At 46.4% G+C, this 55,849-nt stretch carries 68 protein-coding genes and 2 tRNA genes (2 of these 70 running past the window's edge); 13 read left to right on the top strand and 57 right to left on the bottom strand.

Going from position 1 to position 55,849, the window contains the following annotated elements:
• The 7 genes in view from nrdE to ABEW32_RS04855 are tightly spaced (each overlapping or abutting the next) and all read right to left on the bottom strand, a layout consistent with a single transcriptional unit that may run on beyond the window.
• Positions 1–90: the 5' portion of a class 1b ribonucleoside-diphosphate reductase subunit alpha gene (gene nrdE, locus ABEW32_RS04885; protein ID WP_430185216.1), read on the bottom strand. It extends 1,998 nt beyond the left edge of the window; 90 of the gene's 2,088 nt are visible here — the first part of the coding sequence; the start codon lies at positions 88–90; its stop codon lies beyond the left edge, outside the window.
• Positions 83–436: a class Ib ribonucleoside-diphosphate reductase assembly flavoprotein NrdI gene (nrdI, locus tag ABEW32_RS04880; protein WP_430185214.1), complete on the bottom strand. Its 354-nt coding sequence runs from the start codon at positions 434–436 to the stop codon at positions 83–85. The genes nrdE and nrdI overlap by 8 nt, the downstream gene beginning before the upstream one ends.
• On the bottom strand, positions 399–635 hold the full coding sequence (locus tag ABEW32_RS04875) for a hypothetical protein (protein WP_430185212.1): 237 nt from the start codon (positions 633–635) through the stop codon (positions 399–401). The genes nrdI and ABEW32_RS04875 overlap by 38 nt, the downstream gene beginning before the upstream one ends.
• Positions 593–823, bottom strand: coding sequence for a hypothetical protein (locus ABEW32_RS04870; protein ID WP_430185209.1), 231 nt, complete (start codon positions 821–823; stop codon positions 593–595). Before ABEW32_RS04870 ends, ABEW32_RS04875 begins: the two co-directional genes overlap by 43 nt.
• Entirely contained in the window at positions 820–1,368 is a 549-nt protein-coding gene (locus ABEW32_RS04865; RefSeq protein ID WP_430185207.1) for a crossover junction endodeoxyribonuclease RuvC, read from the bottom strand. Before ABEW32_RS04865 ends, ABEW32_RS04870 begins: the two co-directional genes overlap by 4 nt.
• Positions 1,343–1,555: a hypothetical protein gene (locus ABEW32_RS04860; protein ID WP_430185204.1), complete on the bottom strand. Its 213-nt coding sequence runs from the start codon at positions 1,553–1,555 to the stop codon at positions 1,343–1,345. Before ABEW32_RS04860 ends, ABEW32_RS04865 begins: the two co-directional genes overlap by 26 nt.
• Positions 1,556–2,356, bottom strand: coding sequence for a hypothetical protein (locus tag ABEW32_RS04855; RefSeq protein ID WP_430185202.1), 801 nt, complete (start codon positions 2,354–2,356; stop codon positions 1,556–1,558). It abuts the gene before it with no gap.
• Positions 2,357–2,394: 38 nt separating this feature from the next.
• Here ABEW32_RS04855 and ABEW32_RS04850 point away from each other — a divergent pair, with 38 nt between their 5' ends.
• Positions 2,395–2,529, top strand: a complete 135-nt coding sequence (locus ABEW32_RS04850) for a hypothetical protein (protein ID WP_430185200.1) — start codon at positions 2,395–2,397, stop codon at positions 2,527–2,529.
• A 49-nt stretch (positions 2,530–2,578) separates the two neighbouring features.
• On the opposite strand, the gene ABEW32_RS04845 is transcribed toward ABEW32_RS04850, so the two are convergent.
• From ABEW32_RS04845 to ABEW32_RS04800, 10 genes are all read right to left on the bottom strand, one after another.
• Positions 2,579–2,908: a hypothetical protein gene (locus ABEW32_RS04845; RefSeq protein ID WP_430185198.1), complete on the bottom strand. Its 330-nt coding sequence runs from the start codon at positions 2,906–2,908 to the stop codon at positions 2,579–2,581.
• A complete protein-coding gene (locus tag ABEW32_RS04840) occupies positions 2,909–4,003 on the bottom strand; it encodes a DNA polymerase (protein ID WP_430185195.1) in 1,095 nt (364 codons plus the stop codon).
• Between the two features lie 176 nt (positions 4,004–4,179).
• Complete coding sequence (locus tag ABEW32_RS04835) at positions 4,180–6,030, bottom strand: DNA polymerase I (RefSeq protein WP_430185193.1); 1,851 nt, start codon at positions 6,028–6,030, stop codon at positions 4,180–4,182.
• 15 nt (positions 6,031–6,045) lie between these two features.
• The gene (locus tag ABEW32_RS04830; protein ID WP_430185191.1) at positions 6,046–7,836 is read right to left on the bottom strand and encodes a transcription termination/antitermination protein NusG; all 1,791 of its coding nucleotides are present in this window, start codon (positions 7,834–7,836) and stop codon (positions 6,046–6,048) included.
• Positions 7,837–7,900: 64 nt separating this feature from the next.
• Positions 7,901–8,365 (bottom strand): hypothetical protein, encoded by a 465-nt coding sequence (locus tag ABEW32_RS04825; protein ID WP_430185188.1) that lies wholly within the window; start codon positions 8,363–8,365, stop codon positions 7,901–7,903.
• Positions 8,358–8,552 carry a hypothetical protein gene (locus tag ABEW32_RS04820; RefSeq protein WP_430185186.1) on the bottom strand — a complete coding sequence of 65 codons (195 nt, stop codon included), beginning with the start codon at positions 8,550–8,552 and terminating at the stop codon, positions 8,358–8,360. The genes ABEW32_RS04825 and ABEW32_RS04820 overlap by 8 nt, the downstream gene beginning before the upstream one ends.
• A gap of 20 nt (positions 8,553–8,572) precedes the next feature.
• The gene (locus tag ABEW32_RS04815) at positions 8,573–9,343 is read right to left on the bottom strand and encodes a single-stranded DNA-binding protein (RefSeq protein ID WP_430185184.1); all 771 of its coding nucleotides are present in this window, start codon (positions 9,341–9,343) and stop codon (positions 8,573–8,575) included.
• Between the two features lie 155 nt (positions 9,344–9,498).
• Positions 9,499–9,969, bottom strand: a complete 471-nt coding sequence (locus ABEW32_RS04810) for a hypothetical protein (RefSeq protein WP_430185182.1) — start codon at positions 9,967–9,969, stop codon at positions 9,499–9,501.
• 92 nt (positions 9,970–10,061) lie between these two features.
• Positions 10,062–10,220 (bottom strand): hypothetical protein, encoded by a 159-nt coding sequence (locus tag ABEW32_RS04805; protein WP_430185180.1) that lies wholly within the window; start codon positions 10,218–10,220, stop codon positions 10,062–10,064.
• Between the two features lie 200 nt (positions 10,221–10,420).
• A complete protein-coding gene (locus tag ABEW32_RS04800) occupies positions 10,421–10,990 on the bottom strand; it encodes an NUMOD1 domain-containing DNA-binding protein (protein WP_430185178.1) in 570 nt (189 codons plus the stop codon).
• Positions 10,991–11,087: 97 nt separating this feature from the next.
• On the opposite strand from ABEW32_RS04800, the gene ABEW32_RS04795 reads away from it, so the two are divergent.
• Positions 11,088–11,333, top strand: a complete 246-nt coding sequence (locus ABEW32_RS04795; protein WP_025365308.1) for a helix-turn-helix domain-containing protein — start codon at positions 11,088–11,090, stop codon at positions 11,331–11,333.
• A 48-nt stretch (positions 11,334–11,381) separates the two neighbouring features.
• Here ABEW32_RS04795 and ABEW32_RS04790 read toward each other — a convergent pair whose 3' ends face one another.
• From ABEW32_RS04790 to ABEW32_RS04730, 13 genes are all read right to left on the bottom strand, one after another.
• Complete coding sequence (locus ABEW32_RS04790) at positions 11,382–12,359, bottom strand: toprim domain-containing protein (protein WP_430185176.1); 978 nt, start codon at positions 12,357–12,359, stop codon at positions 11,382–11,384.
• A gap of 23 nt (positions 12,360–12,382) precedes the next feature.
• Positions 12,383–12,892 (bottom strand): helix-turn-helix domain-containing protein, encoded by a 510-nt coding sequence (locus ABEW32_RS04785; protein ID WP_430185174.1) that lies wholly within the window; start codon positions 12,890–12,892, stop codon positions 12,383–12,385.
• Positions 12,893–12,955: 63 nt separating this feature from the next.
• Positions 12,956–14,341: an AAA family ATPase gene (locus ABEW32_RS04780; RefSeq protein ID WP_430185172.1), complete on the bottom strand. Its 1,386-nt coding sequence runs from the start codon at positions 14,339–14,341 to the stop codon at positions 12,956–12,958.
• Between the two features lie 219 nt (positions 14,342–14,560).
• Positions 14,561–15,187, bottom strand: a complete 627-nt coding sequence (locus tag ABEW32_RS04775) for a P-loop NTPase family protein (RefSeq protein WP_430185170.1) — start codon at positions 15,185–15,187, stop codon at positions 14,561–14,563.
• Positions 15,188–15,441: 254 nt separating this feature from the next.
• Positions 15,442–15,852, bottom strand: a complete 411-nt coding sequence (locus ABEW32_RS04770; RefSeq protein ID WP_430185168.1) for a hypothetical protein — start codon at positions 15,850–15,852, stop codon at positions 15,442–15,444.
• Between the two features lie 1,035 nt (positions 15,853–16,887).
• Positions 16,888–17,214: a hypothetical protein gene (locus tag ABEW32_RS04765; protein ID WP_430185166.1), complete on the bottom strand. Its 327-nt coding sequence runs from the start codon at positions 17,212–17,214 to the stop codon at positions 16,888–16,890.
• 104 nt (positions 17,215–17,318) lie between these two features.
• Positions 17,319–17,501: a hypothetical protein gene (locus tag ABEW32_RS04760; protein WP_430185164.1), complete on the bottom strand. Its 183-nt coding sequence runs from the start codon at positions 17,499–17,501 to the stop codon at positions 17,319–17,321.
• An 11-nt stretch (positions 17,502–17,512) separates the two neighbouring features.
• Positions 17,513–17,686, bottom strand: a complete 174-nt coding sequence (locus tag ABEW32_RS04755; RefSeq protein WP_430185163.1) for a hypothetical protein — start codon at positions 17,684–17,686, stop codon at positions 17,513–17,515.
• A gap of 396 nt (positions 17,687–18,082) precedes the next feature.
• On the bottom strand, positions 18,083–18,220 hold the full coding sequence (locus ABEW32_RS04750) for a hypothetical protein (RefSeq protein ID WP_430185160.1): 138 nt from the start codon (positions 18,218–18,220) through the stop codon (positions 18,083–18,085).
• Positions 18,221–18,486: 266 nt separating this feature from the next.
• Positions 18,487–18,885, bottom strand: coding sequence for a helix-turn-helix domain-containing protein (locus ABEW32_RS04745; protein ID WP_174820880.1), 399 nt, complete (start codon positions 18,883–18,885; stop codon positions 18,487–18,489).
• The gene (locus ABEW32_RS04740) at positions 18,882–19,235 is read right to left on the bottom strand and encodes a PDDEXK family nuclease (protein ID WP_430185158.1); all 354 of its coding nucleotides are present in this window, start codon (positions 19,233–19,235) and stop codon (positions 18,882–18,884) included. Before ABEW32_RS04740 ends, ABEW32_RS04745 begins: the two co-directional genes overlap by 4 nt.
• Positions 19,236–20,060: 825 nt before the next feature.
• The gene (locus tag ABEW32_RS04735; RefSeq protein WP_430185156.1) at positions 20,061–21,011 is read right to left on the bottom strand and encodes a tyrosine-type recombinase/integrase; all 951 of its coding nucleotides are present in this window, start codon (positions 21,009–21,011) and stop codon (positions 20,061–20,063) included.
• A gap of 142 nt (positions 21,012–21,153) precedes the next feature.
• Positions 21,154–21,239, bottom strand: a tRNA-Leu gene (locus ABEW32_RS04730).
• Positions 21,240–21,486: 247 nt separating this feature from the next.
• Between ABEW32_RS04730 and ABEW32_RS04725 the strand changes: the two genes are divergently transcribed.
• Both ABEW32_RS04725 and ABEW32_RS04720 read left to right on the top strand, forming a co-directional pair.
• Positions 21,487–21,645: a hypothetical protein gene (locus tag ABEW32_RS04725; RefSeq protein WP_013371953.1), complete on the top strand. Its 159-nt coding sequence runs from the start codon at positions 21,487–21,489 to the stop codon at positions 21,643–21,645.
• Between the two features lie 126 nt (positions 21,646–21,771).
• Positions 21,772–21,963, top strand: a complete 192-nt coding sequence (locus tag ABEW32_RS04720) for a hypothetical protein (RefSeq protein WP_430185154.1) — start codon at positions 21,772–21,774, stop codon at positions 21,961–21,963.
• 32 nt (positions 21,964–21,995) lie between these two features.
• On the opposite strand, the gene ABEW32_RS04715 is transcribed toward ABEW32_RS04720, so the two are convergent.
• The 3 genes from ABEW32_RS04715 to ABEW32_RS04705 all read right to left on the bottom strand — a co-directional run bounded on the left by ABEW32_RS04715 (position 21,996) and on the right by ABEW32_RS04705 (position 22,792).
• Entirely contained in the window at positions 21,996–22,148 is a 153-nt protein-coding gene (locus ABEW32_RS04715; protein ID WP_019688000.1) for a hypothetical protein, read from the bottom strand.
• A gap of 95 nt (positions 22,149–22,243) precedes the next feature.
• Positions 22,244–22,570 carry a YnfA family protein gene (locus ABEW32_RS04710; protein ID WP_430185355.1) on the bottom strand — a complete coding sequence of 109 codons (327 nt, stop codon included), beginning with the start codon at positions 22,568–22,570 and terminating at the stop codon, positions 22,244–22,246.
• Between the two features lie 39 nt (positions 22,571–22,609).
• Complete coding sequence (locus ABEW32_RS04705; RefSeq protein ID WP_430185152.1) at positions 22,610–22,792, bottom strand: hypothetical protein; 183 nt, start codon at positions 22,790–22,792, stop codon at positions 22,610–22,612.
• A gap of 352 nt (positions 22,793–23,144) precedes the next feature.
• On the opposite strand from ABEW32_RS04705, the gene ABEW32_RS04700 reads away from it, so the two are divergent.
• Both ABEW32_RS04700 and ABEW32_RS04695 read left to right on the top strand, forming a co-directional pair.
• Positions 23,145–23,423 carry a hypothetical protein gene (locus tag ABEW32_RS04700; RefSeq protein ID WP_430185149.1) on the top strand — a complete coding sequence of 93 codons (279 nt, stop codon included), beginning with the start codon at positions 23,145–23,147 and terminating at the stop codon, positions 23,421–23,423.
• A 29-nt stretch (positions 23,424–23,452) separates the two neighbouring features.
• On the top strand, positions 23,453–24,484 hold the full coding sequence (locus ABEW32_RS04695; protein WP_430185147.1) for a glycosyl hydrolase: 1,032 nt from the start codon (positions 23,453–23,455) through the stop codon (positions 24,482–24,484).
• A 72-nt stretch (positions 24,485–24,556) separates the two neighbouring features.
• Here ABEW32_RS04695 and ABEW32_RS04690 read toward each other — a convergent pair whose 3' ends face one another.
• The 6 genes from ABEW32_RS04690 to ABEW32_RS04665 all read right to left on the bottom strand — a co-directional run bounded on the left by ABEW32_RS04690 (position 24,557) and on the right by ABEW32_RS04665 (position 29,113).
• On the bottom strand, positions 24,557–24,772 hold the full coding sequence (locus ABEW32_RS04690) for a hypothetical protein (protein ID WP_013371960.1): 216 nt from the start codon (positions 24,770–24,772) through the stop codon (positions 24,557–24,559).
• A 186-nt stretch (positions 24,773–24,958) separates the two neighbouring features.
• Positions 24,959–26,062, bottom strand: a complete 1,104-nt coding sequence (locus ABEW32_RS04685; RefSeq protein ID WP_430185145.1) for a glycerol dehydrogenase — start codon at positions 26,060–26,062, stop codon at positions 24,959–24,961.
• A 133-nt stretch (positions 26,063–26,195) separates the two neighbouring features.
• Positions 26,196–26,744 carry a GNAT family N-acetyltransferase gene (locus tag ABEW32_RS04680; protein ID WP_430185353.1) on the bottom strand — a complete coding sequence of 183 codons (549 nt, stop codon included), beginning with the start codon at positions 26,742–26,744 and terminating at the stop codon, positions 26,196–26,198.
• A gap of 159 nt (positions 26,745–26,903) precedes the next feature.
• Positions 26,904–27,890: a ketoacyl-ACP synthase III gene (locus ABEW32_RS04675; RefSeq protein WP_430185142.1), complete on the bottom strand. Its 987-nt coding sequence runs from the start codon at positions 27,888–27,890 to the stop codon at positions 26,904–26,906.
• Between the two features lie 31 nt (positions 27,891–27,921).
• On the bottom strand, positions 27,922–28,272 hold the full coding sequence (locus ABEW32_RS04670; RefSeq protein ID WP_107733323.1) for a hypothetical protein: 351 nt from the start codon (positions 28,270–28,272) through the stop codon (positions 27,922–27,924).
• A 187-nt stretch (positions 28,273–28,459) separates the two neighbouring features.
• Complete coding sequence (locus tag ABEW32_RS04665; RefSeq protein ID WP_430185140.1) at positions 28,460–29,113, bottom strand: cell wall hydrolase; 654 nt, start codon at positions 29,111–29,113, stop codon at positions 28,460–28,462.
• 454 nt (positions 29,114–29,567) lie between these two features.
• Between ABEW32_RS04665 and ABEW32_RS04660 the strand changes: the two genes are divergently transcribed.
• Positions 29,568–30,233 carry a cupin domain-containing protein gene (locus ABEW32_RS04660; RefSeq protein WP_430185138.1) on the top strand — a complete coding sequence of 222 codons (666 nt, stop codon included), beginning with the start codon at positions 29,568–29,570 and terminating at the stop codon, positions 30,231–30,233.
• A 111-nt stretch (positions 30,234–30,344) separates the two neighbouring features.
• A complete protein-coding gene (locus tag ABEW32_RS04655; protein WP_430185136.1) occupies positions 30,345–30,572 on the top strand; it encodes an LSm family protein in 228 nt (75 codons plus the stop codon).
• Between the two features lie 191 nt (positions 30,573–30,763).
• Here ABEW32_RS04655 and ABEW32_RS04650 read toward each other — a convergent pair whose 3' ends face one another.
• Entirely contained in the window at positions 30,764–30,892 is a 129-nt protein-coding gene (locus ABEW32_RS04650) for a hypothetical protein (RefSeq protein WP_016821506.1), read from the bottom strand.
• Between the two features lie 170 nt (positions 30,893–31,062).
• On the opposite strand from ABEW32_RS04650, the gene ABEW32_RS04645 reads away from it, so the two are divergent.
• Positions 31,063–31,329, top strand: coding sequence for a YuzF family protein (locus tag ABEW32_RS04645; RefSeq protein WP_430185134.1), 267 nt, complete (start codon positions 31,063–31,065; stop codon positions 31,327–31,329).
• A gap of 87 nt (positions 31,330–31,416) precedes the next feature.
• On the opposite strand, the gene ABEW32_RS04640 is transcribed toward ABEW32_RS04645, so the two are convergent.
• Positions 31,417–32,970 carry a GH25 family lysozyme gene (locus ABEW32_RS04640; RefSeq protein WP_430185132.1) on the bottom strand — a complete coding sequence of 518 codons (1,554 nt, stop codon included), beginning with the start codon at positions 32,968–32,970 and terminating at the stop codon, positions 31,417–31,419.
• A gap of 245 nt (positions 32,971–33,215) precedes the next feature.
• Positions 33,216–34,241 carry a YeiH family protein gene (locus ABEW32_RS04635; protein WP_430185130.1) on the bottom strand — a complete coding sequence of 342 codons (1,026 nt, stop codon included), beginning with the start codon at positions 34,239–34,241 and terminating at the stop codon, positions 33,216–33,218.
• Positions 34,242–34,361: 120 nt separating this feature from the next.
• Between ABEW32_RS04635 and ABEW32_RS04630 the strand changes: the two genes are divergently transcribed.
• Positions 34,362–35,249, top strand: a complete 888-nt coding sequence (locus ABEW32_RS04630; protein WP_430185128.1) for a LysR family transcriptional regulator — start codon at positions 34,362–34,364, stop codon at positions 35,247–35,249.
• A 57-nt stretch (positions 35,250–35,306) separates the two neighbouring features.
• Here ABEW32_RS04630 and ABEW32_RS04625 read toward each other — a convergent pair whose 3' ends face one another.
• The 7 genes from ABEW32_RS04625 to ABEW32_RS04595 form a co-directional block, all read right to left on the bottom strand.
• On the bottom strand, positions 35,307–36,881 hold the full coding sequence (locus tag ABEW32_RS04625) for a glycoside hydrolase family 43 protein (RefSeq protein ID WP_430185126.1): 1,575 nt from the start codon (positions 36,879–36,881) through the stop codon (positions 35,307–35,309).
• Positions 36,878–37,855 carry a pectinesterase family protein gene (locus ABEW32_RS04620; protein ID WP_430185124.1) on the bottom strand — a complete coding sequence of 326 codons (978 nt, stop codon included), beginning with the start codon at positions 37,853–37,855 and terminating at the stop codon, positions 36,878–36,880. Before ABEW32_RS04620 ends, ABEW32_RS04625 begins: the two co-directional genes overlap by 4 nt.
• Before the next feature lie 25 nt (positions 37,856–37,880).
• The gene (locus ABEW32_RS04615; RefSeq protein WP_430185122.1) at positions 37,881–38,765 is read right to left on the bottom strand and encodes a dienelactone hydrolase family protein; all 885 of its coding nucleotides are present in this window, start codon (positions 38,763–38,765) and stop codon (positions 37,881–37,883) included.
• Between the two features lie 23 nt (positions 38,766–38,788).
• Positions 38,789–40,150, bottom strand: coding sequence for a glycoside hydrolase family 28 protein (locus ABEW32_RS04610; RefSeq protein WP_430185120.1), 1,362 nt, complete (start codon positions 40,148–40,150; stop codon positions 38,789–38,791).
• Between the two features lie 175 nt (positions 40,151–40,325).
• Positions 40,326–41,846, bottom strand: a complete 1,521-nt coding sequence (locus ABEW32_RS04605; protein WP_430185118.1) for an extracellular solute-binding protein — start codon at positions 41,844–41,846, stop codon at positions 40,326–40,328.
• Positions 41,847–41,874: 28 nt separating this feature from the next.
• Positions 41,875–42,498 carry a YesL family protein gene (locus ABEW32_RS04600; RefSeq protein WP_430185116.1) on the bottom strand — a complete coding sequence of 208 codons (624 nt, stop codon included), beginning with the start codon at positions 42,496–42,498 and terminating at the stop codon, positions 41,875–41,877.
• A gap of 21 nt (positions 42,499–42,519) precedes the next feature.
• The gene (locus tag ABEW32_RS04595; RefSeq protein WP_430185114.1) at positions 42,520–43,485 is read right to left on the bottom strand and encodes an ABC transporter permease; all 966 of its coding nucleotides are present in this window, start codon (positions 43,483–43,485) and stop codon (positions 42,520–42,522) included.
• Between the two features lie 272 nt (positions 43,486–43,757).
• Here ABEW32_RS04595 and ABEW32_RS04590 point away from each other — a divergent pair, with 272 nt between their 5' ends.
• Positions 43,758–44,657 carry a carbohydrate ABC transporter permease gene (locus tag ABEW32_RS04590; RefSeq protein ID WP_165079609.1) on the top strand — a complete coding sequence of 300 codons (900 nt, stop codon included), beginning with the start codon at positions 43,758–43,760 and terminating at the stop codon, positions 44,655–44,657.
• On the opposite strand, the gene ABEW32_RS04585 is transcribed toward ABEW32_RS04590, so the two are convergent.
• Positions 44,654–46,918 carry a helix-turn-helix transcriptional regulator gene (locus ABEW32_RS04585; protein WP_430185112.1) on the bottom strand — a complete coding sequence of 755 codons (2,265 nt, stop codon included), beginning with the start codon at positions 46,916–46,918 and terminating at the stop codon, positions 44,654–44,656. The two genes, ABEW32_RS04590 and ABEW32_RS04585, sit on opposite strands and share 4 nt — an antisense overlap.
• A 165-nt stretch (positions 46,919–47,083) precedes the next feature.
• Here ABEW32_RS04585 and ABEW32_RS04580 point away from each other — a divergent pair, with 165 nt between their 5' ends.
• The gene (locus ABEW32_RS04580; protein ID WP_430185110.1) at positions 47,084–48,580 is read left to right on the top strand and encodes a GDSL-type esterase/lipase family protein; all 1,497 of its coding nucleotides are present in this window, start codon (positions 47,084–47,086) and stop codon (positions 48,578–48,580) included.
• 289 nt (positions 48,581–48,869) lie between these two features.
• Positions 48,870–49,202: a hypothetical protein gene (locus tag ABEW32_RS04575; protein ID WP_430185108.1), complete on the top strand. Its 333-nt coding sequence runs from the start codon at positions 48,870–48,872 to the stop codon at positions 49,200–49,202.
• Positions 49,203–49,428: 226 nt separating this feature from the next.
• On the opposite strand, the gene ABEW32_RS04570 is transcribed toward ABEW32_RS04575, so the two are convergent.
• The 7 genes from ABEW32_RS04570 to ABEW32_RS04540 all read right to left on the bottom strand — a co-directional run.
• A tRNA-Ile gene (locus tag ABEW32_RS04570) sits at positions 49,429–49,502 on the bottom strand.
• A 109-nt stretch (positions 49,503–49,611) separates the two neighbouring features.
• Positions 49,612–49,776, bottom strand: coding sequence for a hypothetical protein (locus ABEW32_RS04565; RefSeq protein WP_010345444.1), 165 nt, complete (start codon positions 49,774–49,776; stop codon positions 49,612–49,614).
• Between the two features lie 148 nt (positions 49,777–49,924).
• Positions 49,925–50,566: an orotate phosphoribosyltransferase gene (gene pyrE, locus ABEW32_RS04560; RefSeq protein ID WP_430185106.1), complete on the bottom strand. Its 642-nt coding sequence runs from the start codon at positions 50,564–50,566 to the stop codon at positions 49,925–49,927.
• Positions 50,563–51,357, bottom strand: coding sequence for an orotidine-5'-phosphate decarboxylase (gene pyrF, locus ABEW32_RS04555; protein ID WP_430185104.1), 795 nt, complete (start codon positions 51,355–51,357; stop codon positions 50,563–50,565). Before pyrF ends, pyrE begins: the two co-directional genes overlap by 4 nt.
• Positions 51,358–51,422: 65 nt before the next feature.
• On the bottom strand, positions 51,423–54,638 hold the full coding sequence (carB, locus tag ABEW32_RS04550; protein ID WP_430185102.1) for a carbamoyl-phosphate synthase large subunit: 3,216 nt from the start codon (positions 54,636–54,638) through the stop codon (positions 51,423–51,425).
• A 1-nt stretch (position 54,639) separates the two neighbouring features.
• A complete protein-coding gene (gene carA / locus ABEW32_RS04545; RefSeq protein WP_430185100.1) occupies positions 54,640–55,776 on the bottom strand; it encodes a glutamine-hydrolyzing carbamoyl-phosphate synthase small subunit in 1,137 nt (378 codons plus the stop codon).
• Between the two features lie 61 nt (positions 55,777–55,837).
• Positions 55,838–55,849 carry the 3' portion of a dihydroorotase gene (locus tag ABEW32_RS04540; protein ID WP_430185098.1) on the bottom strand. The gene runs 1,311 nt beyond the window's last position, so 12 of the gene's 1,323 nt are visible here — the last part of the coding sequence; the start codon falls outside the window, past its right edge; its stop codon occupies positions 55,838–55,840.

Here is a 55,849-nt window from a genome sequence, read left to right as displayed (position 1 = left end):
TTCCGCCACAGCTTCGCGGTCCTTTTCGAGTTGGTAAAATCCGTCCTTCATTACTGTTACCTCGTTGTTCAGCTCAACGTGTCTATACAAGCGCGTCAACTCCTTCGATGAATTTCGTAATGTCTGACGGCGTACCCGCGAGCTCGAATTTGCACACGATAGGCACGCCGTATTGTTCCGATATGATATCCGCTGCGGCTCCGTAATACGGACCAAAATTCCGGTTACCAGACGCAGCCACACCGCGTATAAGTCCGTTGTTATCCGCTAAGAACTGGCGTGTCTTCTCGGGAACCTCCCCGATCTTATCCGTATAAGTGACGAGGACAAACGGCTCAGACAGCCGTAAGCCCTCCGTAATTTTCACGCTACGATACGGCAGGCGATCAACGAATAGTTTAACGTTGCCCGTCCTGGATGCGTACGCTATTAGCATCGGTCAACCTCCGTTCTACTACTGCCAGCGCTGCCCGTGCCTCCGCGAGCCGACGTCCGTAATCTTCGATATCGCGTTGTTTGTAAGCAAGAGCGTGCTCTAATGACGCGACCTGCTGACGTAAGTGTTCGGCTAGGTGTGCATTAAAGTCCTCCGTCATACTAGAGCCACATCCGCATATTTGCGGATCAATGGGCATATAACTCGTGCAATTTCCTCGTCCGTCATTGCGTTTAACTCAGGTGTGTCCGTTAATTCCTCGAACTTTGCGACTTCAGCTTCGGTAAGAACTTCCGACGGATCGCCTCCGAACTCTTGAAGCGCTAAGGTCAATGCGCCGCAGATAATAAATGCGTGTAATTTTTCGCCAGTTAGTACGCTACTCATGCCGCAACCTCCTCCGTATCTATTAAGCCCTCACGTATCAAATACGCCAGCGCCACCGCACATGCGTCCGAGTCGTCATAGCCGGTTTTAAACACGTAACCCTCGCCTAACCGTAGCAATCTCCGCACAGCCGCCGCTACTTCCGCCTTTTCTGCCTTTCCATTGCCCGTTACCAACCGCTTAACTGACGTTGGAGCCAGCGCAGGCTTCAGGTCCGCGGCTTGATATCCGTAGGAATAAAGTGCACGATCCGCCGCAGCCCATGAGCTGAATATCGTTTGTGTAGCGCGTTTATTTCGGCCCGCCGTAAAGTCCTCACGGACAACGTGGTCAAACGGACGGTGCTCACGGACAAAGTGGGAAACGAATGATTCTACGGTATAATTGCGGACTGCGTCCGGATCGTCTGTAGACGTCGCAACGGAGGAACAAGCGACGAGGTACGGTTTCCTGTTTCGTACCTCAATCGCAGCGATTCCGGGACTTAGCGATAGGTCGAGCCCGAGCACGCGTAACGGCTTAGGCCGCGTCGTCTTTTTTGTCATCGTAAGCACCTCCGTCCACGAATCCCACTACGAAAGCCCAAATCGCAAGCAATGCGAAGAAGATACGCATCCACCAATCTGAATCTTCCCCGAAGATTAGCATCAAAGCGAATATACCTCCGAGCAATACCGAGAACACCACACCTACGTACATAACTCCGTTGCTGATTCTTCGTCCGTAATTCATCTACGCAGCCTCCTTCGTTTGGCTTTCCGCAGCTTCCGTACGAATTCGCATAATATCCGCAAGCGCTTCGCTCGGTCCGCGCTTCTTCCAGTCCGGTAATGATGAATGGTTCAAAGCGATTACTTTGCGTTCCAGTTTCGCGACTTCCGCCTCCGATAAGGACAACGCGATCGTGCGCTTGAAATCGTTAAAAAGCCACTTATCGAGGTCGAGAGCTGGCGCGTTGCCCGTCTCGGCTGCGTGAACAATGCCCGCAAAATGGTCGAGTACGTCGTTACGCATTTCGTCCGTAATGTATAAGCCGAACGCCAAGATATCCGGGTTCTTCGCGAACTCATCTTCCGTCATATTCCACGACTTCTTCGAACCGTTGACGTAGAGGATCACGTAGTAGTCAACGTCGTACATAACGGAGTAACAGATGCATTGCTTAACGTGGTCCTCCTTCGGACCTTTCCGTGCAGAGAAGCCGGACGTCATCGAATACGTTGTCTGTTTCGATTTGATTTCGAGGCCGACACGCATTACTTCGCCATCTTCGGAAACGTAGAGCATAATACCGTCGCAAGTACCGTAGAGTGCGAACGTCTTCCCTCCGTGTTCGATTACGCGGCTAACCTTTGCGAAGTCTTCGAACATCGGCTCGCCCCGGTCGTTAAGTTCGAAAGCAAAACGCATGTTGCCGTGTTTCGCTGCGAAAAGAATATCGCGTTGGATTGTGTCTCCGATAGCCGTCCCGATGCGCGTCCATCGCCCTTGGTGCGCAGGCTGGCCCGTCTTCTCTTTCTTAGCCCCACGCATCTTTTCGTAGAGACCACGTGCATCCGCATTCGCCGACGATGGAGAGAAATACGGAATATCTCGCGGCGGCCATATCTTACGAGACTTGTCCGTTAGGAAATCCGCATACCAACGATGAATCTGCGCGTCGAGAGCGTCGTCGTACACTTCGGGACTCTTGTGCCAAGCGTTAAGGTGGAGCGTGAAGTCTTGCGCGATCTTATTTGCGAGTTGTTGCGACAGTTAAACCGCCTCCTTCGTTATTACCTTCCAGCCGTAAGCGGAGCCCTTCTTCGTTTCCTCTAGCGTACGACTCGTCAATTGAGACCCGTTTATAAAATCAAATACATCGGACATATAAAGCGGATAACGCTGGCCGGATCGCGTGTCCTCGACAATAAGTCCCGCGCTTGACCGCGAACTGAACCAGTCAACAATCGTGAAGTCACCGAAGACTTGGCGTTTGTCTCTTGTAGTCTTGTGACAGCGGCAACGGCAATCGTAGCAATATCCGCGTTCATACTCTTTGCCGCATGTCGGACACATGTAAACATTGATTTTTCCGTTAGCCACCTACGCAGCCTCCTCGTACTTATTCGCAAATTCCGGTAGCGGGCGACAATTCTCGTAATCCCACTCGTCCGGCCCGTACTCCTGCATCCAGCGCGGTTCGATAACGATATCCGTCACGAGTGGTACGCTGAACGTAACTGTCTGCGTCATAATCTTGTCGATAAGCGCGATCGTCTCTCGCGTTAGCTGCTCGTTCGGTATCGAGTTTTTAATTTCATCGTGAATGGATGCGTTAAATTCCCAGCCCCGCGCTCGACACTCCTGGGCGTTACGGATACCGATACGCTTCAGTACATCGGCTCCCGTGCCCTGAATTACTGCGTTAAATGAAGCACGTTCCCAATATCCGATTAGTCCGCGTTTCTCAGACAATACGTCGATTTCGTCTTGAATACGTTGTAACTTCGCCGAGTCTAACGCACTGAGTTTCGTCTTATTCCGCAGCGCCTTCCGTTCCGTATATAACCGAATTAACCGCTGTTCGTTCTTGGCTGCCGCAGCCGCAACGCTCTTGTAATCCGGAAACCTACGCTTACGTCCGTCCAGCGTTTCGACGTAACCGTGTTTACGCATAAACTCACGGATGTCCGCAACCATCGTTTTAAACGACGGAAAGGTACGGTCGAAGTTCTCGAAGAACATCGCGGCTACGTCATCACTAACGCCCATCTTCTTCGCAAAAGACTTCGGCGACTGGTCGTACGATACCGCAAGTTGGCCCGTCTTCATCATCCTGCGTGGTTGGAACGTATGTGTCGGATCGTACGCCTTATCTACGCAATATTCCTGCGGCAAATCGAACGTCATCATCGCCATCGTCGTATAAAGGTCAACGCCGTCAACGAAGATTTGACGCATGGAGTTATCGCCATACCTCGTGTACATGATGTGCGACATGATGCGCGGTTCTATTTGACCGAGGTCGGCGCCGACGAACGTAGAGCCAAGGTAGGGGACGATGCAGTTGCGGACGCGGCTGCCTGCGCCCTTTGACGGAAGGTTCTGCGCATTCAATCCACGCTGCACCTTCCGTTCGTCAGCGATGAGCTTACGTACAATTGCGTGATAATTAGCGTCTGTTATCGTTAACGACATCACTCAACCTCCGAAAATGTACTGCGCAGGAATTGACGCAACTACGGCGAGGAAAAGAGTAAATAAGAATGCCTTTGCGCCCTCTTCGCTATTACCCTGTCTGTACGTCTGAATACATTCACAGACAACGCAAAAAGTTACTAAGATAAGAGAGATAAAAATAGTCCACGCAGTTATCACTTAAACTCCTCCGTTTCAAATTCGCGTAATATATCAATCGGACGTCCGCTATAACCTGACGAACTGTAACGCCCTGTTGCAGTCCCACCCGACTTAAACTCGGAATGTACTCGGCCATCAACTTCGATAATTGACGACTTGCCTGCGCTGCCTAGCATCGGCTGAATATACGTCGTCAGCAGCTTCTCATAAGCAGCCACGATCGCGAGCGGCTTTAACGCTTCCTCTTCCTCGTAATACGCCTCCATAACGTCGGCCGCAGTACTCCGTGTTTTGCCGCGCTTGAACTGTCCGGTTCGATCGCGTATACCGAGATAGTCATAAATGAGATACGCCAGATGATTCCCGTTCGTAATCGAAAATTCCGTTACAAACAAAGGCGCGTGCTCTTCGTCTGCTGGCGCTAGCTCTTCCGCTTCTAACTCCGCCAGACGTGTGACTGCGTTCGTGTACTTCTTCAGCGATGTTTTCCCGGCCGCTTTACATTCCGCGATAATTGCACGTTGTTTCTCGGTCGCTTCCTTATTTCGTGCGATCCGTCGGCGTTGCTTCTCGATCCAGTCTGTAATCTTACTGGCGTTTAGCGTACGATCCATCTTTCGTACAAACTCAGGTCCGATATCGTACGCAGTAATTACGTCCTGACGCGCTTGTTCAAGTAACGGCGTGAACTCCGCTTCCAGCTTTGCGAGCCCTTCGAGGTCGACAACGAAACCGGACCGCGCTAAGAATACGTCTGTTTCCGGTAGCTTCGAGTCAATTAACGCGTAACAGTCGAGTAGCTTGCCGGCACCATCTGCGGAGGCTGCGTTTTTCATCTGCTCGTATTGCCATTCGGAGAGTTTCCACCCGTATAAAACGTCCTTTATCGCGTAAATCCCGACGAGCTCAATACTAAACGGAGCCGGCGAGCGATTTCCGAACATGTCCTCGAACGTGTAAACGGGACCGATGATACCGAAGAATCGTCCGTACTTCGCAGTTAACGGCTTGAGACCGAATGACTCTTCGTGTTCGTTAAGCATACGCATCGCATCTAGCGAGTCCCATACGCAGCCGTGAATCTCGTAGCCGTCCTTAATAGCAACGTGTAAATCGTAACGCGCCGATCCCATGTGAAACGACTTGCCGTGATCAGGTTGTGAAAGATACGGAGAGATGGCCGCAAGCACTTTGGAGCGTGTCAACTGCTTATCCGTAGACTTGTGCGCACTCATATCGTCAAGAAACTCGAATCCTTCAACACCGCGCATATCTACGTGACCATACGGAAGGTAATAGCCTTCGTTGAGTAACGGAAGCCACACGCTATAGCCGATTGAAACGTCAATATACGTATCAACGCCGGTACCCTCGAAGTCATTCGCGGTCATGGACTTTACGCCAAGTTTCGTCCATCTGTCCGGCCACTCACGCATCTGACGGCGGCATTCTTCACGTAGCCGCTCAACGAACGCCGGCAAATCCGCATCATCCGTAATGATGTGGAAGTTATCCGGCTTCGTCCGTAACGTCTCCGCAATCCTTTCCGCCCTCTCCCGCCGTTGCGCATCCGCCAAGATACGCTCGCCCACTGCAACTACGTCAGCCTTCGTAATAGAACCCCTGCCAGTACGGAGTGTAATAGCGGACGAGGGATTGCCTGTTTCCCTCGTCAACGCTACTCTTACCGCTTCGACTGCCTTACGTTCGCGCTCCGTCAACGACATTGCGCTAATACGCTGTACCGCTTCGGCCGGCGTTTCCTCTGCGGCTTTCTTACGTTTGGCTGCGTCGGCTACACGTTCGGCTACGTCAGGGTCTGCGGTTGGCTGGCGGAGATTTAGCGTTAATTTAACGTCAGCCATAATTGCGGCACCTCCTTACGCTGCGGCTTTCGCTTCTACCTCCGTAAGTTCCATCCGGTCAAAGCGCTGTTCGACCGGAGTTACGAGTTTGACCGTCGCGAAATATGTTGTTCCGCCGTCGACATAAACGGAGGGAGCACCCGTACCGTCACCTTCGAAGACCTCTACGATTTGACCTACGCGTGTCTTCCCACCTAACGTATCCACAACCACCGCAAGGTCGCCCGCTTTAAACTCGTTTACTTTTCGTCCAATCAACGCCCACTTCGCTGTTTCCGTGTCAATACGTTCGAGTTCATTCTGACGGTAAAAGTCGAAGTTGCTTCCGTCCAGTAATACAGCGCGGAACGGTCTGCTGTCGCGGTCATCTCTCGTAATCTTGACGTGCGAACCCTTCGGCAAGTCTTTATCAACGAGAGTACGCGCATATTCGCCGACTTTGAAGCGTACGGGCTCCGGTTGCGGTTGCGTCTTCTCCCCGTCAGTAACGAGAGTCAACTCGGACAGTAACGCGTGCCAGTGCGACTGAGCGGGAAAATCTACACGAGCGGAGTCACCGCTTATACTCGTCACCTTTCCGATAGCACCATTACGTGCGCTTCCCCACGTATAGCGCGGAGTCTTGCCCTCTTCAATCGTAAGGCGAACGGTAGAGCCGACTTCGATCGTGAGTTTTGCGAGTTGTTCTGGTTTTGCGTAGCCTTGAGGGATATCACCGCCTACAAGTTGAATGACAGCCCCGTGATCGTGCGGTTCGTAAAGTGGCGTATCAACTTCATAAATCTCCCCGTTAGCATAACCGTTCAACGGATACTTACCGCCTCCGCTAATCAAACGCACCTTTTCGCCTTTTGCGAACTGGCTCCGCGGGTCCGCAGTAGTCGTTTCAGCCGTAAGTTTACGTTTAGCATCTGCGACCTCTTCGTCGGTGGCGCGGACTAGCTCGGACTCCGTAAACCATCCGGCAAACTTATCTTCGATACCATTCGCTTTGAACGGACGACTGGAGGTATCATCTTTTGTAATCTTGACTACGTCACCGGCCGAGACGTGAGCCTCTATAAACACTCGGTTCTTCGCGACTACCTTCGCAAATTCGCCGACCTTCAAGCGTTTTTGCGCAAGGAACTCCGCTTCTGTTGCGAGTTCAACGTCCTTCTCCGCTAAGTAATTCCCCTCGTTTCCGTCCGCTTTTTCTGCGCGGTACGGTTGGTGATCCTCATCGTCATGTACGATTTTTACGAAGGAGCCGATCGTATAGTTGTGGATCGCACTATTAGCGATGACCTTAGCGTAATCTCCGACGGTCAAGCGTCTAGGTGCGGATTTCTCGGTGGTTACGGGTTCTAGCACGGTGTACTCACGCAGCTCCACAAGCACGTTATCTCTCGTTCCAACCGTTACGCGTACGTCGCCGTCTCCATCCGCGGAATTCACTACGAACTCGGCTCCGTTGTCGTAGCGCTCCTCTCCGGAAGCCTTACGCACAATACGGATACGCTCACCGCGCGCGGCCCAACGTTTAACCTCTCGATATTCTCGGGCCACCTCGGACACTACCGCATACACTTCGAACTCTTCGCCGCAAAGGTCGTGCTCGTCTCCGTCATTGTCTACGATTTGCGGGTCTCCGAATTCATCAATCCGTGTAACTTCGTAAAACGCGCCCGTCGTTACGTAGCTGGACTCGTCGTCCATATACCGAATGATGTCGCCAACTTGCGCGTCACGGTCGACAACTTTACGATACTTAACGCCGTTTACCTCTACGTCTACAGCCGGTACAGTTACGTTCAATTTCGCCATTTAATCGGTCTCCTTTAGGGGCTCGTCGGCCCGCGATTTATTGGACTTACGTGAGATTCCGTTCTTACGCGACTAAGGCCAACGTTGCTACTTCCGGTTCGGGTTCGTCGAGGTTGCGGTTCAGCGCGATGGACAACTCGACCCAACGTTCGGACGCACGCGCCTCGCTGCACCAATACTCGGATAAGCATCGATTTTCGAACATAAACACCCGTGGGATTTCGCCATCGACCGCCCATACGCCAACGATATAGTCAGCCTCGGATAAGTCGTATGTCGTTCCGTTGCCTTTCTTCGCGTAGACTACGAGATCAGCCACGCCGTCACCGCGCTCACGATCCGAACGTCGTCGTACCGTTTTGACCTGAATCTTAACGTGGCGACCCGTAAGTGGCTCCGTCGCTAAGACGTCGTAAGCCTCTGCTGTTTCCGAAGTGTGTACGGTCCATCCGTTAGCCAACAGCGCAAGACGCGCCGCCAGCTCGGAGTATTTGCCGGTGATTTCCGTTTGATGTGCGATATTACTCACCTCCTTCCGGATAATTTACCGTGCCTGCTACGTCGTCAATTTCTAACGTTGGGCGAGCTACGGTGACTCTTACGTAGCCACTGCCGCGAAGTGCATTGGTGTAACCCTCTGCGTCCTGCTCCGCTACTCGGAATGCGACCGGTTGTTTGCCGTTGTTTTTGTCCGCGATTAACCAAACATTACGCATAGAAGCACCTCCTTTCGGGATTAAAACGGTAATTCCTCTTCGCTGATATCGATAGGCGCGTCCGTTTGCTGCGGCTCGGTTGGCGGGGTTTGTGCGGCTACTCCGAGTACGGATTTATCGACGTGATCTGGGTCAGCTTCGCTCAATAGCGTGATGATATCGTCCTCTTCGCGGAAGTTTGCGAGTTCTTCGTACGGAAATGTAAAACCGAGGAACTGCGCAGCTTCTTCCGGCACCTCTGCGTCACCTGAACCGAGCGAAAAAGACTTTCCATCTGTCGTTTTAGTGAGCGTAAAGACATCGCTAACAAGCGTGTAGTCTTTGCTGAACTTCTTCGCAGCCTTTTCGAGCTTGTCGTAGTCACCAATCAAGTTCATGGCATGGAACTCTTTGATATCAAGAACGCGCCAAGTCTTGTATTCAAGATCAAATACCGGAATCATGAAGTATAGCTTGCGCTTGGCTTTAGCTTTGCACGAGATACATACGTTCCCGTTCGGCTTGCTGTACGACTTGATCTCCGAACCTACGCCCCGCGGCGAATGTAAGCAAGTGTGCTTTTTGACGTAAGTCACGAAGGGACTAAACGTGCTATCCTCGTGGCAAAAGTAAAAATACCACTGGTCAGGGTCCGCAAGCATTACGAACTGGCGACCCTCGCCGAGTTCCGACGCTTTCCCACCCAAACGAACATACCTCGTTACGCCTTCCGGAAGCCCCTCGTTCAAGCCGCCACCTTTCGGAGTGTTGCGGTCTTCCTCACGTTGCTTCAGTTGATCGCGAATACTCATTCAATCACGTTCCCCTCGTTTAATTTTCGGATTTCGGATTTGCGTTGTTACACGCTTTATTCCTACGTCCGCTACACGGCATCATCGGTACACTCTCACGTTGACGCCGCGTAGCCGGCGTAAGAAATTCCGGCTTATATAAAGGAAGCGATTTTTCAAACGTAAGCAACAACGGACTTCATAAGGTTCGTTTTCTCGCGTTTAATCTCGAAAAGTTCACGCTCAAGATTTCGTAATTCCACGTCAATCTCGTTTACACGGGCGTTCATTTCTGCGATAACTCGGTTGGACTCGGATTTAATGCAACGCAATTCTGCTTCCGCACGTTCGACCGCTAGTTCCGCTTTGCGGACGTTTATGCGTTTCGCTTCGCGTTTTTCCTTGCGTTCAGCCGCCTTGACTGCGCGTTGGATTAGGCGCTCGATCGGGTTGCGGATGACTTCATTTGCCTTGTGCTGCGGATAGAGCGTGTAAACGGTGGATTCCGAAGGATGGACGATAAACACCGTACGCCGATACGCAAACATGCGACCAGGCTTGCCGTCTTCGTCGATTACGTGCTCCGAGATTAACGAAGATTTACGCAGCAAATCCATTACGTACATCGGAGCCTTAGCGCGTTCCACTCCGAAATGCTCGACGGCGCGGTCGCAAGCGTGCGGCGATACGAATATTTTTCCGATAAAATGCGTGCCGGCGCGCGGGTCAATTGCGATACTCATGCGATGCGAACCCCCTTTAACGTGGGTAGGCGAACATAGTCCGCAGGGTCTTCGTATGGAGCGGTCGATCCTTCGTAGTAAACGTGAGCATAACGCTCAGATATCGTATATTCGTTGTTATACGCATTATTTTTATGCGATTTTTTACGTGTCATCGTAAGCACCTCCGTGTGTGATTGCGTCATTTTCGTTGACAAGCGTTATCATCACTGGTAAAATGCTCATTGTGAGGTAAGCGAATTTCCAGTAAAAATACATAGCGCATATACAACGATCTTGTATAGTGAATGTTTCATTGTGTTATAATGCATTTAAGGAAGGTCGGGCCTCGTGCCTGAAGCTCCGACTCCTTTTGTTAAACCGCTAAATAATCGCGCACTTCTCCGAAACGATTGGCGTCGTATCGGCGAGACAATTTGCGTAGTTTGCGGCTAACAGTTTCGTGGTGTATTCCTAGCGCTTTGGCGAGCGCCGTGATGGAATCATACTGCGAAAACATCGTTACAATCGAATTTGTGACGGTGTCGACCTGAGCAGGGTCCGAGAGATAGGCGATCAGTTGGCGCTGGTCGTCTTCTCTTTTATTTACGACACTATTTTCAAGATCAAAGCTATCTGCGATTTCTGACGTTGGCGCGTCATCATCCGCATCTGGTGGTTCAAAATTAGTAACACGGCTATAATAATCATACTCTTTTCGACTGGCTACCCTTTTAGCGCAATCCCTCAGTCGAGTGTTAAGCCAAGTATCTAGCGAACTTTGGTTAGGGTCGTGCTTTTGGTAGGCAACCCATAATGCCTCGTTAAGCTGGCTGATAAATTCAGTAACTGGTACCCCTGAGCGACGGCTGAAGCTTTTGGCGATCATCACTATCTTTGGGGAGTAGTTTAAGAATACTTTATTAAATTGTTGGGCTGCGTTCATTTGCTGCCTCCTTTGTCTCTTTCGCGTTATATTGTATTATCTACACCGTTTCTCTAGGTCGCACACTTTTTGATAATTTTTTTTTGCGGAGGCATTTATGGCTTATATAGCTACTAAATGCCTGCTCGGACATTTGCTTAAAAACTCCGGATTAACTCAAGCGGAACTCTCAAGAAGAACCGGAATACACAAAAGCCAAATTAGCGCGTATGTTAACATGAGGTACGGTAAGACTATGGAAATAGCACATGCTCGTACTATTTCAATGGTTCTTGAACTGCCTACGCCTTATTGTTTGTATGAATGGACTGAGGAACAACCGAGCGGGCGCACGGACGATTAAATCGTTACGTGTGGCCTATACGGACGTGATTCACGTCGATTCTAATTATTACATTATTCGACGCAGTTTGCCAACGGGAAGTTGCATTCCTACGCAAAAACTCTCGCGCACAGCCCCGTCACATATCGCTCGCACCGTTTCCGCGTCGGGGATATCGTTAATATCCTTGTACTCATCCGGTATTTTCACGTCATATAGCGCACAGCTTGACGCCAGCCTTTCCCGTATCTGTGCCCGTAGAGCACGGCCAGCACGGTCGTTATCTCCGCCGAGTAGCAATTCCTCAATCGGACTCTTCCGTATAATATCCGCCTTTTCCGCTGTAAACGACGAACCTCCAACCGCAATCGCAGGCACTCCGCAGCTCCACGCATATAAACAATCCGTTTCACTCTCGACAAGTAGTACGCGCTTAATCCCCCGTCGATTAACGATATGGATACCGTAGACTAACGATCGAATGGGCGCACCACCTTTACGATACCAGAACGTCTTATCTCTGACTTTTCTGTGCTTCAAATTCATTAAGCGTCCAGCAGCGTCGAACCAGGGAAACGTTACCGTTCGTGCACGTGGGTCATACCCCGTTTGAAACAGCGTTTGGATATCGTTCGTTATACGTCTATCTGATAGATACGTAGATGTTACTCGCTGATAATCGGCAAGTATTCCGCTATCGAGCGGTTTTGAACGTTTATTTACCGTTGGACCTTGAAGTCGCAGCGTTATGTAATCGGCCGGAGCGTCCCGACCGTCTTGGTGTAATAATTCGCGTGCTTCCTCCTCGGTTATGTTACGTAAAAATGCGACTAACTTAGCGGGCCCGCCCGATCGCCATTCCGGGTCTTCCGCGCCTGGGTCGAACCAGCATCCGTAATAAGGACCATCACGTAGATCGACGAAAAACGACGGGGTGTCGTCCGAGTCACGGAACGGTGAACATGCGATAAACTTGTCCGAGTCTATGCGACACACTGCCCATACGTGCTCTTCTAGCACATCAAGTAAAAAGCGCGAGTTAATCATCCACTAATTTCCCTCCTTCCAAATTAAAACTTTCTTTTGTTTCTAATTTTTCGAACGAGTATCTGATAAGCGGCGTACGTTTCCTTAACTAGTTCCTCTATTTCTGACTCGTCGAAGTCATCTTCCGAATGCTCGGAGTATTGTTTGATAGCTTCTTTTAAGTCAAGGTTAGTCATAGCTTCTCCAGCTGTAGAAATATTAAAGGATAACTCGGTATTCCCGAACTTGATTGGTTTACTCGTTGCCTCTATGATACTCTCGACAATCTCTTTTTCCATGTCGGGGTACACTTTACCCGCATAGAAAAAAAGCTCGTATCTATCAACATTCAATGCGTAGGCCAACTTATTTAATGTATCGTCAGAAGGGTTCTTTACAAGACCTCTTTCTATTTTACTAAGCTGTGATGGACTAATCCCTGTCTTGTCATACACATCCCTCAGTGACAGTTTCATGATCTCCCGCATTCTCTTAACAAAACTCCCGAGTTCTTTTGGGCCTACCAAGTTAACCATTCCCCTTTCGTCTTCCACAAGGCAATGATAAACCTATGTGTTTCCCAAGTCAACACATTTTGTTTCTCAAAAGGAAACAGGCTAAAATCCAGCCGCAAACTTCCCCGCATCCTCCACCGATTGAATCTCGCGTACGATCCCGTAATTCGGCAGGTATACGATTTCGACACGTGCATCCTCGCCACCATTACGCCCCTTACCGAGCTCTATCACGCCTCGCCCCTCATGTGCCAACGTATCGATACCGAACGTATTTGCGGCGTCTTCCAATACGGCTTTCGTCTTCTTGATCTCCGCGCGCTTCGGTGGTTTCAACTCACGTACGCCATCGTCGCCTTTTTCGGACGGATTCTCGTCGGCTTGCGTAATTACGAGGATTACGCTCTTGGTGCGCCCAGCTAATAGACGTAACTTCTTGGATGTAGCTGCTGCATCGCCGCCCGCGGTTTTAGACGTGTTAGCCTCGTAATCCATATAGTAAATCGGATCGACGACTACCACACCCGCACCAGTTTCGAGAATATCCGTTTCCAGTTGGCGTACGGACTTATCGCGAAAATCCTCATCGTCCGTTGCTCGTAAGAGGATGCGCCCGGCTACTGATTCGTTTAGTTCACGGAGCCACTCGACAAGCCTTGCTTCGGACTCCTCAGGAAGTTTACCCATCAATAGCGCTTTGTTGTCAAAGCCCGCCGCGTAATCAGCCCCATCAAAATTAGCATTGAACACGCCAGCCCTAGCGCTAAGGTACGAGTAGGCTCTCGCAAGCCATTCATAACGGGACATCTCTAGCGCCCATACGAGTACCGTTGCGCCTTGAATCGCAGCCTCTAACGCTTCAACCATGACGATAACGGACTTGCCCCGACCCGATCGAGCATAAAAAGTATAAAGATTTGACGAAAAATACCCGCCAATTTGCGTATTAATGTAAGGAAACGCGGATTTCCATATGCGAAAAGACTCACCGGATTTACGCGCTTGATACTCCGTTAGGAACTTCTCGAAGTCTAGTTTCACGTCCGTTGCCTTTTGGTTACGAACGCTTGTTCTCATTGTAATGCCATCTGCCATTTTCCGCAAGTAATTCCCGAAATCTTCAGCCGATAATTCGCCAAATTTCTGTGCAAACTCCGACTCGTACTTACGTCCCGTTTCTACGTCTACATAGCCGTTAACTTTTTCGAGTATCATACGCCGTGCGGCCGCTTCCTTTATGCCTCGCGTAAGGTACTCGAAGCTATCTGTCACGCCCGGTATATACGTTATATCGGGACACTCTGCGGTTAGAGTTGCGTAGGACGGGACCTTACCTTCGTTTGAGTCGGCATACGCGAGTACAAAGTCATACGCTTGACGCCCTCCCGCTGTCGAGAAATCTGTGCGGGCAATGCCGAAGCGAGTTAACGCTTTAACGTCACCTGTATCGACAATCTTTGACAGCAGTTGCTCCTCATACACACTCATACCTACACCTCCTGTTTTACATCTAAATAACAAAGCGCGTCAAACACCAAATAGGACGATTTTACCATAATGCACTTTCGACATAACCGGAAAAGAGTACCACTTATTGGACGTATTTAGGAAATAAGTAGTTAAAATGCGAACGAATTTATGTCTATATTTGTCGAACAAAAGTGACATTTATGTGTCTATATTCTTAGCGCTCACCAATGCTCGTTTTTACGCCGTTTTACTCCGATTTCCGTTCCTTATTCCCCGTTTACTCCCGCCAACAAACGGAACCACTGCGCACATATCCCGAACACGATCCGCCAATCTTGCGTCAAACACCGTATTCAAGTCATCGATCGCTACGTTAGACGTATACGCCGTCGGTAATCCGTTCGCCGTGCGGTAATTGACGATACTGTGTAAATCTGCACGAAACGCATCGGTTGCCGACCGTACGCCTATATCGTCCAAGACTACGAATGGCGTCACTTTGGCGCGTGATTCCATTGCGTAATACTCGGCGGCATGGCGTTCGGCTGTCTCGGCTGGTACATGCGATCGATTGAACCCGAGGAATAACGTTTGCCAAGCGTTAACATCGAGAAAGTATGCGCACCTTTCCAGCGGCTGCCTGTCCCGCTGGAGCGATCCGATATAATGTCGCACGATGTACTCGTGTAATATTGCGCTCGCCGACGTAGTTTTTCCGGTGCCGGGAGATTCCGAATAGAGATATAGCGATTTTATACGCTCTTCCGCAATATTGAATTGACGCTTGAACGTGTTAACGTACGCGTCGATAAGTTTATAAGCCTCCGCCTGATCCTCTCTTGCCGGAGAGTTTTGGAGCGTCACGCCTGCGTACTCTTTCGGTACGTTTGCCGCTGCAATCCGTCCACCCGCGCCATTGAATCCGTGGACTGCGATCCAGGACGAACAGAGATTATTGCATCTTGGTCCGCCGGCTTGCGAGCAGTGGGACGCTAGTTTGCACTTGTCTGCGTTAGACATTGCGTTCCTCCTTACATATTTAGTCTAGCAGATTTTTGAAAATATGAAACAAAAATAGACATGGTGTGTAAATTTCTTGACATAGTCGTCAGGATGTGTTAAAGCCAACTCGCAATTTCCTCCGCAGCCATCCCGCCATTAACTACGGTCTTCTCCGCTTTTTCCTTGCGCTGCCTGTCCGCAAGGATACGGGGAATTACCGTGTTTAAACGGTAGCTGATTGCGAATCCTGCCGTTAGTATCGGATAGTCCGGCGTAGGCTTATATTCACGGAAGATTAACGTGAAAGCCTCGTGTAAAACGTCTGCTCCGTGTTCCGCCAAAGCACGTTTAATTACGCCTTGCTCGAAACCCCAGTTACGCATCGGTAGGTACGTTTCGACTCCGAAGTGCTCTCGATTTAATTCGGCGAACATTGCGTGAACGGTTCGTACGTTCCATTGTGAGTGAGGCAATGAGCGCCAGTCTGTGCGGTCAATTTTCGGCTTCTTTGCTTTAGTAACCACCATAGCACCTCCTTTGCTATTTTGTATAATTAGGAAAACTGAGAGAAGTGTAGAATACGCGATTTTAAAGAAGAACTCGCCAGGGGACTGCCTCTATATCAGGGGGCTGCCTCTATAAATGAACTAATTTCGCATTTTCCTCCACATGGCTCCTACATTATAACTTGAGGATGTAAGTCAGACACAAACCGCAAAATTGGCGATTCTTTATTTTCAAGGCTGAATAAGTTAGATTAAGGGATTTAGTAGAATAATATCAACATGTGAATATAATATTTCAACATTTACTAGAACGAGGTTTGATTTACTCTAGTGATAAAAACAATCAGACCTCGTTATCTCTCCAATTTCCTTCCGTTTTCTTACGTTTTCATTTCATGAAGATTTCGACGTTTTTTACCCACTAACATCACTGCGCCTGGTACCTCCTATTCTATAGGGACTAGTGTAATTTGAAAAACCGCAAATTCGACGATTTGCCGGATAGTACTAGATCGGCATTGATGTAAACATTCGGGGAATTAAATCACTCAGGTTCATCCAAGTTCACTCAGGTTCATCCGAGTTCATAAAAGGTTTTCCCCTACTAGTACAGATTTCCACAACCTATTCGATTTCCAATCTCTCTTATTCTCCGTCCTTTTCTAGTTTCCTTACGATATCATTTTTTCGTAAATATCGATCACTTTTCGTCCTATCCGTATACACTCATTCTCGTTAACCTCTCGCATCAAATCCCGCCTATTCCGCCGTATCTGATCCACGGATGGGAACACGCCTAGCTCCGTTAAAATCGTGGGCAAATAGCGGTTTTCCGTACGTAGAGTACGACAGCATTCCGGAACGTCAACGTCGTCTATTATCACGGTAAAGTGACGGTAGAAATCGGTCTTCATACGGACAAGTCCGAGAGGACACATCCCACGAATAATGCGCCTACTGATACGAGTACGCTATTTCCGCTCCCTACAACTGCGCACACGAATACCGAGAGCATAGATGCCGTTGTTAGCGTCCTTCCTACGGTGTGTAACCAGATCACTCGGCGTTCACCCCGCTAACAGCTACACCGAGGGTGGTCAACGCGTAGTTAATTCCCGACGCAAATTCGGTTCCGAGGAGGTCGAAGTACACCTCCCTAAGAGCATCGTGTTTACGTTGTTCCTCCGTCAACTCACGTTCATAACCGTTGATCAAAGCGGCCATCAACGTATCATAAGAAATCGAAACCAATGCCGTGTAGTACGGATTACCGATCTGCTCGCTACGCAATAGAATGCCGCGATTACCCACGCCCTCCCCACGCAGCTCCTCAATCGCATCCGCAACCTCCGCAAGTATTACCGGTTTATTAACGTTTGACATTTACGTTGACTCCCTCCGTGTTTTTATTGTCGCGATACCATTCGAGGATATCGTCGACCGTTTCTAGCTTTCCGTTGTTCATGCTTCGTTCAACCTCGCCTTTCTTAGTCCCACCACGGTAACTGCCGCTGTACACGGATAATTGCGTCCGGGCTTAGCTTGAGATAATTAGTTACGTATCCATCTGCATCAGTTCGGTCATTAAAAACACGCAATCTCCGTTCCTTTGTGCGACCGAACAATCCTTTGCGCATCTCGTAAACAACATACTCCCACCTCCAACTCACGCCGTCACCCCCTACGTAATATCAAGCGCATGGACGTTCTCAAACACGTACGCCTGCGAACCGTATTTACGTTGCGCCCACTCGCCTGCCTGTCCACGAGACTTAGCGTAAACAACCTCCTTGATCTCGGTCCCTACGTAAACTACGAATGTATTTTGTGCCATCGGTTTTCCTACGCGTATCATTTGCCCGTCTCCTTTACGTTAAATTAGCGCCTTTACTCGTTACCCTACCGAACACCCTCGCCTAACCGTTACGCGCCTAATTTGACGGTAAAATCAAGCGATCCCGCTGCGTTTATAGCCGCAACCAACTCGGCCGTCTCCGCGGACAAGATTGCCATAAAATCCGCTAAAGTTTCCGCAGAATTCGCAGCGGCCACCGCCGATCTAACTCGGACCGAATCGAGCGCCACATGGAGACCGACCGCGTTGAGCGGATAATAAGCCACGTCGTCCCAACGATCGCGGAGTTCCGGAGCTGGCGCACCCTCGACCGCTTTATAACCGGGCGCTTTCGTAGGGTCGACAATCTTGCGTTGACTAACGATAAACTGCGTACCGTCTGAGCGTAGTGCGTAATTAGCGGTTAGTTGTACGTTCATTTAGCGAAACACCTCCGATCGATTTGTGAGGAAACGTATACGCGTCGATTACACACGCGACGAGACCGAAGAAAGATAACGTTACGGATGCGAGTAATACTGCGGTTATTTTCATACGCGATTACCTCCGTTTATAGATGCGTAGTGATATAAGCTCGCGATTCACTTCGTTCATCCTCGCCGTCGACTGTCGTCTCCGACTTATTTTCATACGCGTATAGATATTAGTAAGGTCTAATACGTCGCTAGGAATGAGGAACGAATGACGACGCGTAATGTTTAATCTAGTTATAAAGATGGTTCTAGTTAATAACTGGTTCTACTTAGTGTGATGTCTAATCCGTGTTAGCTCAGACCCATGTGGGCTTAGCGTCACCTGGCTCACTTATCGAAAATGCGCAGACCGCTGATCGGCAGTATCTTGTACGTTGTGTTCTCCCATATCTTGCTTTCCGGATGCCGTTTTCGCTCGCGCAGAATTAGCGGTTGCCCCTTCCAGCGGTACTCCGCGAGTGCTGCAACGCGTCTGCCCGCAGTCTCCCGCTTAATCCCGAGGCTGTTCGCAATCTGCCATTGCGTAGGGTAGCAGGTACCATCCGCGCCCATATACGATGCAAGTACGATTAGCGTCTGAAGACGTTCTGGTCCCAAGTCCGCAATCATTCCAGAACGTACTGCCTCAACGTAAAATTTAACGAAGATACGCGTTTCGGTTGCGCCAGATGTGACGGAATATTCCGTTTGTGATTCGACGCTGACAAGACGTTGTGTATCGGTCATGCTGCGTCCTCCTCCGCAATTGATTTTACGTTGTTAGACGATGTTTCCGAAGAGTCCTGCGCAATGACTCCGTTTAGGCGCTTGCCTGTTACGCCTAATTCCGCAAGTCGTTGCGTGAGTATTTCTTCGATGCGATCGAACTCCGTATAGTCGATACGAATGAGTGGGATGCCGTTAGCGAGACAGTAGTCCGTTTTGATGCGGTCATTTCTCTTCACCTCTCCAAACTTCTGTCGTGCCCATTCTTCTCCCCTACCTGCGAAATCTACAGGCATCGAGTGGTGTTCGCCATCATATTCAATTGCTACATCACCCTTATTTGTATAGACAATGAAGTCAAATGGTAGCACTCTCTTGTGCCGGCAGCCTTCATATGTTCCTTGCTCTTTAAATAGCAGGCCGGTTTCAAAAAGATAGTTACGTATAGCACGTTCTCCATGTGATTCCTCACATCGTGGACAACGTTTACCCCTTAGGAACATATTTGGCGTAACTAAATACGCATGATTACAGAGGGTGTGTTGTATTAGTAGGCGTGTTTTTGAGTTTACGTAATTGCCCAACACACAGTACTCGTCCCCTACTGCTTTGTGCACTTCCTCCTTAAATTGATCAGTACTCTTACGGCTGTTCCCGTAACAATGGGGGCAGCGTTGGCCACCACTAATAAAGCTGTTTGGGCGTGAAAGCCAAGTCCTCCCACAGGCCGTATGTAACATCTCTACCCCCTTTTTACTACCGCAGTAGCTCCCGACTACCATATACTCCCCTTCTGTAAGGGCATTAACCTCTTTTTTGTAAGACTCAGCGGTACGCTTGGTAAGTACTCTGGCGATTTTACCCGAGCTCCTAGCACTTTGCTCGGTCCTCTCACGGGCCACTCTCTTTTGGCACTCTCGACAATAAGGTTGACTACCGTCTGGACACGCTGCGTGTTTATTAAAGCATGTCAACGCTTTAACCTCGCAGCACTTCGTACACGCCTTAGCGTCAACCTCCGCACCGTCTACGATTATCTTTACGATCTCTACGCGCTTTCCTCTCGCCATGTTTTCGTCTCCTTTCCCTTTGCCTTATACTGTTTTATCTACAGTCAATTCTCAATCCGCACACTTTTACGCAAAAAAAAAAAATAACGCCCACCTCCGAAGAGATGAGCGTTACGCACATACGTTTTATATTTTCGTATTTCGTTTTGCCTTCGTACTTTTAACTAACCGATCGACCGGACTGGCCTTCTCGTGTTCCGCTTTTAAATCACTGTTTACAAGCGCCACGTAGCGCCGTGTCATTTCCATTGTAGCGTGACCTAAAGCTCGCTGCGTAGCGAAGGCGTTCGCCCCGTTACGAAGGAACTCCAACGCGAATACATGCCGTAAATCATACGGTCGGATATGTGTTCCGATCTTTTTGCAGTATATCTCTATCCGGTCTCCCCACGTATGGCGGTTGAGCGGCCGCCCCTCATACGAGCAGAATATGGGAATATCATCGCCCCATTCAGGCGCACGCACTGATATTAGTTTCCGCAGTGCCTTCGTTGTAGTCTCCGATATAGGAAGCGTCCGCGCAACACGGCCTTTCGCAACCTTCGCCGGCACGTAAATTTCCCGCAAAGATGCGTTAAAATCCTGCGGTATTAGCTTCGTACCCTCCGATGGACGGATGCCTGTATCTAGCGTTAAAAGAATGAGCGTATAGTCGCGTAGACCGACAAATGTGTTCTGGTTAGGCGCGGCCAACAACGCATTAAGTACGTCTACCTCGACAGAGACCGCTCGGTCTTCTGTCTTGCGTTTCTTCATAGTTGCGAGTGGGTTCGTAGATAATTCGCCCTCACTTATACAATAGTTAAAGAACGTGCGCAAGTAAACGAGTCTATTGTTAAACGTTGGTGGTGCGATGTCTTGCGCTAGATGCTCCATTACCGCATCTCTCAACGCTTGCTCCGAGTCCCATGCGTTGGGAAACCGCTTGAATAATAGATTAACGGTTCGATCGTAGTCGTCCAGCGTATACTGACCGACTCCGTCCTCTAGCTTCTTATACGCTAGGAACTCCGTGAGAAGCTGACGCCAATCCGTTCGGTTGCCAGCCGTAGGTTTTATACTTCGTAATCTTGCCAAAACAAAAACGCCTCCTCCGCATGTTAACGGTGAGGCGCTTCGTTGGTCCTGTGTACCTGCGGATTGCTCCGTTACAGATACACAGGACCTCGCGTTATTTTCGTTCATTTAACGCTGATGTGATCGGGGTAAAACGTTGATATGCCGAGGACCGGGATCGAACCGGTACGGTAGTCACCTACCGCAGGATTTTAAGTCCTGTGCGTCTGCCAATTCCGCCACCCCGGCAAGCATTTAGGAACGCTATTTTACACTAACTTGTTCTTTCTTACAAGTATCTGAGAAGCTTGCTTATTAAGAAGTGTTCTCGCTATGTAAATGTCGTTCAACCGGGCACCAACTTATAATACGATATTTTCATCAAATTGTAAAGTGTTTTTTTAAAAAATAATAAAAATTCTCTTTTTGTATAACTTGCGCACATTTGAACTACACTAATAAACGTCTTTCCAAACCACCAGAAGGGGTGTTACGAATGCGTGAAGGTATGATTCCAACTGTTCTTGGGACGGTAGTATCGGCTTCAGGCGCTGTGTTGCTGAGCAGTAAGTACAAACTTGCCGCTACAGGCATTCTCGGTTTCGGACTGGCTCATGTTGTTCTGGGAGCGATTGATTTAATTGAGCATCGCTAGTTGTTTGGAGAGTACCGGGCGGGATTTATCCTTCCCGGTTTTATTTTATAAGCGTTTAATATGGAACATAAACGTTTATGTAAAGTGTAGAACTGATCATGCCTAAGAAGGAGCGTGTTATGCGCAATGAAAAAACATAACTCCGAAAAAAAGAGTCCTACTGACGATCAAATCGAATATAAACAATCTCTGGATAAGCGTGAGCCAGGATTTGATCGAATTCCTGACAGTGATGCCGATTCACCCGCAGCTACTGATATGATTGATGAAGCCATAGACCGTGGAATAAACAAACTACGTAATGATTTTACAAAATAAAGCATGAATGATAGGTCACGGATCGTTAAGTATCACTTGAAGATAAGCATGATCCAACCAATAATTGAGATCCACAGTACAATGCTGATGAAGAGTCCACACAAGAGACCAAAAGAGAAATTACCTTCACTCTTCGGCATAGCACTGCCAAATTTCAATCTAAGCTTCATTTGATTCCAGTTCATAGAACCCCCTCCTTAAGTTCTATTTCGGAATATGAAGCTTGTTTTTGTAGACCTATAGTCATGTTTTTAAAAATAAAAAAGGGTTTTTTGTCCTATCATCCGGAGCGTGGTAATAGAATTACAATTATCCCTACCAAACAAATCAATCCACCAATGAAATCGTACAAGTCAGGTGTCTTTTTATCAATCCACCAGCCCCATGCAATGGAAAGAACAATAAAGACACCTCCGTATGCTGCATATACACGCCCAAAGGAGGAGAAAACTTGAAAGGTAGCAATGACTCCGTAGATAGCTAAAATCACGCCACCGCAAAGTCCGACATACCATGTCTTGCCTTCTCGCAGCCATTGCCATATTAAATATCCACCTCCGATTTCAGCAATGCCAGCCAAAATAAAAAGTAAAGCTGCCTTTAGCACCATCTCACATCCTAAACTTTTGACTTTTCGGTCATCTCATTAAAGTAATCGACCTATAATAATAATTAATGCAATTACACCAACCAGAATAAGCAGATTACTGACCTGACGCCAAAGGCTGGGAGCTCCCTCGGAGTGAAGCTTTCGCTGATTGGCATCAAAGTTGGCTTTGGTTCCCTCAGCATCTGCTGGACTAGAAAACGGTCTATTTTCTTCATTCATATGAAGGCCTCCTTTGCAATCCACTTTAATCATACCAAACTTTTCCTTCGATTTCGCGTTGGTCTATACTTATATTTTACCGAAATTCCGAATGGAGCTTCGTATGTATGTAGTGTATAAATCAACATGTCGATATTCCACTGAATATAAAGTATGATGACGAATCAAGGAAGAGTGGGTATTTAGACGCCTTCCATTGCAGGACGGTAGTTATGGTATAATTTAGTCAACTTGTTTAGGATCGCACCAGAGTACAACTGGTTACTTAATTTGTAATGAAACTTACATCCAAGAATCCACATCCCACTTACAACCTGCATATTCTGTTTGTAGATCTAGGAGGAGGATACGGATGTCCCCTATTTTTATAGCTAGTTTAATGATAATGGGTATATTTTTATTTCAGGCAGCCATTATTCTAGGCATCATACATTGGGTTTCTAAACGTACCACACGTCCAGCACAGACCAAAATGTACCTTACAATGGGTTTGCTTGTTTTACTAGCTGGCTTCCTTGTATGGAACAATTGGATATATCCGCAGGAGTTTAATGGGTGGTCCCTGATGACTCTGATACTGATCATGATTAGCGCCTACATACAACTTAGAAAACAAAAAGAAAAATACTAACCCACTACCAGCATCAAAGGAGGAGCGCCATGAAATCTCACTCAACACGCTTTTGGTTACAGAGGGTGCTACTGCTAATGCTTGTTTTAATCTTCAGCGGCTCTCAACAATCGTTCATTGTTGCCGATGCTGCCCCGCCAATTAATGCTCATGCCTCTGCCAAAGCCAGGCAATTACTTGCCTACCTGACCAATGTACCGGATGGTATGCTAATTTCCGGACAACATGATTATTTAGAGGCACCGGATGAACAAAATAACAAGCTGCAACAAATCAGCGGACAATACGCAGGACTTCACGGCTATGAGTTTGGAGGGTTGGCTAATCAGTCCCGTACTGCCTTACGAGAGCAACGTCAGCGTGTTGTAAATAGTGCTATTCAATGGAGCCAGGACGGCGGAATCGTAGCTATCACCTTTCATCAGGCGTTGCCAGGCAAACCAAAAACGTGGAAAAACGTTCAAGCCAAAATTACTCAAGCTGAATTTAATCGCTATATCACGCCAGGTACCCCGCAATATACACAACTCATCGCTGACTTGGACGAGGTGGCTCTGTCCCTTAAGAACTTGCGAGACGCGGATGTGCCCGTTTTATGGAGACCCTATCATGAAATGAACGGTAACTGGTTTTGGTGGGGGAATAAACAAAATTACGCTAAGCTATGGGATCTAATGTATGATCGATTCGTACATGTCCATCATTTAGATAACCTGTTGTGGGTTTGGAGTCCCAATGCCCCTAACGCATACAGCACGCCCTATAATCTGTCCTTTCCAGGTATTAACCGGGTAGATGTGCTTGCAGCCGATATCTATAATAATGATTACAAACCCTCCTACTACACTGAATTACTAAAGCTTGCACAGGGCAAGCCTATGGGAATTGGAGAAAGTGATATCCTGCCAAGCGCAAGAGTGCTAAAGAATCAGCCAGCCTGGGCCTATGCCATGACATGGGGTAAGGAACTGTCGGCAACCAACTCGCAGGCAACCATCAGACATTTTATGAACCAAAATAATATTATCACACGCGACCTTCTCCATGAGTCCCTCCGCTGAAAGAAAAAAGCTTGCATTTTGCTTCTAGGAGCAAAGTGCAAGCTTTTTCAAACCCAATTCAAATGAAGCTCTCTAACTATTTCTGATTACCTCTTCAAGATCAAGATCTGCATATGCCTCTTCACCAAGATGTACAGATACAATGGTGTAGATCCGCTTGGTTAATCTAGACATCAGCCGATCACCTGGTGCTACGGAATACTCTTCCCGAAAATCCCCAATCTTGTGAAAACCGCTGGACATATGGATGTACAAGTTGCCCCTACGTGTTTTACCATGTACCAACATCAAATCTCCTCCTGCTGTGTGACCAACCTAATTTCCCTGTTACATCTATATCGGTCAGAACAAGATAGGATATAAGTCCCTGGTATCCTTCTTTTGTTTCACAGGATAGTGCACGTAAACGAAACGGGTCTGTCAGTGATATGACAGGCCCGTTTTTGTAAACTCATTTTTGTGGTTAGAAAGAAACTATTCTTGATAGGATTCTGCAATCGCATTAGCTGCAATGATTGCATTATACACATCATCAGGGCTTACCGGGAACGGCATGTTGACCATTGTATCATTTGCCGCACAAGCAGATTCAGCCACCTGACGCCATTCAGCCTCAACAAATTCCTCTACACCCAGGTCACGAAGTGTTAATGGAAGGCCTACATCCTTAACCAGCTTAATCACGGTCTCTAGCTCTTCTTTTGGTGCATTTTCCAGCACCAGCTGAGTTAACAAGCCAAAAGTAACTTTCTCACCGTGCTGTGCTTTGTGAAGTGAAGGAACAGCCGTCATGCCATTATGAATAGCATGTGCTGCTGCCAATCCACCTGATTCTGCTCCGACACCACTCAGATAAATGGTTGCTTCAATCGTATCCTCAACCGCACGAGTATATACTTTACGATCCACTGCACGTTTGGCCTTCACAGCATTTTCCAGCAATGTATCATAACAAAGGCGAGCAAGTCCCAGGCCTGTAGTGGAAGGCTTGTTCAGCACTAGATTGTCCCCATTGGCCTGATAGCAGGCACGAGCTTCAAAATAAGTGGCCAATGCATCGCCGATTCCAGCTGCAAAGAAACGTGCAGGCGCCGCTGCCAAAATACCTGTATCCGCAAGTACTACATCTGGATTCGTAGGCAAGAACAAATATTCATCAAAGGAGCCATCCTTCTTGTAAATTACCGCAAGCGCGGTACAAGGAGCATCTGTAGAAGCAATCGTTGGGAAAATAACGACAGGCAGTTTTTCATAATAGGCTGTTGCCTTGGCTGTATCCAGCGTTTTTCCCCCGCCAATCCCTATAATGATGTTCGAACCATGTTTACGTACTAATTCACGGTTACGATCAATCTCTTCTTTTGTACATTCATATTGGAATTTTTCGAAGACCACCTGGTTACCAGCTGCTTCAATCGAAGCACCTGCCTCCTTTTGGGCCCTTTCAAGTATAAACTCATCGCAAATAACATAGGCTTTATCACCATAATCCTTGATATAGTCATTTAACGACGAGAGCAGATTTTGTCCAGAAATAAATTTCTTGGGTGAAGTAACGGACCTTACAACGTTTGCCATGTAAATTCCTCCTCAACTTTGACTCATACTCAAATTAATAATGATTTGGGCATGTGACCCCTTAACTATAAACCTCTTTCCATATTATTAAAAGGCTTATTATGGAATATATTATGAACAAATTGTGTATCTATTACACTTGAAGAGTCGAAATCCATTCAGAGTACAGGATGCCCATCATGATGCGATCATAGCTATTGCCATCACGAAGAACAGCGGAACGAACTCTACCCTCCAGCTGGAACCCTGCCTGCTCATAGGTACGGATCGCTTGTGTATTGTACTCAATCACATCCAAACCGATCCGATTTAGGTTTAGCTCATAAAACGCATAACGAAGAATAAGACGTAGAGCTTCTGCTCCATAACCCTTGCCACGGTAATCCGTATTACCTATACCTATTGCCAGCTGCCCGCAGCGGTTATTCCACTCAATCCCATGAATAGCAACAAAACCGATCAAGACATCATCTGCCAACGTTCTTAATCGAAAATAGACCTCGTTAGAGCTAGGAGATCCTTCTGACTCCATCTGTTTCAACGTGTAAGGAATTGCCAAATCCGTATCTACATTGCGCAAATACTTGGCATCCTCACCCCATTTGAACATCACTTCCGCATCTTCTTCCCTGACTGCCGCCAGTTTTATTCGTTCCCCATAAAATAAATTTTCGATTTTAATGACCCTTCAGCTCCTAGTATGAATTGTGCACCCTATAAGCTCTCCCTTAAGATTCAATGTTTAAATTTTACAAAATAAACCTACCTAACACAACCAAATCATTACAATTGTTATAGTGTGATACACAAAAAGACCTTGCAGTTGCAAGGTCTCGTATTTTTAATATTTAAATAACATAGCAACCAGTTGGTAGCCAGCTCCAATCGTCCAGAACAGCACATAATCGCCACGCCGAATACGCCCCGATTCGATTCCTTCAGATAGCGCAATGAATGGGCTGCTAGTACCTGTATAGCCATAACGATCACCGACATAAATCATTTGATTATCTTCTAGCTCCAAATGATCCTGGATCTTCAACACATTAGCCAATGAAAATTGAGACAGACAATATGCACGTACATCCTGAGGCGCCAACCCATTCTTTTTTAAAATGCGCTCAAGCAGCTCAAATGTTGGAGGCAAGGCCATATTGGCGTCGAACGGAAGCCATTGAATAAATTTGCCGGGTGCATTCCTTTGGAGTGTCGCCGCTAAACCCTGGGCTGGGTACAATATTTTATCTATATTGATGGGGTCCGTATAATACTGTGAATCTATAAATCCGGTATCCTCTTCTGTACGCTCTAAAATAGCTGCACATGCAGCATCCCCATAGTTCGCATAAGTAATCTCATCCGCAGGATCGGAAATAAGTGAATTATAATCTGAGCCGATAATGAGCGCTGTCTGCACATCGGGATTAGATAACATCGACCGACTGGCTTGATCGACGGCTACAGTCATCCCTGCACAATTTGCATTGGAATCCATCACTACCACATCATGTCTCGCTCCAATCGCCTGGTGAACAAACAAGGCATTCATCGGAAACAGGGACTCAGGAACTTGAGTAGAGAACACGATCATATCCACATCACGGCCTGTCATACCGGCTTGCTCCAAAGCTTTTTGTGCAGCTGCTATCCCCATAGTTAGACCGTTTTCGTTGGGGTCATCAATGATATAGCGGTGTTTTCTTCCCATATGCTCCATGAAGCGCCGAATATCTTTTCCCCGCTCGTCAAAATGACGAATATAATATTCGTTATCCAACGAATGGGGCGGATGATACACTCCCAGTGCCTTTATTCTGATATGGCTCATCAGATTTCCCCCTCACACATGCGTCAGCGCATTATTGCACTACAATATCTACGTTGTTTAATCCTGCTTCACGTGCTACGCGACCAAGCTGCATTTTAATAATCGTTTGCTGGAGGCTGATAACAAAAATTATTTTGGCAAATCCAGTTTCTTTATAACGTACAAAAGAGCCCTTCAGTTTCTCTACTTCACCCGGTCCCAAAAGTGCCATTTGGGTGCAGTCTACCTTGAGTGTAAAGCTCGATGCCTGAATAGATGAAGTTTTGGCGATATAATCCTTTACAAAGCTGTCGTACTCCTCTTGGCTAAAAACTCCATTCACTGCCATATGTACCGTTTTAATGACTTGATCCACTTCGATGGTATAAGGATGTTGACTCATTTTAGAAAGACTCCTTTGATTTCATTTTTTGTCTATTAAGAGTATCGGAATAATAGGTAGAATTTTTAATATAAAACGAGATACATCACCCCTAATATATTACAAATTTGTGAATACACAAAAAGCCGTCACCGCTTCTCTAAGAAGCTTCTGACGGCCAAAAAAAAATGTAAACGCTTATATGTGATTAATTCGTAAATGTATGACGTCCAAGTGAGATGACAGCCGGACGACTTTTACTCCATTTGGCTGTGGCAATGGCCGGATTGTAATAAAACAAGGACCCATTGGTCGGGTCAGCCCCATTAAGTGCCTGTCTGGCTGCTCGGTACGCCGTCTTGTTGGGTTTCAGGCGGTATTGACCATCCTGTACAGCGGTGAATTGACCCGGCTGTAAAATAACGTCCGGAATCGAGCTCGGAAATTCGCTAGACTGTACACGGTTTAATACGACAGCGCCGACAGCTACTTGTCCTTCAAACGATTCTCCGCGCGCCTCGGAATAAATGATTCGTGCCAGTTGATCCAACGCAGTTACGCGCACCTTTCCGAATGAATCCAGCTTGGCCTGTGTTGCCGCTCCTGCTATACCATCAGGCGTCAGACCGTGATCACGCTGAAAACGAGCCACCGCTTTGCTGGTCAAAGAGCCGTAGTATCCTGTAAAGCCGGCTTTGAAATAACCGAGTGAATGAAGCTGTTGTTGTAGCTCCAGCACCTGTTCGCTTTGAATCCCTTTCTTTAAAGCTGACGATTGTGCCTGTGCTTGTCCTGGTGCGACTGATAATACGGTACCTAACAAGCATGCGCAGGACAGCATTACAATAGATAATTTTTTCATGTTCCAGACAACCTCCTCTTTCATGTTCTGTCCGGTGCAACCATTCCGGCCTGTACAACTCAGGGACGTTTATCCGATGATGTTTCTTGTGCCATAACTTATGACTAGCTGCAGAAATGACGCGTGGCTACATAGCGAATCGGACATCGATGCGTTCACACGTCCGTTGCAGTATACCACAAGCCGCATTTACGTATCATCCGGCTCTGGTCCTAAGAATGCCCAGGGCAATAAAACGCTATTCATAAAGGAATAACGTGTATTAGAAGCGATAGACCACATTTTGACTACACTTGAATACGTGACCTTTTTCGCTATTTTTCGATTCGATCTACCCAGGACCTGAACCTGACATCTGCTTTTTAAATCACATTTCGTGCACATCTATATAGGCGAATGCATAGGGTAGCGTACGATCATTCATTTTGAGTAACAGAAAGGCAGGAAAGGACACGTGAATTCATATATGGATTACACCTCTCCCACTGTACAGTTCACCTATGATTTAAGCGACAATATTTTGTTTCAGAAAGATGCTCAGAACTCAATCAACGAGCTATCGATCCAGCAGCTGAATACATTAGCAAATGTATCGCTACTAGATATTCGTCTCAGCACTGCTAATGTAGTAGAGCCCCACTATCATCAAAACGCTACAGAACTAATATACTGTATCTCTGGAGCAGTGACCGTGTCACTGATTAATCCCTTTACTCGCGATTTACGACATTTTCCGATTACACCTGGACAGGTGGCTAACGTCCCTCAGGGATGGTGGCATTATTTAGTCGCCACGGTGGATAACACTCACTTGTTGGCGATTTTTAACGCTCCAATCCCTGAATTCATTTTGGGCTCCGATATTTTGCGACTAACGCCAAGCAACATTATGGCTCATACTTACTGCCTGGATGAGAAGAAGGTTCAGGAAGCGCTCGCCCCTATTAAAAAGCCTGTCATCATCGGCCCTCCCAATGACTGCAAGCAGCAGCCACCCCGTAAACCAGGGATTCATGTAAGGCTTGCCGATAATTCATCACACCATCAGGTCCCTCCGCAAAGAAGAAACGCCTATACCCATGAATATCCCGGCTTCTCCTTTAATCCCTATCAAGAATAGCGTAGCCCTAGTCAGACCTTAAGCGCGTGGAATCCCCCTTCACTGTACGTTCGCCGTTACCCTAAGAGCTTTCCCCTCATAAAATGCCAATGTACAAGAGGGGGTGATGGAATGGACGCTTACTACAACTGTTTGCACTGCATGAACAAAAGAGTACGTATTCTCACCGTTGATGGAAAACAGTACGAAGGAACTATAACGGATGTGGATCGTAATAATGTGTACTTAAAAACCGAACGAAATGGACGTGTACAAACGTCTGCCTTTTATCCTTACGGGTATGGTAATCAAATCCTAACGTTGAGCCTGTTTACCCTACTAGCGATTGCTTTAATCTAATTTCCAATCCATTGTCCGCCCCTGTCTATAGACGTCAAAGCAGCACCTCATATGACAGCTGCCCAGCCCGGCACAGTTTGTGTAGGGCTTGAAGGCTGTTATTTGGGGTGTTTTATCATACAACCATCCTCTAAAATACTTAACCCCCCATCGGTTATGTACCGATGAGGGGTTAAGCAACTCAATTCAATTTAGATCCAAAAAGACTTTGTAATGATAACGAGCAGAATGAACAGCACCAGAATAGCTCCTGTCGACGTCCAAACTCCTGGATATCCTCCTACTGAACCGCCACCGCAACCTCTTTCACATTCACTCATGGATCATTGCCTCCTTTAATTCAAGGTACAACATAGCTTATGTGTGGAGCTTTCCTGTGGACCGGGCTTTTTGGCAATATTATGAATGTTTTCGCTGGTAGGGCATTAGCCTACACCTTTCCTAGGCAGGAGCATAGGATATCACAACTAATCCTGAAGGAGTGAAGCAATTGAATTCAAATCAAATGTTCAATTACAACGCTAATCAACCTTTCCCTCACCATCCTGTCTCCCACCATGTGGTGGTAAACCCCGTAGATCCGTACGTCGTAGAAACATTAAAATCAGTGATCGGTAAGTACGTTGTACTCGAAACAACACGTGGCAGAATTGATGGATGTGTAGTGGATTGTAAGCCTGACCATGTCATCTTGGATGTATACGGAAAAAAATTCTTTGTTCGAATCAGCGAAATCGTATGGATCATGCCTGGCTAAACAAAGCAGACATTAAAAATCCTCGCAGATCCTATCCGGATTCGCGAGGATTTAATCCCCTATAAACACCCTACTAATCAAGCCCTCCTACAGTCCCAGTGAAGCACGAAGTTCATCTATCGTTCCATTGTACTCATCTAGATCGACTTGGCCACGAATGCCTGGAACACTGCCAGTGCTGCTGTACTGCCAAGCCCACCAGCTATTCCAAGCTGGAACTGCAGTCGGCTTTTGTGTAGTGCTGTATCGTGCTACCCATAGTTTATACATAGAAAACGTAGGATCAAACTTGGAAGCAAAGACGTTGCCCGTGTATACGATCGGCTCACGTCCGGTAAGCTTCTCCATTTCATCCAAAAATGCATGAGCCACTTCGCTGATTTGTACTGGAGTAAGGCCCTTAGGGTTATTTTCATAATCCATCACAGGGGGCAGATCTAGCCTTCCTCCTGCTGAATCTAAAGCTCTGGCAAAATTAGCTGCTTCCTGACGGGCTCCATCCACGGTAGTTGCGTTCAAGAAGTGATAAGCGCCAACCAGGATGTTAGCATCTCTGGCCCCCTGCACATTTGCTAAAAATTGATTATCTAGAAATTTGGTGCCCTCTGTAGCTTTAATAAAAGCAAATGTCTTGCCAGCCGCCGCCACCTGCTGCCAATCAATATCACCGTTATAATGGGAGACGTCAATCCCCTGCGCATGTCCGTCAGAAGAAATCGTAGATGCAACATTATCAGTAGGTGTAACAGTACCGGTAGATGTAACAGTATTGGTAGATGTTGACTCCTCCGTAGCCTGATCCAGCGCTATGACAACTTTACCATCATCTGCATTGATTAGATGAAAGGGCGTGCTGTGATTAAGATCAACCACAATGCGTACCAAGGCTGGGTTTGCACTAAACATGGAGTATCTTACTTTGGAGGCATCCGGATCTTCTGCAATCGACAAACTTCCTTGCCCACCATTGTTAATAGATTGCGATGCTGGAAATTCCTCGCCAAACTTCGAATCAGGTATATCTACAACAATACGATCTGGTTGAGTCAATGTACTTACTTTGGGACTTACCTTTCCATCTACGGTTATCGCCAATTGGTGATTATTGAAGCTAATTTGATTTATAGCCGTACGCTGACTGGCTGTAGCATCACTTGTAGCTTGAGTAGCAGAATGATCATTGGTGGTTACGTTGTTTCCGCTTGAAGCGGGCGGAGTCGTCAGAAATACAGTTTTAAGTTCGTTGTTCCATGACACTTCCATTCCTGTCTGTTCAGATACAAAGCGAAGCGGAACATAAGTCGTCCCCCCGCTAAGCAAAGGAGCTACAGCCAACCCCATCGGTTGATCATTGACTAAGGCTATGGGATTGTTGACCTGAAGACTCAGGTTAAGATTTTGCTTATGTATAGTTACGGTCCCTGTCTTGGACTCCCAATTCACGCTATAACCCAATTCCTCTACAATAAGCCGGAGTGGAACCAGCACATTGCCCTTTACTTCTTGAATCTGCACTCCCTTACCGACACTTATATCCTTACCATCCAATTGAATATGTGAATTTGAAGATGCCGCATAACTTTCTCCAGAAAATACTAGTAGAAACAGAAACAAACAAGCAAATAAATAAATTTTCTTCATATGTACCCTACCATTCTTTAATTTTTCACTATGAAAATCTTACATTCTATGGCCCTCAAAACCCTCTATTTTGATAGACGCGACTCCTATGTAAAAAGTTACGATTCATTCATTATATATTTCAGCCTTGTAATACGAAAGCACTAAAAAGCTCTGCCAGCTATACGCAAGCAGAGCCATTTCCAGTTTTGCCCATCCCATTTACTAGATTGCCAGCTATCTCATCATAAATACATAATTCCTATTTATACAGTTACAAATGTTAGCCCTACAAGAATGATCGAAGTAACAGACAGTACCAGTAAGGGCAGCATTGCTTTCTCTCGCAAGGTCTTAAAGCTCACATTCAGCCCCATGCCTACCATAGCCATCGTTAACATAAAGGTGGTAAGCTGCGAAAGTTCGTTCATAAGACTAGGTGGAATGACAATATATTTTCCAAAAACATAACTTCCCAAAATACTTGCTGCAATAAAGCCGATGAGGAACCAGGGGAACTCCACTTTAGTACCTGTACGCATCTTACCAGTTCGCTTCATCCAATACATTAAAATAAAACTAAGTGGTATGAGTAGGAAGACACGGCCCAGTTTGGCTAATAGACCCATGGCAAGGGCATCCTGTCCGGCAGGTGCTGCTGCTAAGGCCACATGTGCAATTTCATGTAAGCTGATACCCGACCAGATTGCATATTGCATATCCGTCAGAGGAAGCCAAGGTCGAAGCACGGTAAACAAAATGGCAAATACCGTTCCGACCAAGGCAATGAGCCCAACTCCTATGGCTGTATCCTCATCGTCAGACTTTAGCAAGGGAGAAACAGCCGCAATTGCTGCTGCACCGCACACTCCTGTTCCAATCCCAAGAAGCAGCGAAAGCGAAGCATCTGCCTTGAATCGTTTGGCCAGCCAAACCGTAAAAAAAATGGCGAACACCACAGTGAATACATCACGCAAAAGCAACCCCAGCCCCTGATGAATAACAACATCCATATTCAGCTTCAGTCCATACAACACAATAGCTCCGCGCAGTATTTTCTTGGCTGAAAATTCGATCCCTGAGCGTATAGCTTCAGGGTATCCCCATAACTGGCGGTATAGTATAGCGAGAAACATCGCACATGCCAATGGACCTACATAATGAAAGCCTGGTACTTCATTCAGGACGTATCCCGCCAGTGCAAAGATCATCGTTAGCACAATGCCGAATAAAAACCGAAACAATCGACCTTTGTTCAATAAAAGTTTGTTGTGTTGAATATGACTTTTCATGCTGGTTTCCCTCCAATTTTCACATGCATACAGCTTAATATGTATTTTGTCATAAGAAAAATAAATCATTATAATAATGATCATAAGTAAACAGGCATGATTAAATTGGAGGAATAAGCTTTGGACCAGTCTTTAATTGTATTTGTTAAGGTTGCGGAAAAACAAAACTTCACACGAGCTGCTGAGGTATTACATATGACCCAGCCTGCGGTAAGTCAATATATCCAAACGCTGGAACGTAATCTAGGAACCCGACTCCTGGAGCGAAGCAATAAATATGTGCGCTTAACTAAAGCAGGTGAAATTGTATACCATCATGCCCAGGAGATTATCCGACTCCATACACGTATGCAGTACTTGGTGGATGAGCTAATGCATACAGCAAAAGGTAACCTGTCCATTGGTGCAAGCTACACGTATGGTGAATATGTACTACCACATGTAATTGCGCAGATGAGAATTCAGTACCCACTCATTCAGCCCTCCATTACCATCGGCAATACATTGGAAATTGAAAAGCTCGTGATCCATAATCAACTGGATGTGGGCATTATTGAAGGAGAATTTCAGCATGACCATTTGCACATTGAATCCTTCGCCGATGATGAAATGGTTATTGTCGTTCCGCAAAATCATCGTTTGGCCGGTAAATCTCATGTGGATATAAGTGAGCTGCAAGAGGATATTTGGATTCTACGGGAAGAAGGCTCCGGAACCCGTGAGGCGGCTGAAAAAATGTTTGCACAGCATCGATTTTATCCTGCTCATATGATGAATTTTGGCAGTACCCAGATCATCAAGGAGTCTGTAGAAGCAGGCTTGGGGATTTCTTTGCTGTCCCAGTGGGTGATTCAAAAGGAGCTTGCTTTGGGAACATTAAAAGTATTGGACATTCTTAATCTCCCATTCATTCGGAAATTTTCCTTCCTCACTCCATCCGCGATTTATGAGACGAAAGCAACCACCGCTTTTTTGGAGATCTTGCGAGATTATAATGTGAAAATGTAATGTGCAGAAAAAAAGCACCTATTAAGGTGCTTGCAATAAAATCAGTATTATATTTTTTTATGAGAAGAGATGATCCTTACCATGGTATAGGAAATGGGAAAAATCAGCGTAGCTTCCTTGAAATTGCTGCATATCATGAGCAGCAATACCTACAAAATTCCCCGTAAATCCGCCAGACAAAAAGCTGATATCCTGTATTTCAAAAAGTCGGGTCCAGGAAGGCTCATCTCCGACCCCATAATAAAATTGTGCATGGGATGCATGAACCTCTACAGCCAACCGAACAGGAAAATCATTCTGAAGCGCAATCACTTGCGGAACTAACGTAAATGAGTTAGCCTCACATCGCATCATGCGTAGCACTTTCCCCGCCCCGTCTTCATAGGTAACATACGCATACAAATAGTCCTCTTCATTGAGATACAGCAAAAGTCCTGCCATCTGCAAATAGCTGTTGGGCTGATACTCCAGGGCGGTTTCTACCCGGAAATGATGATCCGTTTGCCGAATGGCAAGCACGTGATGCTGGAACAGACTTTGTATGGATTCTCCGGCATGGATTCGAAGATAGCCTGGGCGCTGACTTAATGAACACCAGCTATCGTCCGCTAGGATACGCAATGTGTTCCATGTCTTGTCAAGTGTGGGGCCTTCGAATAAGTCTTCGAAAATATACTGCTGCTCTTGCTTAGCCGAGCTAGACTCCTGAGGTGCAGGCACCTCCAATTGAGGCGTATGGCCCCCGGCGGTTAAACGTAGCCAGCCTTCATCATTCCAATATACTTGCTGCAACGCTGTCTCACGCCCTAAGATGGCATATTTCCCCTCCACTGGACGTGTGCATAAATGAGCCATATACCACTCTCCGTCTGGTGTTTGCACAAGACTGCCATGTCCTGCGCATTGTAACGGGAAATTCAGCTGATCACGAGACGTGAGCATCGGGTTATGCGGGTCCACTTCATACGGGCCGGATAACTGCTTAGAGCGTGCTACGGTAACTGCATGGCCCGTACCCGTTCCACCTTCCGCTGTAACAAGATAATAATAACCGTTTTGCTTGTAGATGTGGGGCGCTTCTGTCTTCTTTAATGGGGTGCAATCGAAAATTTTAACAGGCTCGCCAATAAGTCGCTGTTGCCTGCTGTCATACTCCTGCATGACGATCCCAGATGACTTATTGCTCTCCAACATGCGGTAATCCCACAACGCGTTCAAGAGCCATTTACGTCCATCCTCATCATGAAATAAAGACGGGTCAAATCCACTGCTGTTCAGATAAACGGGTTCCGACCACGGTCCGTGGATCGTAGGCGCCGTTATTACAAAGTTATGAACATCTTTAAACGGACGCTTGGTGCTTTTTACATCCGTATAGAGCAGATAAAAAAGGTTATCCGCATAGCTTAGCTGCGGCGCCCAAATGCTGCAATTTTTAGGGTTTCCTCTCAAATCAACCTGGTCAGTCAAAATATCCGTACAGTGCTCCCAGTGAGCCAAATCTTTCGATTGATACACCCGTACTCCAGGCAGCCACTCAAATGATGACACTACAATATAGTAAGTATCCTCGACTCGCGTAATACACGGATCGGGATTAAAGCCTTTTAATATAGGGTTTTGGATCATCATAAGACATCACTTCTCCCTGCTTTCCAAAATGCGACTCCCTCAAAAACCTGCTCCTTGCTCCATGCTTCTGTTCTCGCGTCAAAACAATCCGCCCACGGAACACGCTGCTTACGTAACGAAGCTATTTCATCAGATCCGCCAAATTCCTGATAGCAGACCGTTTTCTCATTTGCGGTATTACCCCAATTATCCCAGCCGCGTGGGTCAATATGGTCTCCCATTTTACAATCGACAAATATGGTTTTGGCAAATTCCCGCCACGGACGACCCAAAAAAACAGGGGTAATATCTGGCTCTGCGGTTAAATAGCAATGATCAAATACATAGCCGTACGTTTGCCCTTGCGGCGTAGAGGCGGCTGTAACGTAGCTTGTATGGTTCTTATGATGACGCAAACTACGAATCTCGCAATCTTCAAAGTAAGCGGTAGCCCCGCCAAAAATGAAATCTATCGTTCCCTCAATGTAACAATGCTGATAGAGCTGGCGATAGTGTGCATGATGTTCTTTTAAAGGAACTCCACCAAACTTTAATCGCTCTTTCGGTGCAGGAGGCAGAGGACCTGTAAATAACGTATCCTGATATCCTTTAAAAGTGCAGTTTCTAAAAACGGTTTGATCACAATGAGCATATACCGCAACGGCCTGCCCAATATGTTCTCCCTGTCCAGCCGTGTTGGAAATGATGAGATTTTCCAGGATCAGATGGCTGCCGCCTACAAATAAAGTCGGTGTCGCAAAGGTGCCTATTTCCTCACCTGCTTCATTCCGCTCCCTTGCATACCGGTCCATACGAATCTCTACCTGCCCGATGCCTATGATATGTAGATTTGAACGGTAAATCCGCACTTCTTCCTCATAGGTACCCGATAAAATAGCTAACGTTTCCATTTCGCTGGAAGGCGATTGCTCCAATACATTAATTGCCTCCTGAATGGAGTGGAAGTCACAAAAGGATTCTTTTCCGACTAGCATGGTTACCCCAATCCTTTCATTTGATTTACAAGTGTTCAGCTAAAAATGACTGCCAAGCTGTTCGCATTTCCAATGTCTCCATATGTCCACCGCCCGCAATCACAGGCTGCCAATGCTCAGGGTGACCTGCATTCTGATAGGCTTCCAACAATCCCTTGGCCAAATGCTCGACTCCTTCTATAGGACACATCCGATCATTTTGACCTGTTATACTCATCCGTGGACGAGGTACGATCCGCTTTTGAATATCCAAAGTGGTGAAATGCTTCAACAAGCCGGGGACATAGGAATAGAAGCCATGATGATCCAATCCCCTTTTAGCGATCAGCGTATGGGCATCTACCTGTCCACAAATATCCACCGTGACCTGTATCCGTTCATCTAAAGCAGCCATCCACCATGCCATAAGTCCACCCATCGACATGCCGATCGTTGCGATACGGGAAGCGTCAATGTCCTCACGTTGGCACATGTAATCTACCAAACGACGGTTATCGTACAGCATCATGCCCCACAGCACCTTCCCCTGCCAGAGCATTTCCTTTACCAGTTCGCTCTCGGTTTTGCCTCCACGTTCATTGAAGCCCCACATGTCAATACAGCATACGCAATACCCCATGTCTGTCAGAGTTGTAGCAAACGAGGGGTGCTGTAGGTAAGAACTGCTATGAAGCAGTTCCTTACGTCCATTCGTATAATTGCCCCCATGCGAATGGTTAAAAACGACCAATGGGAACGGGCCGTTCCCTTGTAAGGGTGTAGCTACATAAGCGGGCACAGACTCGATTCCGTTCAAGTCCAGCAGGAGACACTCCAGTCGATACCCCTCCCGCTCTTCTTGATTCAGCAGAGTTGCCGTTATAGGGCGATCTGTCGGAAGATCCCCCAACAATGCTTGCAACTTATCCACGTTTTATGCTCCTTTCATCCCTCCTATTTCATCACATTTTGTTCAGAAGGTTGTATCGTTACTTGTTCTATTAGCTTTTCAGGCTGAGCTGTATTCTTCGAGTGGCAACGATTGATTTCAACGTCTTCGCCATTTTCAATATAAAAGGCAGGACCTTCATGATTCTCAATCGTAACCTGTTGAAAACGAATATCCCTCACGTTACCTAAATAAAAACCACGGTTATTCATATCCTCAATCCCTGACATCATGGCCGGACGACCGGGAATCGCATTTTTAGCCATAGAAATATCAATATTGGAAAATGTAATTTCAGCAATATATTGCTCTGCAAGTCCGTATAAGAAGCCAGCCGCCGCATGAACCTCACGTGCCGTGATATCGGAAAAATGAATTCGTCTAAAGCACGGAGTTTCCTCAGTAATTGGGTAGGGGTTTTTATCCCACACATATTTGTCTTTGCCCCGAGGTCCGCAGAAATAATACAGGTTCAGAATAAATGGACAAATGACCTCCTCCATCACAATGTTGCTGACGCGAATATCCTCGATGATTCCGCCGCGTCCCCGTCTGGATTTCAGACGTATGCCCCGATCTGTTTGCTTGAACACACAATTGCTGATCGTAACATTACGAATATCTCCGCTCATTTCACTGCCCAATACGACAGCACCATGGCCATGCACCATTGTACAGTTGGTGATCGTAATATTTTCACAAGGAACCCGCTCTTGGGTATCTTCAGTCCCTGCTTTAATCGCAATACAGTCATCGCCTACATCGATATTGCAGTTGCTAATACGAACATTGGAACAGGATTCGGGATTAATACCATCTGTATTGGGAGAGTCGGCCGGGTTAAGAATGGACAAATTATCAATCGTAACGTTATAGCAAGCAATGGGGTTGACAGTCCAACTGGGGGAATTTTTCAACATGAGATCTTTAATAGTGATCCGCTGACAGCGGTCAAAGCTGATTAATTTGGGTCTTGGATACTGCAGCTCTTCAGGGTGATTCCGATGCTTTTCCCACCACGGCTGACCATTTCCGTCCAGCGTTCCGCTGCCTGTAATCGAAATATTCTCAAGGTTTTCTCCATAAATGCACGATGCATGTACTTCCCGCTGAACGCCTTCCCATCTGGATTCTACTACAGGGTAATCCGCCAGTTCCGTACTGAAAGAAAGAATTGCGCCAGGGCTTAAATTCAGCTCAATGTTACTTTTAAGAAAAATAGCGCCCGTCAGGTACGTTCCAGCCGGGACAAAAACGGTGCCTCCACCAGCATTACTTGCTGCTTCAATGGCAGCCGCAATCGCCTTTGTTGCCATCGTCGTACCATCCTGAACTGCTCCATAATCTACAATATTATACAATTGCATTTCGTTCTCTCCTGTCTCTATATTTTGTGAATACAAAAATGATTTATAGACTGGGCTTGAAAAATAGACCGGAAAAGGGAGTGGGCGGAATGATGCTGGACAAGAGTCAGCAATGGCAAGCACCATCCCGCCTGCATAATGGCAATTCATTTACACTAATGTTTAACCTATATTTTTATTTTTTCGTTTTCTTATACGCTTCTTCATACTCAGCAGTAATCCGTGCTCCGCCTGATTTTTTCCAGTTTTCTACAGCTGCTTTAAATCCGGCTTCATCAATTTCACCCATAATAAACTTGAAGGAGGCGTCGGTAATAATTTTCTCCAGCTCTGTTCCTTGTTCATTAGCGGTGGCTGAATCCAGTGGCACTGTCGGGTCCAGAACAGCAAATTTATTATTTTCTCGCACTAATTCATTAGCCATTTCCTTTTCTGGATTGGCATCCTTTAAGTTATAAGTCACTTCACTTGGTCTGGAGCTTGAAAACGGCTGAACATCTGCTTGCCATAAATCAGTATTCGTAATTTTGAAAGAACCATCTTTTTCGATTTTATAATGAGTACCTTCAATACCACCGGTCATGTACATATATACATCTTTGTCAATTAAATCATCTACAAATTGCAGCAGTCTCTTCAACTCAGCTTCCGTCTTTACTTCAGATTTCGGAAATGCCAGCAAGCCTCCTACCCCGCTTCCCTCAGACCATACATGATATTGGCCATCTCCATTCGAAATCTTGTTAACAGGTACGAGCTTCAGTCCTTTTTGTAAGCCCTGGGACAGGGTTCTGAGGTTAGAGATATCGATCATGCCTGTATAAATCCCTGCTTTACCTTGTGCAAATTGTTGTTGCTGGTCCGTTTTAGCGGTTACGGCAAAGTCTTTGGAGAGATACCCGTTTTTGTATAATTTATTGGAATACTTTAAGGTCTCCATATATTGAGGAGTATCAAATTCCGGCGTAAACTTGCCGTTTTCATCTACTTTCCAGCCATTAGGTGTCCCAAAGTAGGAACTTAAAGTTTTGAAGCTGCTATAACGCAGATCCGATCTGTCAACAAACCCAGTCGTATCATTTTTTCCATTGCCATCCGGATCATCTTCTGTAAACGCTCTCGCAACTTCATACAACTCATCCAGTGTGGTCGGCACCTTCAGTCCTAAGCGATCGAGCCAATCCTGACGAATGACCAGACCCGCCCGAGCCAGATTCTTCTGGAACGGAACACCATACAGCACCCCTTCAATAGAAGCGGCTTCGCGCACTTCAGGCGGGATCTTCTTCAGATTTTCATAATCATCCAAGTATTTGCCCACATCCCAGAATAGTCCTGATTTCAATGAACTACGCACTGATGAATTTGTCATCATCGTCAAAGTCACTATGTCTGCTAATTCACCAGAAGCCAGTGCGGTGGTAATTCTCTCTTCCTTGGAAGCATCCGGCACCCAGTTGAACGTAATTTTGGAATTGGTGTATTCTTCGATTTTGCTTTTAATCGTTTCTGTAGGTGGAGAGGCTGTATGCAATACGTTTAGCCAGGTAAATTCCAGTTTGGATTTGGGATCATAGGTTTGGCTGGCTTGGCCCTCAGCCCCCTTGTCACCACAAGCAGTTAGAAAAACACTCATGACCATAAGTCCGGCAAGAAGACCCGATACTCCCTTTTTCATCGCGGTTCTTTTCTTCATCGTGTTTGCTCCTTTTTGGTTTGTATATTCATGCCATATCTTCCTCTTTCACCAGAACCTCTCGCTCTATTTTGCTGAATACCTGGTGCGTCATCCACATCACGAGATAACCGATGATACTCGCTCCGGCAAAAGTTAGAATTCCTGGGTATAAGCCTAGAATCAATGCATAAAGCACGACAATGGCTACAAAAAGAACAAGTGTATATTGTAAATACGAAAATCCAATGACGATCGACATCTTGATCTTCAGCTTGATGCCTTTCCAATCATAGTGAGCCAGCAACGGAAAAATGTAGACCAAAGAGATTAGATACAAAAAGGCACCCATCAGTGTCACCACACGAACATACCAAGATGAGACGTTGACGATGTCCACGTAGAGCACGTAACCCACAAGGCTGTAAAGCCCGCCAATGATGGCTGCTTCCTTAAAGCTTTCTTTAAAGTGACGTACAAACGTCGAGAAAATGGCGACTTCCTCATTGCCCCGAATCCACTGCCTTAAAATACTAAGCATAGCAACGGTTGCTGGCCCTACACCTATAAAACCCAAGCCCAGGATTGTCGCAATCGTCCACAGCAAGTTAAGGTAGACCAGGCGTAGCAGGCGCATGCACCATTTGTTCATGTTTTCTACAAACCGTACCATTTTGCATCCTTCCCGTCGTCATTAGTAAACGCCGTCTTCACCAAATTTCTTAGCGAGTCGATTGGAGAACATAATCAGAATTAAGCCTACTACACCTTTAAAAAGTCCTACTGTCGTACTGAAACTTAATTGTCCATTCTTTAAGCCCGCAGTATAAATATAGGTGTCAAAGATTTCGGCAACCTCGCGGTTTAATGAGTTCAATAGTAGATACATATGCTCAAAGCCCAAATCCAGCGTGCTACCGATTTTCAAAATTAACAAAGTAATAATAACCGGGCGGATCGCTGGCAACGTAACGTGCCATGTCTTTCGCAAGCGTCCAGCGCCGTCCATCTCTGCTGCCTCATACAATTGTGTGTCCACCACTGTAATTGCAGATAAATAAATGATGGTAGACCAGCCGAGTTCCTTCCAGATCACCTGCCCGATATAGACCGTTCGCAGCCACTGCGGTGATGTTAAGAAGCTGATCTTCTCACCGCCTAGTGCGGCAATCATTTCATTCAGCACACCGCCGTCCACCGTCAGGAATACATAAGAAATCGAAACGATGATAACCCATGACATAAAATGCGGAATGTAGATAATGGTTTGAATAATGTTTTTGAAAAACATCTTCCTAACCTCGTTCAGCATAAGCGCCAATATGATGGGCAATGGAAAAAAGATTACAATATTCAGTGCAAATAAAACCAGCGTATTGCGAAGCAACATAAAAAATGTAGGCTCAGTAAACAAACGAATAAAATGCTTCATTCCTACCCATGGACTGCCTGTGATTCCCTGAAAAGCTTGATAATCCTGAAATGCAATTACCAATCCTCCCATTGGGAAGTACTTGAAAATAATGAAGTACACCAACCCGGGTAAAACCATCAGATAGAGCAGCTTGTGTTTTTGCATTCGTAAAAGGCTTTCCGTCGTTCTTTTGTTCTTTTTCATTTTCATCTTCATGTTTGGTGCGGGGACACTTGAAACTTTCATTAGTAGTTCGACCTCCTTCAAACGTTCCTGTATACGCTTTCAAGAGTACGTTATTTTCAGCATTCCGCATATAATCATCAAATGATAGCGTTTACAAAAATAGGCGAACAGCCTGCTTTACAGCCTTTTCACCTTAGCTAATGATTACTACACAACTTAATGATCATCCTCTTTTTTCTACGCTTAGAGAACACCTCAAGATTTGATTATATACGGAATTCATTGCTCTTGATAAGGTTTAAATGTAAACGATTACAAGGAGGTCACCCACATTGGAACAACCATTAATCAAACCAAAATTACGAAAAAAAGAATCACTGGGCAGTCGTATTTTCAACATTGTAAACAGTACACTTTTGATTCTCATTGCCCTCACTTGTCTCTTACCTTTTTTGAATATCATCGCCAGCTCATTTGCTTCAACTGAGGAAGTAGTGGCCAAGAAGTTCATTTTATTCCCTGTAACTTTTTCCCTGGATGCTTATCGCTATATCCTATCCACTCCAACCATTTTTAGAGGACTTGGGGTTTCGGTCGGAGTAACGATCGTGGGTACAGTTGTAAGTATGATTTTTACCGCTTTTATGGCTTATGGATTATCCCGAAAATATCTACTTGGCCGTAATACGATTAACTTCATTGTTGTGTTTTCTATGTTGTTTAGTGGGGGGATGATTCCGACATTCCTCGTGGTCAAAAGCATGGGGCTGATCAATTCGTATTGGTCCTTGATTCTGCCCGTGGCTATTAATGCATTTAACCTGATTATCATGCGTAACTTTTTTCAGGCATTGCCGGATGATTTGGAGGAATCGGCCAAGATGGACGGGTGCAACGATTTTGGTATCTTCTTTAAAATTATGTTGCCATTAGCCCTGCCTTCTATTGCAACCATTTCTTTATTCTACGCTGTTGCCTATTGGAATACTTATATGCACGCCATTCTCTATATCAATGACTCAGCCAAATGGCCAATTCAAGTGTTACTTCGCCAAATTGTTATCGTCTCCAGTGGTATGCAGGCAGAAGGAACTGCGGTAGATGTCATCCCGCCTGCGCAGACGATTAAGATGGCGGTCATTGTTATAGCGACCGTTCCGATGTTAATCGTGTATCCATTTGTGCAAAAGCACTTTGTCAAAGGAGCCTTGTTGGGGGCCGTTAAAGGTTAATTGGCTTGCTTCATCTTTCGATAAGCCCCTGGTGTAACCTGTTCTTTTTTCCGAAAAGAGCGGATAAAGTTTTGTGAATTATGATATTGCAGCCGCTCGGCGATTTCTTTAATCGTCATATCCGTCTCAACGAGCCATTTCTTGCTCATTTGCAGGCGATAGCCCATCAGATATTCACTAAACGTCGTTCCGTATTCTTTTTTGAAAATACTGCTTAAATAATTGGGATTGTAATGCAGTCGATCTCCAATAAGTTCTAATGATAATTCCTGGTCATATTCAGCTCGGATAATTGTGGCAATTTTCTCAGAGAGACAGCGGAATTGCTGGTTGGTCTTCTCCTTCATGCTTTTTACCATGGGGAAAATAACCTGCTCTAGCAGCATGCGTTCTATCTCCTCCGGGTTACGGATATCCAGCAAACGGTGATACAAGGCATGATTGTCTTGCGTTAGCAGCACTTCAATCCCTAATAGCTGCTCTAATTGGATAAGGTTATTCACAAACCGTACCAGCAGCACTTCAAAGTTCATGGAATGGTTGTTCTTTGTCATCATTTCCGCCAATAAGGAGTGTACGGTATGATAGACCTGCTCTTCATCTCCTATGCGGATGGCATCAAACAGTTTGGATTCCAATTCCGCAGGATAGTGAAGCAGCACCGGACCTGAAATGACCATGGAAATATCTTCATAAAAAATAATCGACTCTTTACCTAGGTTTAAACGGTGATGCAATGCTTGCTTGCTCATCTCACAAGCTTCTTTGCTTTCTAACAAGTTATCATACGCTGTGCTAATACCGATGCTGATGGATACATGCAAATACTCTTTTACATTCTGAATCAAAAGGGTCGCATGATCCAGCACTTGCTTTCTCATTTCCTGTGCACTCTTACCTGCCAAAATTAATATGGTAGCCTGGGTGTTGTCGTTCAAAATGATGGGAAGCATACGTTGCTGCTCTGGAATCGTTTCTTCTACAATTTTGTTAATAGCCAGCAGTAAAACATCCTTATCCGAAGGTTCTCGATCTCCCAGATTATCCAGTTGAACCAACAAGGTAATGTACATTTGATTCTCGATCTGCTGCGGGTACCCCAAACGTGGCATTTTTCGTGCCAATTCCTCTGCGGAAATACGTTTACGAAACAGGTTGAGAATCAATTGCGTTTCCAACTGTGGCATTTCGGACTGAATGAGACTTTCCAAGCTTTCCTTCTCCGTTACAATGTTGTCGATGGAATTAATAATCCACTCTATTTCATTTTTAGAAGGTTCATTTTTGAAAGCTAAATTAGGATTTTTTGGTAAGCTGCGTTTTATTTGCTGGAATGGCTTGGTAAAGTAAATGGCAATGATGTATGCCACCACGACAATTAAAAGCGTTAATACAAGGCCCATCATGATAATCCCAAATTTGGTCGTTTGAAACGCGTTTGCAATCTCTTTTTTATCTAATACCGTTAAGTAAGTCCAATTGTTGTAAGCAGATTTAGCATAAATGATTTGCCGCGCAGGCTGTTGCTTCGTTTTCTCCAATGTAAGCATGCCTGTATTGTCTGATTTAGCTGTAACTTGTGAAATGTGCTGAAGCTGCTGAGCTGACAATAAGGGAGTCGCAGGCTCCGTTTCGTACATTAAGTCGCCTTTGTTATTCAAAATAAACACAGGCATATGATCCTCTGTTTGAATGGTATGACTTAACGTCTGTGACGAAATATCAGATAACGCAATGGCCTGCTTCTTTTTGGAAAACACAGGCAAGGTATTCACAAAACGGATTCCTTTATCTGTTTTAATCCAGAAAAGCCCCTTATCCTGGTTGTCGATATAGGTACTAATCAGCTGTTCTCGTTCCGTTTTCGTCAAATAAGACAGGCTTCCATTGGAGATTCTCCAATTCTGATTTAGGCTGATCAGTGAATACTCCGTTCCTTCTAATCCCATCGTAGCAATATAATTGAGCTGGGTATTCACATTCCGGTACGCTACAAAATCTTTTTCTGTAATGGGATTTTTGACAACTTCATTAAAGGAAGAGGTCGTGCTATACGTATTGAAAGCGTACTCTATCGTTTGGATTTTCTGTTCCAGGCTATTTCTGATCTGCGCCATGTAGCTTTGCTTGGTATTGGAAACTCTCTCCACAACGGAGCTAATTGTTGTAAAATAGATGTAGCTGCCGAAGCTGGCCACTAATCCTATTCCCAAAACCAGAATCGTAATAAAAATAGTGTAGAACATTCTTCCTTTTTTCATTGCGCTCCCCCTTTGGTTCTTGGTATCACACCAAATTATAGCGCTTTCATAACAAGGTTTAAATCATTTTTTTCACGTGTGCATAGTTTTTTACATCCGTATCATTCCAATTTAAGTTGATTTAGTTTGGTTTGCGGCAGTTAAAAAGAAATTTGGAGGTCTCTTATGTTACATGTCGTTAGTTCTCAAGAACAGATTGTAAAAGAAGAATTTCCGTTAGACACTTCCTTTCTCTCCCTCTATCCCGTAGCAGCCCGTGAAGCCCGTCCTTTTGTATTGGTGTTACCTGGCGGTGGCTACGAGCACTTGGCCTCACATGAAGGAGAGCCGATCGCCCGGTGGTTAAATGAGTTAGGTATTCATGCGGGTGTGCTGGAGTATCAGGTTGGCGATTTCGAGATTACCTCCTTGTTGGAGGATGTAGAGCATGCCCTGCAATGGATTCGCCAAGCACCACATGACTGGCAAGTGATCCCTGATCAAGTGGGTCTCATCGGTTTTTCAGCTGGCGGTCACCTGGCCTCCATTGTCTCCACAATTGGAGTGGAAAAACCAAATCTTCTGATGCTGGGATACCCTGTCATTTCATTTCATGAACCTTATACACATCTTGGAAGCCGTACGCACTTTTTAGGGGGACAGCCGACCCCGGAGCAGCTTCAAGCCTTTTCATCCGATCGGCAAGTGACTACACAGACACCTCCGACTTTTATGTGGACAACGGCCAATGATGGCGCTGTACCAGTAGAAAATAGCCTGTTGTTCGCTTTCTCATTATCCAGAGAGCGTATTCCGTTTGAACTGCATGTATTTGAGGAAGGACGACACGGATTGGGACTGTCTGAGGACAACCTTGAATGCCGACAATGGCTCGACCTGGCGGAAACATGGCTACAAAAACATGGATATGCGCAGGCAAGACAGCAGATGACAACTCGACTGTTTATCGCAGGGGACTCTACTGCAGCTCAAAAAGGAGCAACCGAAAAACCGATGACAGGCTGGGGCGAACATTTGCAAGCTCATTTGGACTCTACTGTTCATGTGGATAATCGTGCCGTCAACGGACGAAGCACCAAATCTTTTATAGCAGAAGGGCGATTAGCTGATATTGAAAAAGATATTCAAGCTGGCGATTATTTGTTTATTCAATTTGGACATAATGACGAGAAAAAAGAAGACCCCACGCGCTACACCGATCCTGATGGAGAGTACCGATTAAACTTAATTCAATACATTCAGTCCGCTCGGGAACGTGGCGGAATTCCAGTGCTGTTAACCTCTGTAAGCCGCCGCCGCTTTACCGCAAACGGTGAACCTGATCCGCTGGCCGTAGGAGCCTATCCCGCTGCCATGAGACAAGTAGCCAAGGAAACCCAGACACCGTTGCTCGATATTTTCGAAGCATCACAGCAGCTTTATCGTTCCATGGGCGAAAAAGAGTCTAAGCTTCTATTTATGCATTTGCCTGAAAAAACGCACCCTAATTACCCAGCTGGTGTAGCCGATAATACCCATTTTTCTGACGAGGGCGCTAGGAAGATCGCCCAGTTGGTGGCAGAAGCGATCCGTCAAAGTACGGAGCTGTCTGCATTAAAACACCATATGGTTCAAAGGAACCTGGACAGCAGTGAGAGGCTTGCGCACCAACTTATCAACTGATATTAAGTGCCATACATGCACATACGAAAAACGGACCTCGGACGAATCACTCCGGCGTCCGTTTTTATTTTGTGTTATACAAAGATGGCCCAGCTATAGAGAATAGCTTAAAAATACAGTTTATTAAAATGAATTTCTTTAATTGTCATATTTTAATTATTTTGTATCTTATAGGACTTTAGAATCGTTTTATTGTATTTTTTTGACAACATTTGTCGAATAAAGTGAAATTAATAATTTCATATGGTATATTTTAGGAGCTCATATCATACATAAGGAGGATTTTTTTATGAATACTAAGAAAATATTATTATCAACAGCTATGTCTTTGGGACTCATTGGAAGTATTATTGTTCCTAGTGCGTCCGCAGCAGTAGGCCCTTCTCCAGAAATTACACCTATTGTACAAGTTAACGGAGTATACTACAGAACGGCTACGTTGCCACGTAATTATTCCTATGCGTTGTCAAATTATCCCGGGGATACTTATAAAGTGGCGAGCGGAAATGTCACCGTCTCCGCTTCCGGCGTAGTAACCACCACCACTGCAACGAATGCAAGAGTTGAGATTTACGCCGGTAACAGTAAATTGAGAATGGTATATACCGTTAAGGTAAACTAAAAAAAGCATTAAAAAAGCACTGTTCATTTATTCGAGCAGTGCTTTTTTGATTAGACCTAAATTCCTACTAGCTATACTGATGTATTATGAGATACTTCAAAATTAATGACTCGGAGACCTATAAAAAAAGACGGGCTGGGGTCACCCCTCTCTTCGCCAATCAATAAGATTAAAAAGAGGTTGAAAACAACAAAAAACCCTTGCTATGCAAGGGTTTTTGAGGAAATGGGCCCTAGTGGACTCGAACCACCGACCTCACCCTTATCAGGGGTGCGCTCTAACCAACTGAGCTAAGGGCCCTCAAAAAAATATGTATATTCACGTTACAGATTTGTAACAGCAACGTTAATTAATATACAACATTTTCTTGTGTTTCGTCAATAGTTTTTTGAAATTTTCTTTTATAAACCTATGGGATGAATCGGACACCATAACGACCTTTGCGCGAGCGGTACACCTCCACTGCGCGGGGATCATTGTAGCCATACATCCAGCCGTCGTGCTCCAGCCTTTTTGCCAAACACCCTGCCTGAAATTTAGTCGTGTACAGTCTGCCATAGTAAACCCAATACATCCGAACTCCCTCTTTTCACATGTATAGTAGGAGTTAGTGTAACCGGATCGAATTCGATTTACACAGCTTGATTTCTAACAATTTGCACTGGATGGCAATGAGTCTGTGGCGCACAACTTATTAGCTCCGTTGTCTCTAGTACTCAGCCTTATTTGCCGAAGGAAGCTGGGTCCTGGCGCCAGGAACGCAGCAGTTCCATTTCTTCCTGCTGAATGGTCCCCTCACGCAAGGCAACCTCCATCAAGGCGGTGTAATTGGACAAGGTTTGCAGCTTCACTCCTGCTTCTTCGAAAGCTTGGGTGGCTTTATCCAGCTGGTAGCTGAAAATAGCCAGTACAGCTAACGGCTCAGCGCCTGCTTGCTCTACAGCCTGGGCTGCTTTAATGGAGCTTCCCCCGGTAGAGATGAGGTCCTCGATAATCATAACCTTTTGTCCGGCGCTGATACGGCCTTCGATTTGGTTTTCCTTCCCGTGTCCTTTGGCTTTGTCTCTGACATAAGCCATTGGCAGATTTAGCTTTTGTGCCACCCAGGCGGCATGAGGAATCCCTGCTGTGGCTGTACCGGCAATAACTTCAGTCTCAGGGTATTGTTCACGAATGAGCGCCGCAAAAGAGTCTGCGATCAGTTCACGCACCTCCGGGTAGGACATAGTCAGGCGGTTGTCACAGTAGATAGGGGATTTAATACCTGATGTCCATGTAAAAGGCTGCTGTGGACGCAGTGCCACCGCCTGAATGCGTAACAGATGGGATGCGATTTGCTCTGGTATATTGTTTAATGTAGTCATACTTGTATCATCTCCTCAATAATATGTTTTGCTGCTTCGCGTGGGTCTGGTGCCGCCGTGATCGGCCGTCCAACGACGATATAGCTGCTGCCTTGGGCAATCGCTTGTCCGGGTGTAAGCACACGCGACTGATCACCTGTAGCGCTGCCTGCCGGACGTATGCCCGGGGTGATGGTTTTAAAGTCAGATCCGCATACCGCACGAATCGCAGGCACTTCTAATGGGGATGCTACCACACCATCCAGTCCAGCCTCACGTGTCAATTGTGCATAACGAACGACAGCATCCTGCACCGTGCCCGGAATGCCCAACTCTGTATTCATGGTCGTCTGATCCGTGCTGGTCAGCTGTGTGACTGCAATAATGAGCGGCATGGCAAGTGAGTTGTCCGCGGAAATGGCTGCTTCGGCTCCGGCTCTGGCAGCCGACATCATACTGCGGCCTCCGGCAGCGTGTACATTGAACATATCCACCCCTAAGCGGGTAATACTCTCCGCCCCTCCCCGTACCGTGTTGGGGATATCATGCATTTTCAAATCTAGGAATACGGAGTATCCTCTTGATTTTAATTGCTCTACAAAAGCTGGTCCCGCGCTATAAAACAACTGCATACCCACTTTTATATAACAAGGAATTCCCTCTAACTGTCGAATTAACTGCTCAGCCTGTTGTGCATCCGGGTAATCTAGCGCAACCATCAGCCGTCCTGCCATCTGCTGAAATGCTTCGTTCACCGTTCTACATCCCCTTTTCACATTACTTCGGGTAAATTTGCCCGTGATAAAGGACATCCGCCAGCAAATGCTGATGAATGTCCTCCCCATTACTAACTATTTTTTCTATCTATTCTAACTCGTTAGTTGCTCAGCACTGGCATCGATTCTGATGTAAAGTTGATCGTCTCCAGCATTTTCAACAAGGCGCGCACTGTATCCAGCGAGGTCATGCAGACAACACCATTCTCCACCGCTTCACGTCGAATGCGGAACCCGTCACGCTCTGGAGTTTTGCCTTTGGTCAGTGTATTGAAGACAAAGTTGGCTTCACCAGTGCGGATCATATCCAAAATATTCGGATTGCCCTCACTTAGCTTGTTAACTGTGTTCACTGGAATGTTGGCCTGTTCCAATGCAGCTGCCGTTCCACCTGTAGCAATAATTTTGTAGCCCAGTCTATAAAAGCCCTGCATCAGCTCGACCGCTTCTTCCTTATCCTTATCCGCTACTGTGATGATGATCGCCCCAGTAGATGGAATTTTCATACCTGCGCCTACCAGTCCCTTGTATAATGCTTTGGCGTACTGGATATCGCGTCCCATAACTTCACCTGTAGATTTCATTTCAGGACCCAGTGTCGGCTCTACACGACGCAGCTTGGCAAAGGAGAATACAGGAACCTTAACCGAGACATAATTACTTTCAGGCCATAGTCCTTCCGTATAGCCTGCATCTTTGAGCTTACCGCCCAAAATGGCCTGTGTCGCCAGGTTTGCCATCGGAATATTCGTTACTTTGCTCAGGAAAGGAACCGTCCGTGAGGAACGAGGGTTAACCTCGATGACATACACCTCATCCTGATGAATGACGAACTGAATGTTTACCAGACCAATCGTTTTCAATTCCTTGGCGATGCTGATCGTAATACCCACGATTTTTTGCTTCAGCTCGTCAGACAAGTGTTGTGGCGGATACACTGCGATCGAGTCACCTGAGTGAACCCCTGCCCGTTCCACATGTTCCATAATCCCAGGTACCAAGACTGTTTCACCGTCACAGATGGCGTCAACCTCAACTTCTTTGCCCAGCATATAACGGTCGATGAGCACAGGGTGTTCCGGATTGATTTTAACCGCTTCTTCCATGTACCGCAGCAATTCCGTATCTGAATACACAATTTCCATAGCACGCCCGCCCAGGACGTAGGATGGACGTACCAGAACCGGATAGCCCAATGCTTGGGCAGTTCCTACCGCTTCATCTACCGAAGTGACCGTATTGCCTTTAGGCTGTGCGATAGCAAGGCGAGACAGAAGCTGTTCGAACTTTTTCCGGTCTTCTGCTTCATCGATACTTTCCAGACTCGTACCCAAAATATTCACGCCTGCCGCGCTAAGTGGAGCTGCGAGGTTAATCGCTGTTTGACCACCGAACTGGACGATGACGCCAATTGGTTTTTCCTGCTCGATAACATTCATTACATCTTCGAAGAAAAGTGGCTCAAAGTAGAGACGGTCAGATGTGTTAAAGTCTGTAGATACAGTCTCCGGATTGTTATTAATAATTACCGCTTCGTAACCCGCTTTTTGAATAGCCCACACCGCATGCACAGTAGAGTAGTCAAATTCAATCCCCTGCCCGATTCGGATGGGTCCTGAGCCGAGTACGATGACTTTCTCTTTGTTAGATGGAATCACTTCGTTTTCCACCTCATAAGAGGAGTAGTAGTACGGCGTTGTGGCTTCAAACTCGGCCGCGCACGTATCTACCATTTTGTAGACAGGACGCAGGTTTTGATTTAGACGGAATTCACGAACCTCGGGTTCGGTTGTCATACTCTTGCGTTGACCCATACTGCGAAGCTCGGCGATGGAGCGGTCAGTAAATCCTTTTCGTTTGGCCTGATAGAGGGTTTCATAAGTTAGCTCAGACTCTTCTGCGATCGTGGCTTCGAATCTGACAATTCCCTCTATCTTATCAAGGAACCACCAATCGATTTTGGTTATATCCTGAATATCCTGTTGCTTCCAGCCACGACGGAATGCTTCGGCTACCAAGAACAAGCGTTCATCATCTGCTTTACTCAGGCGATCCTTGAGCACTTCATCAGATAGTTGATCGGCGTCCTTGAGATGCAGGCGATGCACACCAATCTCCAGAGAACGAACCGCTTTATGGATAGACTCTTCAAATGTACGTCCGATGGCCATAACTTCACCAGTTGCTTTCATTTGAGTGCCAAGTTTGCGGTTGGCAGAAATGAACTTATCAAATGGCCAGCGTGGTATTTTACTCACGATGTAATCCAATGTCGGCTCAAAGCAAGCATATGTTTGTCCCGTTACCGGATTCACAATTTCATCCAGTGTGTAGCCTAGTGCAATTTTGGCAGCCATTTTGGCAATCGGATACCCAGTCGCCTTGGAAGCCAATGCCGAGGAACGACTCACCCGTGGGTTGACCTCAATCACGTAGTATTGATAGCTATGCGGGTCCAGCGCAAACTGTACATTACAGCCGCCTTCGATATTGAGGGCGCGGATAATTTTCAGTGAAGCGGAACGCAGCATTTGATACTCACGATCTGACAGCGTCTGGCTCGGTGCTACCACGATACTGTCACCAGTGTGCACGCCGACCGGATCGAAGTTTTCCATATTGCAGACCACGATACAGTTGTCATTACCGTCACGCATGACTTCATACTCGACTTCCTTCATACCTGCGATACTTTTTTCAACCAAGCATTGTCCGATTGGACTGTAACGCAAGCCAGAGCTTACTGTTTCACGCAATTCTTCTTCTGTAGCACAGATCCCACCGCCTGTACCTCCCAGCGTATAAGCCGGGCGAACGATAATGGGATAACCGATTTCGTTAGCAAATTCCAGCGATTCTTCCAGTGTCGTTACAATTACACTCTCCGGTACTGGCTGTTCCAACTCACGCATCAGGTCGCGGAACAAGTCACGGTCTTCGGCTTTTTCAATTGAATTCAGTTGAGTTCCCAGCAGCTTAACGTTTTCGCGCTCCAACACCCCAGCGCGTGCCAGTTCTACTGCCATGTTCAGACCTGTCTGTCCTCCCAACGTAGGAAGTAGACCATCTGGACGCTCCTGGCGAATAATCTGTGTTACAAAGTCCAGTGTAATCGGCTCGATGTATACTTTATCTGCCATATTGGTATCTGTCATGATGGTTGCCGGATTACTATTGATCAGTACTACCTCGACGCCTTCTTCCTTGAGCGCTTGACAAGCTTGTGTACCAGCGTAATCGAATTCTGCTGCCTGACCAATGACGATAGGACCGGAACCAATCACGAGTATTTTTTTAAGTTCTGTATTTTTCGGCATATTAGCGCTCTCCTCTCACTGCGGCGGCGATGGCAGCCTGACGTGGTTGCTGTGGTTGATTTCTTTTGTGCTCACGGATCATTTCCAGAAAACGGTCAAACAGATAGCCATTATCGTAAGGACCAGGTGCAGCCTCTGGATGGTATTGCACCGAAAACGCAGGATACTTCGTATGTTTAAGACCCTCGATCGTTTTATCGTTGTTGTTAATATGCGTCACTTCAAGCTCAGTTCCTTGGATCGAATCCTCATTCACTGTGTAGCCATGATTTTGTGATGTGATAAAGCAGCGTCCGCTCTCCAGTTCTTTTACCGGGTGGTTACCACCGCGATGTCCGAATTTCAGCTTTTCCGTATCAGCGCCCGAAGCCAAGGCAAACAACTGGTGTCCTAAGCAAATTCCGAAAATTGGGTATTCACCTAGCAGTTCAGCCACCGTCCGAACGGCATGTGGTACGTCTTTCGGATCTCCAGGACCGTTGGACAGCTGAATACCGTCTGGATCTAAGCGACGAATTTCCTCGGCAGTCGTATCATGTGGAACGACAACCACATCGCAATCCCGTTTATTCAGTTCGCGCAGGATGCCGCTTTTCGCACCATAGTCAATCAATACGATCCGTTCTCCGTTGCCAGGACTGCTATACGGATGAGGTGTAGAAGTCAAAGGAACCTGATTGCGCAGTTCTTCGATGGTCAGATCGGACATCATTTCTTTTAATTCTTCCACCGGCTGGGAACCGGTCGTCAAAATGCCCTTCATTGTACCATGATGGCGAATAATCCGGGTGAGCATGCGGGTGTCGATGTCGCTAATGCCTATGATGCCATATTCCTTCAGCAAATCGCCCACGCTGTATTGAGCACGCCAGTTACTTGGCGCTGGCTCGTAATGTCGAACAGCAAAGCCATGGACATAAGGCCGTACCGATTCAAAATCATCACGAGTTATTCCGTAGTTTCCAATCAGCGGGTAAGTCATGGTTACGATTTGTCCGCAATAAGAGGGATCCGTCAGCACCTCTTGATAGCCTGTAATCCCTGTGTTGAAAACGACTTCGCCTGTTTTTTCACCTTCCGCACCAAATGATGTGCCTGTAAACAGCGTGCCGTCCTGAAGTAACAATCTTGCCTGCATCCCGTCTCACTCCTCTATATTGTTTCCTGCTATAAGGTTCTATTTTTTAAGTAGTTGTGTATTATTGCGCTTC

This window comes from Paenibacillus jamilae, from assembly GCF_050482105.1.
GTDB classification, from domain to species: domain Bacteria; phylum Bacillota; class Bacilli; order Paenibacillales; family Paenibacillaceae; genus Paenibacillus; species Paenibacillus jamilae_B.
The sequence above is the reverse complement of the archived record's forward strand: the minus strand, read 5'-3'. Positions and strand labels throughout refer to the sequence as shown.

Bases quoted from the DNA above. Each gene is read 5' to 3' on its own strand.
- ABEW32_RS04575 (WP_430185108.1), top strand. From the start codon at position 48,870: ATGAATACTAAGAAAATATTATTATCAACAGCTATGTCTTTGGGACTC.
- ABEW32_RS04835 (WP_430185193.1), bottom strand. From the start codon at position 6,030: ATGGCTGACGTTAAATTAACGCTAAATCTCCGCCAGCCAACCGCAGAC.
- ABEW32_RS04800 (WP_430185178.1), bottom strand. From the start codon at position 10,990: ATGAACGCAGCCCAACAATTTAATAAAGTATTCTTAAACTACTCCCCA.
- ABEW32_RS04675 (WP_430185142.1), bottom strand. From the start codon at position 27,890: ATGAGCCATATCAGAATAAAGGCACTGGGAGTGTATCATCCGCCCCAT.
- ABEW32_RS04815 (WP_430185184.1), bottom strand. From the start codon at position 9,343: ATGAGTATTCGCGATCAACTGAAGCAACGTGAGGAAGACCGCAACACT.
- ABEW32_RS04605 (WP_430185118.1), bottom strand. From the start codon at position 41,846: ATGAAGAAAAGAACCGCGATGAAAAAGGGAGTATCGGGTCTTCTTGCC.
- ABEW32_RS04750 (WP_430185160.1), bottom strand. From the start codon at position 18,220: ATGAAAATAACCGCAGTATTACTCGCATCCGTAACGTTATCTTTCTTC.
- ABEW32_RS04795 (WP_025365308.1), top strand. From the start codon at position 11,088: ATGGCTTATATAGCTACTAAATGCCTGCTCGGACATTTGCTTAAAAAC.
- ABEW32_RS04875 (WP_430185212.1), bottom strand. From the start codon at position 635: ATGCCCATTGATCCGCAAATATGCGGATGTGGCTCTAGTATGACGGAG.
- ABEW32_RS04600 (WP_430185116.1), bottom strand. From the start codon at position 42,498: ATGGTACGGTTTGTAGAAAACATGAACAAATGGTGCATGCGCCTGCTA.
- nrdI (WP_430185214.1), bottom strand. From the start codon at position 436: ATGCTAATAGCGTACGCATCCAGGACGGGCAACGTTAAACTATTCGTT.
- ABEW32_RS04715 (WP_019688000.1), bottom strand. From the start codon at position 22,148: ATGAACTGGAATCAAATGAAGCTTAGATTGAAATTTGGCAGTGCTATG.
- ABEW32_RS04850 (WP_430185200.1), top strand. From the start codon at position 2,395: ATGGAGAGAAATACGGAATATCTCGCGGCGGCCATATCTTACGAGACT.
- ABEW32_RS04720 (WP_430185154.1), top strand. From the start codon at position 21,772: ATGAAAAAACATAACTCCGAAAAAAAGAGTCCTACTGACGATCAAATC.
- ABEW32_RS04805 (WP_430185180.1), bottom strand. From the start codon at position 10,220: ATGACACGTAAAAAATCGCATAAAAATAATGCGTATAACAACGAATAT.
- ABEW32_RS04745 (WP_174820880.1), bottom strand. From the start codon at position 18,885: ATGACCGATACACAACGTCTTGTCAGCGTCGAATCACAAACGGAATAT.
- ABEW32_RS04670 (WP_107733323.1), bottom strand. From the start codon at position 28,272: ATGAGTCAACATCCTTATACCATCGAAGTGGATCAAGTCATTAAAACG.
- ABEW32_RS04585 (WP_430185112.1), bottom strand. From the start codon at position 46,918: ATGAAAAAAGGAAGAATGTTCTACACTATTTTTATTACGATTCTGGTT.
- ABEW32_RS04640 (WP_430185132.1), bottom strand. From the start codon at position 32,970: ATGAAGAAAATTTATTTATTTGCTTGTTTGTTTCTGTTTCTACTAGTA.
- ABEW32_RS04725 (WP_013371953.1), top strand. From the start codon at position 21,487: ATGCGTGAAGGTATGATTCCAACTGTTCTTGGGACGGTAGTATCGGCT.
- ABEW32_RS04625 (WP_430185126.1), bottom strand. From the start codon at position 36,881: ATGATGATCCAAAACCCTATATTAAAAGGCTTTAATCCCGATCCGTGT.
- ABEW32_RS04840 (WP_430185195.1), bottom strand. From the start codon at position 4,003: ATGTCGTTAACGATAACAGACGCTAATTATCACGCAATTGTACGTAAG.
- ABEW32_RS04695 (WP_430185147.1), top strand. From the start codon at position 23,453: ATGAAATCTCACTCAACACGCTTTTGGTTACAGAGGGTGCTACTGCTA.
- ABEW32_RS04655 (WP_430185136.1), top strand. From the start codon at position 30,345: ATGGACGCTTACTACAACTGTTTGCACTGCATGAACAAAAGAGTACGT.
- ABEW32_RS04820 (WP_430185186.1), bottom strand. From the start codon at position 8,552: ATGCGTAATGTTTGGTTAATCGCGGACAAAAACAACGGCAAACAACCG.
- ABEW32_RS04765 (WP_430185166.1), bottom strand. From the start codon at position 17,214: ATGTCAAACGTTAATAAACCGGTAATACTTGCGGAGGTTGCGGATGCG.
- ABEW32_RS04855 (WP_430185202.1), bottom strand. From the start codon at position 2,356: ATGCGTGGGGCTAAGAAAGAGAAGACGGGCCAGCCTGCGCACCAAGGG.
- carA (WP_430185100.1), bottom strand. From the start codon at position 55,776: ATGCAGGCAAGATTGTTACTTCAGGACGGCACGCTGTTTACAGGCACA.
- carB (WP_430185102.1), bottom strand. From the start codon at position 54,638: ATGCCGAAAAATACAGAACTTAAAAAAATACTCGTGATTGGTTCCGGT.
- ABEW32_RS04690 (WP_013371960.1), bottom strand. From the start codon at position 24,772: ATGTTGGTACATGGTAAAACACGTAGGGGCAACTTGTACATCCATATG.
- ABEW32_RS04580 (WP_430185110.1), top strand. From the start codon at position 47,084: ATGTTACATGTCGTTAGTTCTCAAGAACAGATTGTAAAAGAAGAATTT.
- ABEW32_RS04755 (WP_430185163.1), bottom strand. From the start codon at position 17,686: ATGATACGCGTAGGAAAACCGATGGCACAAAATACATTCGTAGTTTAC.
- ABEW32_RS04620 (WP_430185124.1), bottom strand. From the start codon at position 37,855: ATGCTAGTCGGAAAAGAATCCTTTTGTGACTTCCACTCCATTCAGGAG.
- ABEW32_RS04830 (WP_430185191.1), bottom strand. From the start codon at position 7,836: ATGGCGAAATTGAACGTAACTGTACCGGCTGTAGACGTAGAGGTAAAC.
- ABEW32_RS04860 (WP_430185204.1), bottom strand. From the start codon at position 1,555: ATGAATTACGGACGAAGAATCAGCAACGGAGTTATGTACGTAGGTGTG.
- pyrE (WP_430185106.1), bottom strand. From the start codon at position 50,566: ATGACTACATTAAACAATATACCAGAGCAAATCGCATCCCATCTGTTA.
- ABEW32_RS04700 (WP_430185149.1), top strand. From the start codon at position 23,145: ATGTCCCCTATTTTTATAGCTAGTTTAATGATAATGGGTATATTTTTA.
- ABEW32_RS04635 (WP_430185130.1), bottom strand. From the start codon at position 34,241: ATGAAAAGTCATATTCAACACAACAAACTTTTATTGAACAAAGGTCGA.
- ABEW32_RS04595 (WP_430185114.1), bottom strand. From the start codon at position 43,485: ATGAAAGTTTCAAGTGTCCCCGCACCAAACATGAAGATGAAAATGAAA.
- pyrF (WP_430185104.1), bottom strand. From the start codon at position 51,357: ATGTCCTTTATCACGGGCAAATTTACCCGAAGTAATGTGAAAAGGGGA.
- ABEW32_RS04790 (WP_430185176.1), bottom strand. From the start codon at position 12,359: ATGATTAACTCGCGCTTTTTACTTGATGTGCTAGAAGAGCACGTATGG.
- ABEW32_RS04650 (WP_016821506.1), bottom strand. From the start codon at position 30,892: ATGAGTGAATGTGAAAGAGGTTGCGGTGGCGGTTCAGTAGGAGGATAT.
- ABEW32_RS04780 (WP_430185172.1), bottom strand. From the start codon at position 14,341: ATGAGTGTGTATGAGGAGCAACTGCTGTCAAAGATTGTCGATACAGGT.
- ABEW32_RS04865 (WP_430185207.1), bottom strand. From the start codon at position 1,368: ATGACAAAAAAGACGACGCGGCCTAAGCCGTTACGCGTGCTCGGGCTC.
- ABEW32_RS04705 (WP_430185152.1), bottom strand. From the start codon at position 22,792: ATGAATGAAGAAAATAGACCGTTTTCTAGTCCAGCAGATGCTGAGGGA.
- ABEW32_RS04870 (WP_430185209.1), bottom strand. From the start codon at position 823: ATGAGTAGCGTACTAACTGGCGAAAAATTACACGCATTTATTATCTGC.
- ABEW32_RS04685 (WP_430185145.1), bottom strand. From the start codon at position 26,062: ATGGCAAACGTTGTAAGGTCCGTTACTTCACCCAAGAAATTTATTTCT.
- ABEW32_RS04565 (WP_010345444.1), bottom strand. From the start codon at position 49,776: ATGTATTGGGTTTACTATGGCAGACTGTACACGACTAAATTTCAGGCA.
- ABEW32_RS04665 (WP_430185140.1), bottom strand. From the start codon at position 29,113: ATGAAAAAATTATCTATTGTAATGCTGTCCTGCGCATGCTTGTTAGGT.
- ABEW32_RS04770 (WP_430185168.1), bottom strand. From the start codon at position 15,852: ATGGTGGTTACTAAAGCAAAGAAGCCGAAAATTGACCGCACAGACTGG.
- ABEW32_RS04610 (WP_430185120.1), bottom strand. From the start codon at position 40,150: ATGCAATTGTATAATATTGTAGATTATGGAGCAGTTCAGGATGGTACG.